Here is a 56,964-nt window from a genome sequence, read left to right as displayed (position 1 = left end):
AGACGGAAAATGCGAAAGAAATGTCAGACATTGCACTAAATATAAATGAGCAAGACCGCTTTATTAGAGTAAATCATGCCATAATTCTTACGGATCAGGAAAAGTACAATGAAGCACGCTCGATATTCAGCCAGCTTCTTCGTGAAGATCATGGTGATGCGCATGTATGGTATGAGAGAGCGAAGCTTGACCAGGCAGAAGGAAAAATCCGCAAAGCAGAAAGAGGCTACATAATTTCAGCCAGCCTGGATGCTGAAATTTCTTATCCATATCTGGCTCTTGCCGACTGCTATGAATATTTGTTTGAAGATAAAATGCGTGCTGAAGAGATTTTACTGAAAGGAGCGGGGGTATCAGGAAGTCCGCAGATTCTAATTCGCTTGGGTGATCTTTACAAAGATCATGAGGAATATGAAAAAGCAGAGAGTATTTACTTCTCCTGTATAGAAGAAAATCCTAATGAGGTTTTTGCCTATCTGGGTTATGCATTTGCTATCTCTGAAATGAAGAGGCCAGATGAAGCAGCAGAATTTATAAGACAACATGAAGAACGTTTCAGTGAGGATAGCGAATTTTTAATAAATGGGGGCAAACTGGTTGCAGACTTTGCACAAGACCTGAAGGATTCCCACCTGCTGGAGGCAGGAATGTCTCTAATTGAAAGGGGATTTAACTACGTTGATCAAAATCTGAATGAAGCCCTGGAGCTATATGTAAATATAGCAGAAGAGTCGCCTTATGTGAATCGTGCAATCGCTTTTCTGGAAGCAAAGGCTGATGAAGACTCTCAAACTGACTATCTATGCTATACGGGCACTTTATATGAAAGTGCTGAGCGATATGCTGAAGCAATTAGCCTTTATAAAAGAGCCATCGGGGAAAATGAAACAGCTTTTCCATACTACAGGCTGGGGGAAACGTATTTTAGACTTGAAAAGTTTGAACCGGCGATTAAAGCATTTAGAAAATGTCTTGATCTTAATCCTGAAACAGAGGGGGCATATAGCCGCATTGCACAAATCTATGGGATTTTAGGAAATGAACTGAAGGAAGCAGAGTATATGCTGAAGCTGATTGATAAGGCTCCTCTAAGAGTTAATATTGAATATTTATCAAGCTTACTATCCATGGAAGAGCTTCGGGGGGTTATTGAAAAATTAATTCGTATGCAGGGTGAAGTTCTGGAAACATGGAGATTGGATAGCCTTGCTTATGCTTATGGAGCTGCAGGAGACAGAATCAAGGAAGAGGAATGTCTTTTGCAGGCCCTGAATCTGGATTCTCAATTAGCTGAAATAAAACATCACTATTCAAAATTGCTTATAGAGAATAAGAAATATAAAGAGGCTAGGAAGCTTCTGGAGGAACTTATTAAAGAATATTGGGATGATGAAGACATATATGAAACTTTAATTGTGCTATTTGTCGAAACCAATAAAATTTTACACCTTCCGGCATTCCTCGGGAAAATTAGAACTGAAAAAACGGAAAAAAGCCAGGTATTCTTAAAGGCAGCTGATGCATTGGCCCAGCATGCAAGCGGTGTGGATTGGGAAGCTGATCAAAATTCCTCCTTCATTGGAAGGTTTGTTCAAAAGATGAGAGAGAAGACAAAGCAGATCACTTTGTTTGGAGTGATTATCGACTTATATGAATCCTCAATCAGACATAATCCGTTTAATAAAAATGCACCAATCGGTCTTGCGGGATTCTATGAATCTGTAAATCTTGAGGAGGATGCCAAAAAGGTTCTGAAATCTTCTCTTGAAAAAGATTGGGATTTTATTACAGCCTATCAGCTTGTACAGATCCATATGGCGGGCGGGAATGATCCCATTGAGGAAGCGGCAGAGATGAACACAGCAATAAAACTGCTGGATGCCTGCCTAAAAGAAAAGCCGAACGATACACATCTCATGCTCTTAAAGGCAGTTGCATTTACACACAGGATGCGATTCACCCAGGCAGAAACAATCTTAAGAAAGGTGTTAACAGAAAATCCGTATGAAAAAGAAGCCCATTTTAGATACGGACAATTATTAAATAAAAGAAAACGGTATGAAGAAGCAATAGAGATTATGGAAGAAGGATTAAAGTTTCATACCGATGATACTTCCTTATATATTGAACTGGCTATTTCTTTTCATAAAATAAAGGATGTTGAAAAATCACTAAAACTAATGGAGGAAGCGCTTGAAATTGATCCTGATCTTTTGATAGCGAGATATAATAAAGCTTGCTATCTATCAATCTTAAATAAATTGAAAGAAGCTGAAGAAGAACTTGAGTATGTCTTTCATCATGATGAAGAAGGATATTTTCAAGAACTTGCAGAGGAAGACATTGATCTGATGAACCTGAAAAAAAGCATTATTTAACCAAAAAAACAGCCGATTACACCGGCTGTTTTTTTAATTCCTGCAAATGGTTCATTTTAAAGATATGAATATTCTTTAAGAAAGATTTTGGAAGTCATTTCATATATTTTAATATATTGGCCCAGAAGATAGCGTCACACTTTACAATTCTGCTTCAACTTTAGAGCCCAAGACGCTTTTTTTCCACGAATAACAATGGAGGGGTTTCTGAAATGGATCAATCAAACCTAATTAAGCCAATGCTTCATGCACATTATCCAGTTATTGATTATGGCATAGGCGTCTATTTATATGATACTGACGGAAAGGAATATTTGGATGCATCGTCTGGCGCGATAACGGCAAATATTGGCCATGGTGTTGAGGAAATCATTGAGGCAATGCATGAACAGGCTAAGAAAGTCTCTTTTGTGTATCGTTCGCAATTTACCAGCGGGGCAGCTGAAAAGCTGGCTCTTAAAATCGCGGAAGCGGCAATTGGCGACTTAAATTGGAGCTTTTTTGTGAACAGCGGCTCTGAGGCCACTGAAACAGCTATGAAAATTGCGATTCAATACTGGCAGGAAAAAGGCATTCAGACAAAAACAAAGGTGCTTTCAAGGTGGATGAGCTATCATGGCATAACTCTGGGTGCTTTATCAATGTCAGGTCATACGGGCAGAAGGGCGCGTTTCATACCGCTGCTTGAAGATTTTCCTGTCATTCATCCGCCATATTGCTATAGGTGTCCATACAAGCTGGAAGCGCCTGAATGCGGATATCTGTGTGCCCATGAACTTGAAACCGTCATTAAACGGATAGGGCAAGAGAATATTGCTGCATTTATCGCAGAGCCAGTCATTGGGGCTGCAGGGGGTGCTATAACCCCTCCAAAAGATTACTACAGGATAATAAAAGAAATTTGTGACCGGCATGACATTTTATTTATTGCTGATGAGGTTATGACCGGTTTTGGCAGAACGGGCACAATGCTTGCCTGCGAGCAATGGAATGTAAAACCTGATATTGTCGCACTTGGTAAAGGAATGGGGGCCGGGTATGCTCCGATTGCGGCTGCCCTTGTAAGCGATGAAATTATGAAGCCTATTTTGGCAGGGTCAAAGAGCATTATGAGCGGCCATACCTTAAGTGCCAATCCTCAGTCCTGCGCAGTTTCTCTCGCAGTGCTTGAGTATATTGAAAAAAACAACATCATCCCTGAAGTGGATAGCAAAGGTGTGTATTTGAAAAATAAGCTGACAAAACTGCAATCCAAATTTTCCTTTATTGGTGATGTAAGAGGAAAAGGACTAATGATCGGACTTGAATTTGTAAAAGATCATCTGTCCAGAGAGCCGTTTTCGAGAAAGTTTAATCTGACACAGAGATTAATACAGGAAGCGCAGGAACAGGGACTGCTTATTTACCCGGCGGGGGCAGGCAAAACCGGCATCGATGGAGATGCTGTATTGATTGCACCGCCGCTTACCATTACCAAAAGGGAAATTGATGATCTGGTGAAAAGGTTTGAAGGGACTTTGCAGATTTTCACAGAAAAACACTTGATCTTTGCTGAGGAAGAGGCTGAATAAATATGGAGAACACTTATAACAAAATCATTGAAATTGATGAGGCAATGAAGCATTTTCGGGATGGCATGATCATTATGTTTGGCGGATTTGGAGGAATTGGCACCCCTCCTGCCCTTATTGACGGAATTTTGGATAATGGATTCAAAGATTTAACGCTTATTGGCAATGATTCAGGGTTTCCCCATATTGGCATCGGGAAAGTGGTAAGCCAGGGAAGGGCGAAAAAAATGATTGCCTCCCATATCGGATCAAATCCCGTTGCTGGCCAATTAATGACAGATGGGAAAATGGAAGTGGAGTTTTCGCCACAGGGAATATTGGCAGAAAGAATCCGTGCAGGGGGAGTCGGCATCCCTGCCATTCTTTCCGATATTGGACTTGATAATGACATTGTAACAAGCAATAAACAAACATGTAATTTGAGTGGAAAAAAATATCTTGTTGAAACGGCTCTAACAGCTGAAATATCCATTGTCTTTGCAAAAAAAGCGGATCCTTACGGAAACTTAATTTATGACAAAAGTGCGAGAAACACAAACCCGCTTGTTGCTATGGCGGGAGATATGACCATTGCAGAAGTGGAGGAAATTGTCCCCCTTGGCAGCCTGGATCCTGATGAAATTATAACACCAGGGGTTTTTGTGGATTATATTGTCCCTTCGAAAGGAGTGAATTGGAAATGGGCATGGGAGTAGAAATCAGAGATCGCATTGCAAAACGTGCTGCTGAAGAAATAAAGAACGGGATGATTGTAAACCTTGGCATTGGAATTCCTTCGCTTGTTCCCAATCATTTGCCAGCTGGGACAAATGTGATGTTTCATGCTGAAAATGGCATTACAGGTATGGGGCCAAGTCCGGAGAAAGGGAAGGAAGATGAAAATCTCTGTAATGCTGGCGGATTTCCGGTTTCCGTTGTAAAAGGTGCTTCGTATTGTGACAGTACTATTGCATTTGGGATGATACGCAGAGGAAGAGTTGATATGACGATCCTTGGCTCCCTGCAGGTGAGTGAAAGGGGAGATCTGGCCAATTGGATTGTCCCTGGTAAAAAAGTTCCTGGCATGGGCGGGGCAATGGAACTTGCCCAAAAAGCCAGAAAAGTAATTGTCCTTATGAACCAGACAGATAAGTATGGAAATTCAAAAATTGTGAACGAGTGCAGTCTGCCTCTTACATCTGCCCGCTGTGTAGACATGATTATTACGGAGATGGCTGTCTTTCAAATAACAAATCATGGTCTGACACTGACAGAATTGTTTGCACCGCACTCGATTCATGCAGTAAGGGCGAAAACCGGCTGCGGCTTTACCATTGCTGGGAATGTGAGAGTGATTAATTGATAGATAGTATCCTATGTTTGGCTGTGGTCTCAGAAAAGGAGTGGGAATATGAATGCTCATGCAAAGATTAAACAGTGGCTGGAAGAAAATAGGCAAAGGGGAACAAGACTTCTTCAGCAGCTTGTCCAGGAAGGAAGCATCCGTGGGAAAGAAAGCAGTGCACAGGCTGTCATCATTGAAAAATGCCGCAAACTTGGACTAACCCTGGATATTTGGGAGATTGGCAAGGAGCAATTGACCAAACATCCTGCTTTTTGTTCGGATAGAAAGGATTTTTCCGGAAATCCCAATGTAGTGGCTGTTTTGAAAGGAACAGGCGGAGGAAGGTCCCTTATCCTCAATGGCCATATTGATGTTGTTCCAGAGGGAGACCGAAATGATTGGGATCATGACCCATTTAGCGGCAGAATCGAAGATGGAAAACTATATGGCCGGGGTTCGACGGATATGAAAGGGGGAACAGTCTCACTCCTGCTTGCAATGGAAGCCATCATAACGCTTGGAATTAAGCTTAAAGGTGATGTGATATTCCAAAGTGTCATAGAAGAAGAAAGCGGAGGGGCGGGTACTCTGGCTGCTGTCCTCCGGGGATATACAGCCGACGGGGCAATCATTCCCGAACCGACAAATATGAAGCTCTTCCCAAAACAGCAGGGTTCGATGTGGTTTCGGATAACGGTAAAAGGGCGTTCTGCTCATGGAGGAACCAGATATGAAGGCATCAATGCAATCGAAAAAGCCATGACAGTGATGACAAAGCTTCAGGAACTTGAAAAATTAAGAAACCTTAGAATTGAGGATCCGCTATATTCCAAGATTCCTATACCAATCCCTATAAATATCGGAAAAATAAATAGCGGAGAATGGCCTTCTTCAGTGCCGGATATTGCCATCATAGAGGGAAGGATGGGGGTGGCGCCAGATGAGGAAATGAAATCTGCGGAAAAAGAGCTGGAACAGTGCCTGAAGGAAGTAGCACAAAATGATGCGTGGCTTAAAAAAAATCCTCCTCAAGTTGAATGGTTCGGCGGACGCTGGCTGCCTGGTGATTTGGAACAGGATCACCCTCTAATGACCGTAATATCGGAGTCTTTTGAAGAAGTAAAAGGCATGCAGCCGGCAGTTGAAGCATCACCCTGGGGCACGGATGGAGGCATATTATCCAAAGTGGGGAATACACCTGTTGTTGTCTTTGGCCCCGGTGTAACTGAAGCGGCCCATGATGTTAACGAGTATATCTCCTTGCAGGAAGTTTTTGAAGCTGCTGAAATCATTGCTCTGGCCATGATGGAATGGTGCGGCACTAATCAGTGAGAGGGGAAATGATGATGGGATCAATAAAAATAAGAACGGAGATACCGGGGCCGAGAGCGAAGGAATTATTGGCTAAAAAAGAGCAGAATGTGCCAAAGGGGCCGTTTAACACGATTCAGACATTTGCTGATAAGGGAAATGGAGTACTTCTGACAGATATAGACGGAAATACTTTTCTTGATTTTGCCGGGGCAATCGGCACATTAAATGTTGGCCATTGCCCGCCAAGGGTAGTGGAAGCCCTGCATGCCCAAATTGACCAATATCTTCATCCGTGCTTCCATGTCATGATGTATGAGCCTTATATTAAACTGGCAGAAAAGCTCAACAGCATTACACCTGGAAACCACAGCAAAAAAACATTCTTTTTAAGCACCGGAGCAGAGGCAGTGGAAAATGCCGTAAAGATAGCAAGGAAATATACCGGCCGAAAAGGGATCATATCATTTGAGCGGGGGTTTCATGGCCGGACCTATATGTCCATGAGTTTAACAAGTAAGGTTAAACCATATAAATATGAATTCGGGCCATTTGCGCCTGAAACATATAAATGGCCTTACCCTTATTATTACCGCAGCGAAGGTCTGAAGGAAAAAGAACATGATCTTGCCTTACTTAAAAGATTCGAAACTTTTTTTCTCAGCGAGGTGCCTCCTGAAGAAATTGCTGCTGTCATTATGGAGCCTGTACAGGGTGAGGGCGGTTTTGTTATGCCGTCTTCCCGTTTTGTAAAAGGTGTAAAACAGCTTTGTGAAAAACATGGAATCCTCTTTATCGCTGATGAGGTTCAGACGGGATTTGGCAGGACTGGCAAAATGTTTGCTATGGAGCATTATGATGTTGTGCCGGATTTAATTACGATGTCAAAATCAATCGGTGCCGGATTGCCTATCAGTGCTGTAACTGGAAGGGCTGACATAATGGATTCACCGAATATCGGTGAAATTGGCGGAACTTATGGAGGCAGTCCGCTCGGGTGTACAGCCGCATTAGAAGTGATTCGAACAATTGAGGAAGAAGGATTATTAGGAAGGGCAAATGAAATCGGAAGCCTTTTTACTGAAAAATTTTCAGATCTTCCTTTAAAATATAAGCAAGTGGGTGAAGTTCGTTCTTTAGGGGCAATGTGTGCCATTGAATTTGTTAAAGATCAGGATACAAAGGAACCGAATAAGGAAATCGTTCAGGAGATCCTGTCAAAAGCGCACAAGCGCGGTCTCATTATTATGAGTGCTGGCCTCTATGGCAATATTATTCGCCTGCTTTCTCCGCTTATTACAACCGATGAACAGCTCAATGAAGGTTTAACCGTACTGGAAGAAGTAATAGGTGAATGCTGCACATAAGGAGGAATACAATGAAACAACATTTATGGATCGGCGGAAAGTTCAAGGAAACAGAGAATTACAAAGCATTGAAAAGCCCCTATAGCGGGGAAGGTATTGCAGAAGTTGCCATGGCTTCTCCTTCCGATGTGAAGTCAGCGATTGATGCGGCAGATCATGCCAGAAAAATAATGGCTGAAATGCCTGCTCATAAAAGGGCAGAAATACTGGAAAATGCAGTTGCCATTATGAAGGAAGAAAAAGAAGAGTGCGCAATGATCATTGCGCGTGAAGCATCTAAACCTCTAAAGGCTGCAAGAGGAGAAGTGGACCGCACCATCATGACATATACCTTCGCTGCCCAGGAAGCGCGCAAGCTTTATGGAGAGACAATCCCAATGGATGCTGCTCCTGGAGGCGAAGGCAGGGTTGCCTATACAGTAAAGGAGCCGCTTGGAATTATCGGCGCCATCACTCCATTCAATTTTCCTATGAACCTTGTTGCCCATAAAGTGGGTCCTGCAATTGCTGCCGGAAACACGGTTGTATTAAAGCCTGCATCCCAAACGCCAATGTCGGCATATAAAATAGCTGATATTTTTCACAGAGCCGGACTTCCTGATGGAGCTCTGAATGTAATTACAGGGAGCGGCGGAACGGTAGGGGATGTGCTTGTTGCAGACGACCGCATATCGATGATTACTTTTACAGGGAGCCCTGCAGTAGGAAAGCAGATTCGGGAAAGTGCAGGCTTAAAGAGAGTAACACTTGAATTGGGTTCCAATTCGGCAGTTGTAGTGGATGAGAATGCAGACGTGGAGAAAATTGTTCCGCGAATTGCAGCTGGGGCATTTGCCTTCCAGGGGCAGGTATGTATTTCCGTTCAGCGCATTTATGTCCATGAATCCCTGTACCAGACATTTGCCGAACGCTTTGTTGAGGAAGCCAAAAAGCTAAAAGTCGGCGATCCGCTTAATGAAGAAACAGATATTTCTGCAATGATCTCCAAAAGCGACACCGACCGCGCGCAAAGCTGGATCGAGAGTGCCGTTAAGAGCGGAGCAGAACTTGCTCTTGGCGGAAAGGCAGCAGATAATACCCTGTATCCAACCGTCCTGCTGAACGTTGATAAATCAGAAAAAATTTCTTGTGAGGAAGCATTTGCACCTGTTGTCCATATTAATTCATTCAGCAGCTTTGAAGAGGCGCTTGCGCTTGTGAATGATTCAGATTATGGCCTGCAGGCTGGTGTTTTCACCAATGATGTGAATAAAGCCTTCAAAGCAGCAAGGGAGCTTCATGTCGGCGGTGTGATGGTTAACGATTTCCCAACCTTCCGCGTAGACCATATGCCATATGGTGGTGTAAAAATGAGCGGAATGGGACGAGAAGGCATAAAATATGCTGTTGAAGAAATGACAGAGATGAAGCTGATCAGCTTTAAAATTGACTAAGATGAAGGACAGGAACAGTAAGACCCCCACTTCGAGGATCTGGAAAAATCGTTGAGGGATAAGTGGGGGTCAAACTGCCCGTGAAGGCCCGAAAAGAAGAACAAAGACTAAGAAACGCCACCTCCTGTGGCAACGTCTTTGTGACCCACTTCTTGTGGGCCTCAACTAGCAATCAGTGGCGAAAATTGAAGTTCACTATATTTGGCCGGTATTTTAATCGGCTTGGCCGGTAAAAGCGCTGATTCGGCCGAAAAAAAGGCGGAATTGGCCCGTATATCCTTCATCATCTATAATGCCTGGCCGTTTGGCCGGGCAGTTTTTTAATAGAAGGGGGTCTGAGCAATGAATAAAAAAGCTTCTGTAAAAACAATAAAAAAAGAAAACGTTCTTGCCGAATTATACCTTGATCCATTCAATAAACGCTTAAGAGTAGACGATTATGCAGGGAAATTGGAAGATGCTGTCCATGAAGCAGAGAAAACGGCAAAAGAACACCAGTGTGAGAAATTAATTTTTAGAGGAAGAGTGGAAAATTATACGGAACTGCTTGCTATGGGTTTTCAGTGCGAAGCTGTTATTGACGGATATTTCCGGGGATCTGATCAATACTTTTTCTGCAAATATTTCTCGGACAAAAGAAGAATCAATCCACATTGGATTTCAGAAGACAGCATTATTACAAATGTAGCTGCCCTTTCAAGAAACCCGGATGTCATCATGCCTCCATCCGAATATCAGCTTATGAAAATATCAGAGCAAAATGCTGAAAAACTTGCTGCACTTTATCGGGAAGTATTTCAAATTTATCCAACACCTCTCCATGATCCCTCATATATTAAAAAGACAATCCAGGAAGGTAGCATCTATTACGCATTTCAGTATAATGATGACCTTGTCAGTGCAGCTTCAGCGGAGGTCAATCTTTTTTATAAAAACGCAGAACTGACAGATTGTGCAACACTTCCGTCCCACCGTAAACATGGTTTAATGAAAATACTCCTTGAAAAATTGGAAAAAGATTTAAAATCGCAGGGTGTATTCTGTGCCTACTCCATTGCCAGAGCGCTGTCGTTCGGAATGAATGCCGTTCTGCATCAGCTGGGGTATTCCTATCGGGGCCGGCTTCTTAACAACTGTTATATTTTCGATAAACTTGAAAATATGAATGTCTGGGTAAAGAATTTGGCTGCTGAAGATTCCTGGAGCCATAAAAAATAGTGCCAGTTTTTCGGCACCATCCTGACAAATTTTCGGCACCCTTTCATATACATAAATATGGGAGGGGATTTTGATGACTGAAACTCAAAGCATTTCAAAAGAAGTTCTGGCAGCCATACTAAAGGGCATTGATGAAGGAATTCATGTTGTGGATTTGGATGGAAATACCATTTTTTATAATGAAATTGCTGCAAGGCACGATGGCCTGGAGGTTTCTGAGGTTATCGGAAGACCTGTTCTGAAAGTTTTTCCTTCATTGGATAAAGAGACAAGCACCTTACTAAAAGTAATGAAAACAAAAAAACCGATCTATAATCAGACGCAATCCTATGTTAACCTTCATGGCGCGCAAATAGAAACCATTAATACAACTCTCCCTATTACTGTAGATGGCAAAGTAGCAGGAGCTGTTGAGATTGCTAAGGACTATTCCAGATTAAAGCTTCTATCAGAAAGCCTTCTGGATTTGCGAAAAAAAATGAAACAGCCTGTCAAAAAAAAGACTCCTGTTCAGAATGTACAGTACACACTGGATAGTCTTCTTACTGTAAATCAGGAAATGCAAAAAATTAAGAAGGAAGCAGCCAAACTGGCAAAGTCTGATTCCTCCATTCTGGTGTTTGGCGAAAGCGGGTGCGGAAAGGAGCTTTTTGTTCAGGGACTCCACCATGCTTCCTCAAGAGCAGCCGGGCCATTTATTGCCCAGAACTGTGCAGCTATACCTGAATCCTTGCTTGAAAGCATTCTATTCGGGACGGCTAAAGGAAGCTATACAGGAGCTGTAGACAGACCAGGGCTATTTGAATTAGCCGATGGGGGAACACTCTTCCTTGATGAAATACATGCCATGCCAATTGAGCTCCAGGCAAAACTTCTTAGAGTGCTGGAGGATGGGATTGTCAGAAGAGTGGGAAGCCCGAAGAGCACCCATGTAGATGTTAGAGTGATTGCAGCCATGAATATCCATCCAGTGGAAGCACTGGAGAGAAATCAAATCAGAACAGACTTATTTTACCGCTTAAATGTTCTCACTTTCGGGCTCCTTCCTCTAAGGGATAGGAAAGAAGATATTGAATTTCTTGCACATCATTTTATGAGGGGATTTAATCAGGTTTTAGACAAAAACCTTTCAGGAGTCGGGGAGGATGTGCTTGCCTTTTTCAGACAATATCATTGGCCCGGGAATGTCAGGGAATTAAAGCATACAATCGAATACATGATGAATGTCTGTGAAGATCATTTTCTTAAAGCAGAGGATTTGCCTGTGATAATGAAACAGCAGCTGCAAAAGGATGAACAGGCTGTTTCACTAAAGGTTCAGCCATTAAAGGCGAGCATGGAAGAACAGGAAAAAGCATTAATTAAAAAAGCCCTTCTAGAGACCAATGGAAATATAAAAAGAGCCGCAAAGCTATTGGAGGTTCCGCGGCAAACGCTGCAATATAAACTGGCAAAGTATAATATTGATATAAATAACGGGAGCCTTGTCTGCAGCAATTATGAAAGTGCCGAATAATCGGCATTTTTTTTGTTTCAAAGTCACCAGTTTAATAAAAATTATCCCCTCATCTGCTAACAATCGCCACTCAGTCAGGGTTTTCATATGATAATACGAAAGCTTCAGAATTGGCATGATTCTTGCAGTATATATTTTTAAAGAAATCCATATAGGGGGAATTTAAATGAAGAACTTTTTATATAAACCGGATCGGTACTGGAAAGATATTGAGCTGTGGAAGGATGTCACAGAAGAACAATGGAATGATTGGCTTTGGCAGCTGACAAATACGATTCGCACTGTTGATGATCTGAAGAAAGTCATCAATCTCACTCCGGATGAGGAAGAAGGAGTAAGGATCTCGACCAAGACGATTCCGCTGAACATTACACCTTATTATGCTTCACTAATGAATCCGGATGATCCGCGATGCCCGATCAGAATGCAATCGGTACCAATTTCAAAAGAAATATATAAAACAAAATATGATCTTGAAGATCCTTTGCATGAAGATGAAGATTCACCTGTCCCTGGCCTGACGCACCGTTATCCTGATCGTGTCTTATTTCTGGTGACAAATCAATGCTCCATGTATTGCCGCTATTGTACACGCAGGAGATTTTCCGGTCAAATTGGCATGGGAGTGCCGAAAAAACAGCTTGATGCAGCGATCAGCTATATCAGGAGTGCGCCTCAGGTTAGGGATGTTCTCATATCTGGCGGGGATGGACTTTTGATCAATGATAATATCCTTGAGTACATTTTGAAGAATTTGAGGGAAATCGATCATGTTGAAATCATCAGAATCGGCACGCGGGCACCAGTTGTTTTTCCGCAGCGGATTACCGAAAATTTATGCAATATCCTGAAAAAGTATCATCCGGTATGGCTGAATACACATTTTAATACTTCCATTGAGATTACCGAAGATTCTAAGAGAGCGTGTGAGATGCTGGCAAATGCCGGGGTTCCAGTAGGCAACCAATCCGTGATTTTGGCTGGTATAAACGATAGCGTTCCAATAATGAAAAAATTAATGCATGATCTTGTTAAAATCCGGGTCCGGCCTTATTACATTTATCAATGTGATTTATCTGAAGGCATTGGCCATTTCCGTGCACCAGTTTCAAAGGGGCTTGAGATCATTGAAGGATTAAGAGGACATACTTCCGGATATGCGGTTCCAACATTTGTTGTTGACGCGCCTGGCGGAGGCGGAAAAATCTCCTTGCAGCCAAATTACCTGATCTCACAAAGTGCCGATAAAGTGGTCCTTCGTAATTTTGAAGGAGTTATAACCACTTATCCGGAGCCGGAAAACTATGTTCCGGGCCGTGCTGAAGGGTATTTTAAAGAAGTTTACCCGGAAATGGATGAAAAACGGTCCAATGTCGGAATAGCAGCGCTGATGAATGATCAGCAGTTTAATCTTGTACCTGAAGGGCTCGCAAGACTTGACCGCCGCGAAAAATATGAAAGCGATCCGTCCCACAGTTCATTGAAGGATAAGCGTGACAAACGCGATGAACTAAAGGAAAAGAAATTCAATGCCCAGCAGACGAAACAGAAACCAGCAGCTGAAACGAATGCAGAGACCGCATCGGCAAAGGAATAGGAGGCTCATAATGCAAAGTAAATGTGCATGGTGTGAAAGCCAGAATATAAATGAAAGCAGGGAAACCGTTTATTGGGAGCTGCCTGATGGAACAAGGGCCATCCAAATTAATGAGACCCCTTCCATTTCCTGCAGGGATTGTGAAATGGTTTACCAGTCAGATGATCTCGTTAAGGAGATTGAGGACCAACTATTTTTGATTGATGTGAAAAAGATTGGAAAAGAGATTAGTTTCGAAAAGCTGATGGAGCAGCCAAGGCTGCTGAAGCGAAATTATTTCGATTTCTCTTCCTATGATAAGTAAGTGATAAGGGCAGCCCGCAAAGCTATGCGGGCTGCTTTTCTATGTAATACTAGACGAACTGAGCACAATTCGATTATAGTAGAAAATAAATTAATGAACGACAGAATAAAGGGGAAGGCGTTAGTATGTCCAAAACTTTCTATCACTTTTTAATGAAATACAGACACCCTGCACCAAAGGACGACATCAGCCGTTTTGCCAATGAGGCATATGAGGATCACAGCTTTCCGAAAACAGCCTATGAGTATGATGAGGTCAGCTCTTACCTCGAATTGAATGGAAGTTATCCTGAGAGCATGTCTGTATTTGATGAAGTCTGGCAATTGTATATACTTTCTGAAAGCTAAATGAACACTTTGAAACACTCCGGCACAGGAGTGTTTTTTTATTTGGCTGTTTTCGTAAAGGTTGTTGCTTTTGGGCAGGTAACTAATTTATGAGTTGATTGGAGCGGAAGGCACTTGATCCTCGAAAATGCTGACGCATATCCTTCGTGCGGTGCTCATCCGAGGAAGCTTATTCAATGTCCTGCGGGAGGAGAGGGAAGTGTGAGACCCCGCAGGCGAAGCCGAGGAGGCTCGCATTCCTCCCCGCGGAAAGCAAGTGCCTGGAAATCAACGGGCAGTATTCAAAAATAAAAATCATCAATCATTGAAAAAGAGCCATTTTTTGAGAATGGCTTTTGATTGATTGTGATGAACGTACGGACGATTTTCATAAAAAGTGCATATACTATTGTATTCAATACTCACGACTCAGTCATTGAGAGGATGGAGGAAATGAGCAAAAAGAAGAAACCAAAGTACAAAATCGGTGATACAGTCGTGATCACTATTTATGGTACAGTCGGAAAAGTAACAGATGTGAAATGGCTAGATGATATGTACGTCTATGAAGTCAATAAAAGTGAAGGTCTATATATGGAATCCAGCCTTCAAATGCTTTCTGAGTATGAAGGTGAGATTATGGAAAAGGAGCATATTGACATCGAATATAAATACTTTTTTGGTGACCTTGTCCAAGTCAAGGGGTATGGTTCAGATCTCTTCAAAATAGTAGGCTTCAGGACGGAAATTTGGAGATACAAAGAAGATGCATGGGAAGATGTTATTTATGAGCTTTCGAGAATTAATGACGGGGAATGGCTGGAGGCTGGAGAAGAAGAGCTGACACTCGTTGCGGATGCTGAAAGTGCAGATGCTTTTATTCAGAAGCTGGGACTCCTTTATATGATCAACAAAAAAGAAAAGCTGCCTGAATTAAAGGATTCTGCTCATTCATTCCGCAAGGCAGAAAAGGAATTGCTTGAAGGCATTAAAGAAAGAAAAGTGCTTATTGATGGTTTGCTTGATATATATAATGATTATCGTATACTTTATGAAATGTTTCAGGATGATGAGTATAAGCATATCATGCGGGTTATACTCAGAAAACTGAAGCATATTGCCAATAATGATGATAAGAGCACTGTGTAAAGCAGCTTAGGGGTCTCAGCTCTTCTTAGAGCCATGTGATTAGGAGATACAGTAAAAATGGTATGCCAAACCATATGACCAGCTTATACCAGACATTTAATAGATTGCTATAAAAATTGATAATGGAGCTTTCTTCACGATTGACATCTTCTTTAATGATTAGGGCCAGTCTGGATATACTTGACATGTCGCTGCCTCCTCAATTTCTGAATAAAATGGATCGTTGTTAGATGCTTATCCTATATGTATGTCCTAATTGAAGAAAAATGCACTTTAAGACAAAATAAAGAATATGACTTTTCTGAAAGTTGTTTTGCATGAATCCAGGTAGTGCTTCATACATTTTGTACAAAGGGGGCGTTGCTGTGAAGGAAATAGAGGTCGTAATAGATACGGAAGAAATTGCTGAGTTTTTCTTTCATGAGCTGGCAAAAAGAGGTTATGTGCCTACTGAAGGAGAATTGGATGAGCTTGCAGATATCACATTTGAATACCTGCTGCAAAAGTGCATCATTGATGAAGAAATTGAAGATGATTAATATAGAAAAATGACGAGGAAAGGTGCTCGTCATTTTTTTGCGGAGCAGCAGGAACACCATGCGCATACATATTCTGAAAATTCGAATTGCAAGCATACATCATTTTTCAAGAAAACGCTGAGAAATATAAAGCGATTTCCGCAAATATAAAAAATTTATGGCAGCACATTTGAAAAATGAAACTTTTCTTGTTATAAGCTCGTATATCTAAATGAAGCTAGTGCTTTGTGTTATATATAATAAGGACCGACGGAAATGTTTAAAAAGTTGGCCGGATGGAAGGTAAACCTTCTATTGGAAAGGAAAAAAATAAAAAAAGAACTAGGGAGAGAAGCATATGTCATTTTTTAATAAAGTCCTGGCAAGTGTTGGAATTGGATCGGCAAAAGTCGATACGAAACTTGAGAAGGATTCAGCAGCTCCAGGAGAAGCTCTCAGAGGCGTTGTTGAGATTACAGGGGGAAGCACCGAACAGAAAATCGATGATATTTATCTTTCATTGAATACTACTTACATTAAAGAATCAGATGATAAAAAATATACAGTCTCAGGTTTGATTGACCGTTTCAGGCTCGCTCACTCCTTCACCCTGGCGGCGAATGAACGAAAGGAAATTCCATTTACCTTTAATCTTCCAACTGACACACCTTTGTCTTTTGGGAAGACAAAAATTTGGGTGGCGACAGGACTGGATATAAAAAACGCGGTGGATCCTGCTGATAAGGATTATATTCGAGTCGTGGCAAACCCGCTAATGGATTCTGTATTGAACGCTGTATCGAGTATGGGATTCCGTTTGCGGGAAGCAGAATGCGAACAGGCTCCGCATCGCCTCCGCAGCAGGCTGCCGTTTATCCAAGAGTTTGAATTTGTTCCAGTCTCCGGTCCTTACAGAGGAAAGCTGGATGAACTGGAAGTTGTATTTTTTCCACAGGCAAATGGAGAGACTGAGATCATGATTCAAGTAGACCGCAAAGCGAGAGGGTTGGGAGGATTCCTGGCAGAGGCACTGGAAATGGATGAAACCTTTGTCCGTTTCACTGTTACAAATGCAGATATTCCTTATATGCAGCAAAAGCTTCAGTCTGTCATTGCAAAATATGCTTAAAATTTATGCTGACGAAAACGATGGGTGACGCCCATCGTTTTTACATGCTCAGACTCAGACTGCAGCATGGGACTGCATATAGCTATGCAAGAAGTGTTTTGAAAAAATCCTGACCTTTTAAAAAGGGGGTTATTAACACGTAAATGATTGAGTCGGGAATTCTCTTCTCATCATCGGAAATAATTCCGTGAACACCAAGCCGCTGCATGTCTGCAAACTGGTATTGTTTGCTAATGGTCCACGAGTATATCTCAAAACCGAATAACTCAGCTTGATTAATGAAGGACTTGGAAAGTAAGAGATGATGAACAGATAAGAAAGAGGCAAATTCGCGGTAGGATGCCAAATGAAACAAATCCAGGTGCTTGCTCAGCAGCAGGCCTGCAGGAATTTCGGGAGCAAGCTGGTGAAACTTTTTTATCTCATTAATATGGAAAGATTGGACCTTAATCTCATTGTCAGGTTTAAAAGAATGTAACATATTTGCCAGAATTTCTGTCATGCCAGGCTGATTTTCAGGTGATTTCATTTCAATTATGATTCCTGTTTTTCCGCTGACTTCTTTTAAAACTTCATTTAATAAAGGGATCCTTTCCCCGGCATACGCAGGAGAAAACCAGGATCCTGCATCCAGCTTTTTTATTTCCTTAACCGTCAAATCCTCAATCAGCCCCTCTCCGTCGGTAGTGCGCATAACATTAGCGTCATGAATTACGACAAGCTGTTTATCCTTGCTCAGCCTCACATCTAATTCGATATAGTCAAAGCCCAGTTCAATAGCTTTTTCAAAGGCTGCCAGCGTATTTTCCGGTGCAAGAGCTGATGCACCTCTGTGTGCGATAGACTGAAAAGGCATGAGTGGCTGAAAAAAATAAGAAATAGTCATTAGTAACAATCCGATGAGGATTGAATATAAAACAGGCTTTTTAGATACCCGCAATTCTTCACCCCCTTAAAAGACTTTTATACATAATATGCAGATTAAACACTTTTGAAAGCGTTTTCTCTGTGAAAAAAACCTTAAATCGACAAAAGTAGTATTTTTTTGATGGAGGAAACGACAAGAAAAATGGCTAATTAAACAGTAATACAAAATTGTTTTTAGAAATTTGGCGGGCAAGTAAAAAAATGTCATTAAAAATGCTTATGAAGACCTTATTTGTCAAAACAGCTGAATTTGTCTGATAGGTAAATCAGACAAAAAAGCGGATGCATAGAATGTGAGGGGGATGCCAAATGCTGAAGGAACTAACAAGAATCAAAAGAAAAGAATATGATGTGACAATCTTTCAAACACCGAAATTTAGGGACAAAAAAGGCTTTCAGCAAGTATATCGCCTAAATGTCGAAGCTTTAACCCATGTGGAATGTCTTGATTCAGTTTTTAGGAAGTTTAATGTGCTTGACAGGATTCCCGGGGATTTTGAGGGCCGATTTATTTCCACAGGGGATATACTCTATATTGATGAAGGCAGAAGAGGGCAATTTTATTATCAGCTAAAGCCGGGCGGCTGGGAAGAAGTTAATCGAATACATATACGCTAAAGAACAAAAGCGGAAGTGCCTTATCAGATGAACTCTAACTAAAACCGCCACTTCCTGTGGCGCACACCCTGTGCAGGTCCGACAGGCATAAGTCGAATCACAGGAAATCTCCCAAAGCTACTATGGTCGGGGCGATGTATCGCTGCCGAAGCATTCCTTGTCCCGATTTCTGGAGTAATTTGGCTTATGACCCGAGGTGCTGGGCGGTGGAACTGATGCAGATATTTTTTTCTAAAAGTTATTCACATCGTTATTTTTTATAAATTCCCTTAACAATGAAATAGCAGGAGGGCACTATAGCTCTCCTGCTTATTTTATTAAATATTTTATTCCGTAATGTTTGATCCTGGACTATTTTTGCGTTTATTGGCAGTGTATTCCTTGCCGTGGGCTTCTTGCTCTGCAATAATGGCTTCAGCAGGAATATGATTATTTTTCTTTGGAGAATTTATACGGTTGCGGTGCTTCTTTCCCATCCTAATCCCTCCGATTATCGATTGCTTTTTGTTTTGACTGTTTTGGATGTATGGGGCTCGGTATTAGCCCTCGAAGATGGATTTGTCTCGTTGGCATGCTGTACGGCCTGCCTGAGTTTTTTGCTCATTCCTTTTTGCGGCATGATTACAACCTCCTTTGGAAAAGCTAAAAATAGCTTTCCCGTACAGTGAAAAAACATGCCTTATGTAATTTGTTTCTAAGTGATGGCACATATGGTATAGTTTGACTTGGAAGCATTTACAGTGGCTTCAGAATTAATTTGGAGGTTTTGATTATGAGCATACATATCGGTGCTAAAGAAAACGAAATTGCGGAAACGGTCCTGCTCCCTGGAGACCCTCTGCGTGCAAAATATATTGCAGAAACATTTTTGGAAAATGCAGAATGCTACAATGAAGTCCGCAACATGTTTGGCTATACAGGAACGTATAAAGGGAAACGCATATCAGTTCAGGGCACAGGCATGGGAGTGCCATCCATTTCCATTTATATTAATGAACTTATGCAGAGCTACAATGTTCAAAACTTAATTAGAGTAGGCACATGCGGTGCAATTCAAAAAGATGTGAAAGTTAGGGATGTAATCCTGGCAATGAGCTCTTCTACAGATTCCCAAATGAACAGGCTTACATTTGGAGGGGTAGACTTTGCGCCGACAGCTAACTTCGACCTTCTGAAAAAAGCCTATGATGCAGGTGTTGAAAAAGGATTAAACCTCAAAGTCGGAAATGTATTCACAGCAGATATGTTCTATAATGATAATGCTGAACACGAAAAATGGGCACAATATCAGATTTTGGCGATTGAGATGGAAACGGCTGCGCTTTATACACTTGCAGCGAAGTTTGGCCGTAAGGCGCTTTCTGTCTTAACAGTCAGCGATCATATCCTTACAGGTGAGGAAACAACTTCTGAAGAAAGACAAACCACCTTCAATGAAATGATTGAAGTTGCACTTGAGGCGGCTGTTAAAGAATAAAGGAAATGGAAACTGGTTCATTGTGAGCCAGTTTTATTTTTTTTGAGTTTAAATAAAAAAAATCTGCCAAAAGCAATTTGTGCCGTTTGTCCTGTTTTTCACACAATTATGGACTAGTTGACTTGTAGTGTTAAAATAGTAATGTTGCAAAGAAAAAGAAAAGCAGCAGCGCCTAGCCCGAGGGGCAGGGTGATTGCGCTAGACAAAAAAAGTCAGGTGAAAATGAATGAAGAAAATCATAATTATGGCAGGGACCCTTAGCCTCCTGCTCTCCGGCTGCAGCAAGCTCGATCCTTATATGGAGAAGGTTCAGCCGCTTATTGAAAAAATTCCATTTCTGGGAGGAGAAAAAAGTCTTGAGGAACCTCCTCTAGAAGATGAATCCTCAAAAGAAGAAGAAAACAGTGCTGAGGAAGCAGGCAATGAAGGCAAAGAAGGCAAAGAAGAAATTCAAAATGATCCTCTTTCATTGGAAGCGGCATATTTTAATGATGTTAAAGTTGTCGATGGAAGAAATATAATTCAGAATCCTGAAAATGTGATGGCCCTCGTGAATAAACAGTTCAGTCTTCCGGATGGCTATGAACCTTCCAAGTTAATGATTCCTGATGTCGCATTTTCTTATGGGAAATTAGATTTGGAAAAAAGCTATTTGCGGCAGGACGCTGCCCAGGCTTTGGAAAAGCTATTTACCGGAGCGCTAAATGAAGGTGTTGAATTGTTTGCAGTTTCCGGATACCGTTCATTTACCAGGCAATCACAGGTTTTTGAAGCAGAGGTAAGCAAAGTAGGAAAAGAAAAAGCAGTTCAGGCAGTTGCCATTCCGGGCAGCAGTGAACATCAGACAGGCCTTTCAATGGATATCTCAAGCAGAAGTGCAAATCTTGAACTTTCAGAAGAATTCGGGGAAACCAGGGAAGGAAAGTGGCTTGCTGAAAATGCACATCGCTACGGATTTATCCTCCGCTACCCTAAAGGAAAAGAAGGCATCACAGGTTATAAATATGAGCCTTGGCATTTCCGCTATGTTGGGACTGAAGCAGCAACAGTCATTTACGAAAAGAAATGGACTTTGGAAGAATACTTCGATATTGTTAAAAAGATCTAAGAGGCCACAAAGGCCTCTTTTATTTTCCTTTTTGCTTGGGGCTGCTTATCCCTGATTGAAAATAAAATATAACTGCTAAAATGAGGGGAACAGCGGGAAGTGCAGACAGGATGCGGAGAGCGTTTTCTGCCCCAGTTAAATAATAGCCTAAGGGCAGAAGTAGAAAAAAGCTTGATAGAGCAAGTTTCCATGACTGATTCATGATTCCTGCAATAAGGCAGATCAATGAAACTGCGAAACTTAACCATAACACTGCGATTATCATTATAATTCACTCCTTAAAAAAGTGATGGGAGGCTCGAGGGAAGGCTGGTGTATAGGATTAGGCGGATGCTTGTGGATTTTTAAAATGAGACTATATAATAAAATATGGTCTATGCCGGCTAAACATTAATCTTTTATTTTTCTCGATGTTTATATTGAGGGGAAGTATGATTCCTGTGTTGGCATACATCAAGCCGCCGACTGTTGACTCGATGTTTATTAACACCCTTAAATGAGGTAATAATAAACTAAGGTTTTACAGGTGAAAAGGAGGTTCATACATTGGAAAAAGTTTCACTTAAAGTTGCGGGCATGACCTGCAGCCACTGTGAAGAGGCGGTCAAAAATGCCCTTCTCTCCATTGATGGTGTGGCAAGCGTCGCCATTGCCTTTCACGGCGAACATGCAGAAATCGAGTATGAACCGAAAAAAGCTGATAAGGAAAACTTAATAAAAGCGATAAAAGATCAAGGCTATGGGGTAGCCTAACATAAGAAGGAGCGCTTTAGCATTTTTCGCTGGCGCTCTTTCAATTTTTACACATATGCATTTTTCTTTGTTATTTTTTCGATAAAAATGTTATTCTAATCATTAAGGATTCTACATAGTTATTTTACGGTAATGAAAGTGGTGAAGAGTTTGCAAAATGAAGATCTAAACAAAGAAACTTCCGAAACACCCGATAATAACCATTCAGGTTTTATCCGCATGAAAAAGTTTCATTTTGTAATGCTGCTGTTTTTTATTGTTTTCCTTTCAGCTGGAATTACTACCTTTGCACTGGCTTTTGGAGATGAAAAAGCAGTAGATGTTGGAACTGGCGATAGAAGGGAATTTGATAAGTTTTATACAGCTTATGATACCCTTAAAACAAACTACTTCCAGGAAGTTGACCAGGATAACCTTATAAATGGCGCTATTAACGGTATGCTTGAAGCGCTGGATGATCCATACTCAGACTATATGAATGAGGAAGAAGCCAAAAGCTTCCATCAGAGTATTTCATCCTCATTTGAAGGAATCGGAGCTGAAATCCAGGAACAGGAAGGCTACATTGTAATTGTTTCACCATTAAAAGGTTCACCTGCTGAAAAAGCCGGGCTTAAACCGAATGACAAGGTCCTGTCCGTTGATGGAAAAAGTCTTCAGGGGATGAGTTCGACTGAGGCCGTTATGCTGATCAGAGGTGAAAAGGGCACTAAGGTAGAACTTTCAGTTCAGCGCCCTGGTTCAGATGAGCCTATGAATATTTCCATTACTCGTGATACTATTCCCCTTGAAACCGTCTATGGGGAAATGCTTGAAGATGGTATTGCAAAAGTGCAGATTACTACTTTCTCGGAAAATACTTCTAAAGAGCTGGTGGAAACTCTGAATGATCTGCAGAAGCAGGGCATGAAAGGGTTAATTCTTGATCTTCGCCAGAATCCTGGGGGTCTTTTGGATCAGGCGGTGGAAATTTCCAGCCTGTTTGTCCCGGATGGCGAGATTTTATTCCAAATTGAAGACCGCAATGGAAACAGGGAAGAAGTTAAATCAACGAAAGAGGAAAACCCGAATATTCCTTTAGTAGTTGTAATTGATAAAGGAAGCGCAAGTGCATCAGAAATTTTGGCCGCCGCAGTACACGAGTCTGCAGATGTGCCGCTTGTCGGTGAAAAGTCGTTTGGAAAGGGCACAGTCCAGCGTGCACAGGACTTCTCCGATGGATCAAACATGAAATTCACTACTGAAAAATGGCTCACACCGGATGGGAATTGGATTCATAAAAAGGGAATAACACCGGTTCACAAAGTGGCCTTGCCGGATTATGCTACACTGCCATTTATTAATCCTGACACTGAATTAAAGCTTTCTGTTTCTTCAGCTCAGGTTAAAGCAGGACAGCAAATGCTAAAAGCACTTGGATATGATCCTGGAAGAGAAGACGGTTTCTTTGATGAAAAAACAGAACAGGCTGTCAAAGAATTTCAGGCCGCCGAAAAGCTTGAGCAAAATGGAGTATTATCAGGGCAGTCTACCCTTAGACTGATGGAAAAACTCCGTGAAAAAATTGATCAAAATGATACGCAAATTCAAAAAGCAGCCGAAGTGCTGAAAGAACAAATAGAATCTTAAGGCAAAAGCTCTCCATTTTTGGAGAGCTTTTTTCTGTTGATACATGTATTCCTGTTATAGAAAATGGGTATATAAAGCATTCATCTTTCCCACAATGATAGTAAACTTTACTATAAGCAGTGCAGGGGTGATTCGCTTGAAGAATATAATAATTGTCTTTTTATTGGCTGCAGCCATCCTGTCCGGCTGTACTTCCTATCAGCAAAAAGAAGATCCAAATGAGGTAAGGCAGGATTCTGGAGCTGATGGGGTTGAAAAGGAAGGTAAAAAGCCATCCGCTATTGGAAATGAAACGAAAAACTTTTTGCTCATTGGTGTTGACAGCAGGGGAGAAGAGGATTCACGTTCAGATGCTATTCTTCTGGCCAGTTATATACCTTCTGGAGAATCGATTAAATTGGTCTCTTTAATGAGGGACAGCTATGTAAAAATTCCTGATTATGAATATATGTACAGCAAACTGAATCATGCTTATTATATAGGCGGCAAGGATTTATTAAAGGATACAATAGAGCAAAACTTCGGAGTCCAAATCGATCATACAGCAATTATCGACTTTAAGGGATTTACAAAAATGCTTGATGCCATTGCTCCGGATGGAATTGAAGTGGAAGTCAGTTCTGCAATGATTGACGATATGGGATTGGAATTGGATCCTGGCAAGCAAAAACTTAAGGGGAGCGACCTATTATCGTATGTCAGATTTCGCCATGATGGACAAAGTGATTTTGGGAGAGTGGACAGGCAGCAGGAGATTTTGATAGAGCTTAAAGATGAAGTGATGAATCAATTCTCTTCACCTGCTGGTTTGGCAAGATTTCCGGAAGTGATCAGCCAGGCATTGAAATACGTTGAAACTGACTTAAAGATTGAGGAAGCAATAGCCTTAGGTGTTTCATTTTTAATGGATCCTGTTACTGATATTGAAACACTGAGGGTGCCGATTACAGACAGTTTTGAAAATAAAACCTATGAGCATGCCGGATCGGTTCTCCAGCTGGATTTTGAAGAAAACTCAGAAGCACTGAAGCAGTTTCTGAAGGCTGAAAAAGAATAGTTCCGAAAAAAGAGCCGAAGAGCTCTAAAAAAGTAAATGAGGAGCCAGTGGGGCTCCTCATTTACTTTTTTCTGCAGACCGCAATCCCAAAAGGGTAGTGTTTGCCTTCTCTTTTCGGTTCAATAAGAACACTTCTCTGATAATAAAATTCCGTCTCTCCGTATGCCTTAAACAGATCAGTGAATTCATTTTCAGTCAGCTGATGATAATGGAATGGCTCTCTTGTTGGTTTTCCCCTTCCAGCGCCGAATGGAGTGGATAAAATGAGAGTCCCTCCAGGCTTTAGCATTTTATAAAGGCTGTTAAGAAATATTTCTTCTGATTCCAGGTGTTCAAGCGTTTCAAAGCTCGTTATCACATCAAAGAATCCTAATTGATCTGGGAGGATTTCATCTTCTGCATTGGCCTGTACATATTGCACAAGAGGATGATAATGGTGCTGCCTGGCATATTTCAGTGTATCTCCATCAACGTCTACTGCGATTATTTCATTGATTTCTTTTTTCTTGGCTTTTGCCATGATTTTTGAGCCGTACCCCGTTCCGCAGGCAATATCGAGGACTCTTCCTCTGGCATAATAAAGGGCAAAATAGTAACGCGCCAAATGTTCCAGAAGCATTCCGTTTGTAATCGGCATTTCCTCCGGTATGATTCTTTCCCCGGTATTTTCGAGCATATTAACTCCACCATCCTTATTAGAGATTATAGCAAATATGACTTAAGGTTTGTATGGACTGAGAAAATCATATACAATGTGTCATTAGACAGGATAGCTATAAAGAGGTGATCCTTTGAAGCAGATAGTGGAACTTAATGAGCAGACCCGTAATCAAATATCAGATATAGAACAAAAATGCGAAAAGCTTGCAGAAAAACTTCTTAATAACTATAAAACAGACTTTCAAACCGGCGGGGAAAATCTGGTAGTAGACCTGATCAGAACCATTAAAGGCCGCAGTGCTTCAGAAAATGATGTATTTAAAGTTGACTATGAGTCCATTTTGGAATTGGGAATTGAAACGGAAGATGATTTTTATCCAAATGCATATATTCCCATCTGGAAATGCAAACAGGAAATGTTTCATTCCGTTGGTTACTTAACAAATCTGGATATTGATTCAATAGAGAAGAAAATGATGATTATGATTGAAGAAATGCTTGCAGACCGTGAAGAAGGGGAAAAATATGAATAAAACAGAAATATATATATTATCAGGCTTTCTTGGGAGCGGGAAGACTACACTTCTTAAGCAGCTGCTCCAGGAGGAAAAAAAGCAAGGCAGGAAAGTGGCAGTCATGATGAACGAGCTTGGAAAAGTATCAATTGACTCGGACGTGGTCGATGAGGATGTACCATTAAAGGAGCTGCTTGATGGATGCATATGCTGTACAATCTCAGATAAGCTGGAAGCTCAGCTTCAAGAATTATTGATGGTTGATAAGCCGGAAGCGATCTATATTGAAACAACAGGCGCAGCTCATCCCATTGAAGTTCTGGATAGTATCCTTTCCCCCCTCTTTGCAGATCGAATGCTGGTAAAAGGGATTCTTTCAGTTGTTGATGGTCCAAGATGGCTTAGTCGAAAGCTGTTAAGCCCTCAGATTCAGCAGCTATTAATTGAGCAGGTGAGGCATGCGGATTTAATTATTTTAAATAAAGCAGATGACCTTACTGAAGCGGAACAGGCCAGGCTTACAATGGAGGTACAGGGTCTAAACAGCCAGGCTTTCAGCATCTTAACATCGTACTCAAAGATTGCTGTGAAGCAGGTAAGAGGTATGACTTCCGGGAAAAAGAGCCCGGCTTCCAGTTCACATGTTTTTTCTGATCTAAGCTTGAGCACTTTTGTTTATCAGTTTCAAAAACCTGTTAACCAGACTGAATTTGAGGAGTTTCTAAGAGGCCTCCCTGATACTGTTTACAGAATAAAAGGATATTTGAAACTGCATTCATCACAGTATCCGTTGCTGTTTCAGTATTCTTATGGAATGCCGTTGTATATGCAGGAAAACATGAATTTGCCCTTGAATATGGTTTTTATAGGAGAAAATCTTGACTGGGGAGAAATGGAGAAAAGATTAAAAACCTTAGAAGGTATTCATTAAAGAAAAGAAAAATCGCACTCAACTTGTGCGATTTTTTTATTCCTTCATATGAATGAAAAAAACCTGTTTTTGGGAAACTCAATATATAATGCTGAACCGAAAAAACATAAAAAATGAGTGGAACTTATGAAAACAATACACGCAATCGTTATCTTCATTGTTCTTTTTGCTGCAGGAGCCACACACACTACTGCAGCGGAAGAGGGGATAAGCTGCAAGATTGAGATGATCCCTTGGGAAAAAGTGAATGGGATCTTGCCTAAATACAGTAAATTTACTGTTCTGGATGTTGAAACAGGCAAGAAGTTTAAAGTTCAAAGACGAGCCGGCAGCCATCATGCAGATGTACAGCCATTAGACGCAGAAGAAACAAAAATAATGAAAAGCATTTATGGAGGAAAATGGAGCTGGAAGAGGCGAGCAATCATTATTATTAATGGAAATCAGTGGATTGCCGCTTCCATGCATGGAATGCCCCATGGAGGCGGTGCACTGAAAAACAACTTTCCCGGCCACTTCTGTATTCATTTTTATGGCAGTACCACCCACCGTACCAATTACATGGATTTATCGCACAAGCTGATGATATTAAAAGCAGCAGGAAAACTTGATGGATATCTCTATAAAGCAAATCCATATGAAGTAATCAGTGCATTCATGGCTGGATTAAAACAGCAGGATTCCAAGATCGTACAGCCCATTTCCCTGCAGCCTTTGCCATGGAATAAAATCCTGCCCATTATAGAAAATGTAAGGCTGAGTGCGATGCCTGTGCTTCCTGCTGAGGATTTGACAGGCGAGCTGAGCCTGGAAGTGCCGGTGGAAGTTGACTGGTTTATAAAGAACCGCGGCAGAATGCATTTTAGAGGCAGCATCTATCTTGTGCGCTATTCACAAGCCGACGCATGGAAAGTGGACAATAAAAGATTCTTTAAGGAAAATAAGTTAGTGAACGAATAAAAGCTTGAGAATAAAATCTCAAGCTTTTATTCGTTTTCAGCAATACTACTGTTTTTCGCCAAATTTGATGAATGTGCGTTCGTCTTCCACTAGTCCGCAAGCAGCACACTGCACTCTCTTATCAGGGCCTTTATAAGGCATATGGAAAGGGGACAGCTGTTCACTGCTGTACTCTTCCAATACATTCCCTGTCTGTGGATCCATTTTAATGGATTGAGGCACCTGCTGAATAATATTGAATCGGCTTCTGTTGGTTTTACAGTTTGGGCACCGATAAGGTGAATTCATTAATCATTCTCCTTTCTGGCATATTAGCTATATTTTTTGCATTTATAAAATTATTTATGTAAAAATACATTTAGGGATACATAATGGTTCCTGTTTTGGAAGGGATGTGGCAGTAATGAGTCCAGACTATGAAAAGCTTCTGAATGAATACCGGAAGCTTTGGAATAACCGGAAACTCGAAGAGGATCATAATGCTGAAATGATATTGAAGGAAGCAATCTCCAGGGAGCTAAAGGATGAAAATTCCCATCCTAGAGTCCGTAAGACTATCTATGAAAAATTCTACCTTGCGGTTAAGAGAATTACACAGTCAGACTTGGATGAAACATCAAAAAACGCACTTATCCAAATGCATATCAATGAATGTGAATGTTTGAAATAGGAAGGGTTAAGCTTCCTATTTTTTTTGAATTCAGCAGGTTTTCTTTAGGTTTCAAGATCCTTTCACATTTATCTCACAATATTAAGGTAAGATGAAGGTAAGATAGTCATAAGGAGAAATGGTATGTCAAAAAATAAATATTGGTTTTTCTTATTATTGATAATAGCAGCCTTTCTTACTTCCTGCTCAGAAAAGAGACAGCCTGCAATTCCAGAAGATATAACTTTTGCTGCTACAGTAAATATCAAGGATATGACCATATCTTATGTAGACTTGGCTAAGAAGGAGATGGCGGCAGAGTGGATTATGGAGAAACCTTATACAGGGGCTTTGATTCTCCCGGACAATGACTCCATACTTCTTTATGGAAAACAGCTGGAGACGGCTGATCAATATTCCTTAAAGGAAGGAAAACTGATTGATAGCTGGGAGACAGGAGAAGGAATTGTCAACGGCATCCTGCTTGATACTAATGAAATAGCTTTTGCAGATCAAAACTTGAACAAAATAAGGTTCTTTAATTTAAATGGAGAGGAGGAAAAACAGGTCGAGACAGAAAGAGATCCGCTTACCCTCCTTGAATCCTCTGCAGAGAAAAAGCTATTTGTCCTAAGCTTCAACCATGAGAAATTGGGAATTATCGATCTTGAGTCAAAAGCAAAAAGCGGGGAATTTACAATTCATCCTTCAGCAGCCGGTGCCTGGCTTAATGAGAAAAGCGGTGAAATCTGGATTGGCGGACATGGAGAAGGTGTTGAGATTGAACAGAATATCCATGTATATAATACCGAAACAGGGGAGTTAAAAAAGAGGATTAAGGCTGCTTCGATGCCGATTAATTTTCTTGGACAAGAAAATCATGTATATGTCTTAAGCCATGGATCAAATATGTTATATAAAATTAATGAATCAGGGGAAGAAACTGCCTCTGTATCGGTTGCAGCAAATCCCTTTGAAATGGCTTTTGCAAAAGATATACTTTTGGTCGCCGGTTATGACAGCAATGATTTACATATACTAGAGCCAAAAAATTTAAAAACGATTAAAAATATTAAGGTTGGAGAGGGCCCTTTTAAAATAGTCATTAGGGAGAGTGTGAAATGACATGCTGAATATCCTGATTATAGATGATGAAGCAGATATGAGGCATTTGATTGAAATGTACCTGGGGAATTCAGGATTTACATGCTTTTCAGCAGAAAGCGGCTTTGAAGCATATGGCATACTTGAAAATAATGTGATGGACTTAGTTATTCTAGATATTATGATGCCGGGTGAAGATGGATTTGAAGTATGTTCTCGAATCAGGGGAAAATCAAATGTACCAATTATATTTCTCTCTGCCAAGGGAGAGGAATGGGATAAAGTGAAAGCCCTGCAGTTAGGAGGGGATGACTATATTGTCAAACCCTTTAGTCCTGGAGAACTTATTGCCAGAATGAATGCAGTTCTCCGAAGAACGGGCGGATTAAAAAGTGACATGGATTCTATTCAAATTGGAAAAATCACAATTGACAAAAAAGCAAGGAAGGTCACGGTTGCGGGGATGCAGGTCACGCTTACTCTTAAAGAATATGAATTGCTTCTATTTTTTATCGAACATAAAAACCAGGCATTAAGCAGGGAACAGCTGCTTGAATATATATGGGGCATTGATTATACAGGAAGTTTAAGAACCGTGGATACTCATATAAAAACGCTGAGAATGAAGCTGGGGGTTGGTGACTATATCCAAACAGTCTGGGGAGTAGGCTATAAATTCGAGGTGCCAAGTGAATGAAATTCCTGACCAATAGCCTGGCGAAAAAAATGTGGCTGACCGTGACTGCGGCGATTATCATTACGATCTTATATTCCTACTTTCTATCTTATTTATTTTATGAAAAAATTTATGTGGAAAATGTAAGGGAATCTCTGCTTACTGAAGGGAGGAGCCTTTCTTCAGAATACATGGGGGGGCCTTTGACAGAGGATCTCACGGAAAAAATCGATTGGTATAATTCAAAATCAGAAACAGAGGTTTTTATTGTCAGTAATCCTAGAGAGCTTAGTGCCTGTCTGCCTTTTGAAATTGACTATCAGACACTAATTGGTGAAGAAGAACGTGAAGAGCTGCTAAAAGGCAGCGCAGTTGAAAAAATGGGATATGAAAAAAGGTTTGACAGAAAGATTATGGGTGTCATTATTCCGCTTCTCGATGATAATCGGCTGCAGGGCATAATATATTTATATGTTCCCCTGGCAAAAATTTCAGAGATTACCCAGGATTTTGCGTATCTTTGGTTTGCTGCCGCGATGATTTTTACAGTTATCAGCATCATTTTAGGTACCATGCTGGTTAAAAAACTGACAAAGCCCCTATTGGATATGAAGGATGCAGCTGACCATGTTTCAAAGGGGTACTATGAGATTCATTTAAACATTGATTCGAAGGACGAAATTGGCCAGCTGGCAAATGCATTTAATCATATGTCCTCATCTATACAGAAAGAAGACGAAAAGAAAAAGGATTTTCTGGCAAACGTATCGCATGAATTAAGAACTCCCATCAGCTATGTAAAAGGCTACAGTGAAGCACTCATTTCCGAGATGGCAGAATCTGAGGAGGACAGGCAAAAATATTTGCAGCTGATACTTAGAGAGTCAAAAAGGATGGAACGTTTGGTGGGAGACCTGCTTGATTTATCTAAACTTGAATCAGATGAATACAAACTCGAAAAAATGCCGCTGCCTCTGGGACAGCTTATAGAGGATGCTATTGAAAAATACAAGCCTATCCTCCGTGAAAAAAATTTGGATCTACAATACCGCCTGGATCCTGAAGTAATCATCAACGGGGATGAAGGCAGGATTGAGCAGATCATCCAAAATATTATGGATAATTCAATTCGGTATACAGCAGAAGGCAGAATCAGCATCCGTTTATCTCAAGAGAAAGATAAATGCTTGATTGAAATAGAGGATACAGGGATTGGGATTTCTGAAGAACATTTAAGCAAAATTAAACAAAGGTTTTATAGAGTGAATAAAGGCAGAACGAGATCAGATGGCGGTACAGGTCTTGGTCTTGCGATTGCAGAAAAGCTAGTTAAGCTCCATCAAGGTGAGCTGACTGTTTTAAGTGAATTAAATAAAGGTACGAAGGTTAGAATCGTGCTGCCGCTGTTCGAAATAAGGTAAGATTAAGGAGATTTATGATGAAGAAGCTACTAAATATTTGGCTCCCGGTAATGTTCATGGTAAGCCTGACAGCCTGCAGCAATCACAATGCAGCTGAGGAAGAACCGCAATTCCTGGAAGTCGAATTATCGATTAATCCTGAAAAAGCAAAAGCAAATGAGCCGGTAGTTTTTGAAGCAAAAGTTACGTATGGGGAAGAAGAGGTCACGGATGCAGATGAAGTAAAGTTTGAAATCTGGAGAGCAAATGCGGAAGAACACGAAAAAATTCTTGTTGAACATGCTGAAAACGGGATTTATCGCCTCGACAAAACATTCGAAGAAGAAGGAACCTACTATATATATTCACACGTAACGGCACGAAGGATGCATAATATGCCTAAAAAAGAATTTGTGATCGGCCAGCCTAGTGAACCTGAAAAAGAATCAGCCAGCCCGGAAATAGAAAATATGGAAGAGAATGATGATAGCGGCCATTAAAAAGCAGCGATGGCTGCTTTTTGTTTGGGATCCGGGTAATTCTCCAAAAACTTTTCCTTCAGGGGCATAAATACCCAAATTCGGGCACATATACCTATAACATTTGTTACAATGGTGTAATAAAAGTAAAGAATATTGTCAGCCTAAAAACCTGTCAATAGTGATGTTTTAGTATATAAATGGTATTTGTTCAGAGCGGCTTCCACTAAAGAGAAAAAAATCCAATTATTCAATTACCCGATTATGAATAACCCTAAACCTATTAATATAAGGATTTATGAAAAGGTGCAGCCCTGATTTTACTAGTTTAAAAGTCTCTTAGGTGTCCTGAAATCAGGGAGTTGTAAAATCTGTCCAAAAATATTACGAAAAACCCTGTGATATGATGATTGTGCAAGTCACACAGCACCATACAACAAAGAAAACAAACACAGGGAGGATTTAAATACATGAATAAGAAAGTTATTTACTCAGTAGCAGCGGCAGCAGCATTACTAGTATCAGCACCAGGAGCTAACCAAGCGGACGCAGCTTCAAATTGTCCTACTCCTGAACAAGCTAAAAAAATGGTAGTTTCTCAATCTGGTAACCTAAGCCAGGAACAGATCAATAGCATTCTTCAAAAATACCTTAAAAACTACAATATTAATTGGGGAAATGTTCAAGTAAATAAACAGGAAGCTCAAAAGCCGGCAGCTCCAGCAGCGCAGCCTGCAAAAGCACAAGAAACAGCAAAAGCTCCAGCAGCGCAGCCTGCAAAAGCACAGGAAACAGCAAAGGCTCCTGCACAGCAGCCAGCACAGCAGCAAGCACCTGCTGAGCAGACAAAAGAAGCGGCACCTGCAACTTCTGAAGTAAGTGCTTATGAGAAAAAAGTACTTGAATTAACTAACCAGGAACGTGCAAAAGCAGGAGTGCCTGCGCTTAAATTGGATGTAGAATTAAGCAAAGTTGCTCGTGAAAAATCACGTGATATGCAGTCTAAAGGATATTTTGACCATAACAGCCCAACTTACGGTTCACCATTTGATATGATGAAGCAATTCGGCATCTCATACACTACAGCAGGCGAAAACATTGCTATGGGCCAACAGTCTCCTGAAGAAGTTGTACAAGCTTGGATGAATAGTGAAGGCCACCGTAAAAACATCATGAATGCAAACTTCACGCATCTTGGTGTAGGCCATGTTGCTGACGGTAACTACTGGACTCAAATGTTCATTGGCAAATAATATGTGATCGAGTGAAAGGCAGCCTCTTTAGGCTGCCTTTTTTTGTTGCACTGTCACCTGAATACTGTCGTTTACGTTATGAGTAGTATTTACTTGGACTCTATGTATGTATTCAATCCTTCATAGGAACATTAGTAAAAGACACTAAAATCAGAAGCAATAGGTGATTTGAATGGATATTAGAAAAGGAACAAAAGAAGATTTGAAAAAAATTATGGCCATCGTCCAGCAGACTGTTAGCATTATGGAATCCGAGGGAAATGACCAATGGAACCGGACTTATCCCCAGGATCAGGACTTTTTAGCTGATATTGAAGCGGGCAATTTGTACACGGCCATCTTTGATGGAAAAGTTGCAGGTTCCATTACTGTCGATCAAACTCAGGCTGAGGAATATAAAAATGCCTCGTGGAGAAAAGATGAGCCGTGTTTTGTATTTCACCGTCTGGCAGTAGATCCAGAGATCAGAGGTGAGGGAATTGCGAGCAAGTTAATTTTATTTGCTGAAGAACATGCAGTCAGTAAAGGGATACCGTACATGAGAACCGATACATACTCGCTGAATACAAAGGCTCAAAGATTATTTGAAAAAAACGGATATGTCATTGCAGGTACAATCTTCATGGATCGGGTCAACCCTTTTTATTGTTATGATAAACTGCTTGATTAAAGGGTTTCTTCACCCTTTACAAAAATGGGTATTGCTTCTTCCTCTTGGATTAAGATGGGGAGAGAAATGGAAAGTATCCCATGTTCGAATGACGATTCTATTGAATATTTATCAACAGGCATGGGGAGAGTAAGCACTTTTTCAAAGGATCTGCTATGTCTTTCTTTCAGAAAATAGCGCAAGTGCTGATGAAATGAAGAACATTTTCCTTTAATAATTAGTTCATTTCCTACGAGAGATACTTTAATGTCATTTTTGCAAATTCCGGGGAGCTCTGCTTCAATTTTGATATCCCCATTGCACTCATACATGTCACATCGAGGATAAATATTCTGATTAGATAGGAAACGATTGATTTTATCCTCTTCCAGTCCTGAAAAGGAATGTTTTTTATTGTGACTGGAATTCTCAGGCGATAAGGTGTCCCAAAAATCCTGGTTCTGATATTGAGCGGACATTTTTATTAAATCTTTCCATTTTTTCAGTTCCATAAAGATGCCCCCTTTATAATATTTCCGTTACATCAATTTCAGAAAATTGCATATCGACGTTTTTAGGTATTTTTATCTCCATATACCCCTCTTTGCAGCTTGCTGATGATCCTTTTTTTCTGACAATAGCAGGGAGGGTTAGGATATGCTTATCGTCTTTCTCAGGAATATGTTCAATAATCATTTGGTTGGATGTGTGGTAAAGTTTCATTTCTTTTAACCAGTCCTCGTTTTTAATAGGGAATCTCACAAAAACATAATCATGTGTTTCAAAGACGGATGCATTCAGCGGTGCAGAATATGGCTGGTGATTAGTTCCAGGGGCAGCTGTATTAAAACCTTTCATAAAATCTGGTGTTCCGCTCATTTCCTGCATATTTTGAGGAAACATTTGCCCCATGATATTTCGGACATATTTATCAATATCCTCCGGTTTCATTTGATGGGGAGGATTTTTCATATCTTTATTAAATGGAAAAAAGTTCCATGGAAACATCCTTCTCATCCTTTCCATGCTAAACTGCCGGCAAGGCTAATGATTCTTCACTATGTCATATATTCTATGCGGAAAAATGCCTATCCGTTAATAATGGATCAATAAGATTTGCACAGCCCCTGCAGCCAAGGTGAAAAAAATTTCTTATTATTTGCATTAATACACTGTAATTACTAGTATATTGGTATTGATGTATATAAAATTTATTAAATACTGAGGGGTAATTTTGTGAGAAATAAAGCAGCTTTAATAACGGGAGGAGCAACAGGGATCGGGAAAAGAACGGCGTATGTGCTTGCCGCAAAAGGCATCGATCTGGTGATCAATTACCGTAGCAGTCAAAAGGAAGCTGTCTCATTATGCCGGGAACTGACCAAAAAATATGGAACTAAAAATATTGCTTTGCAGGGAGATATTTCAATACCGGCAGAATGTGTAAAGATGTCAGAATCTGCTTTAAATGATTTCCCAGTCATCGATATAGTCATTCATAATGCAGGCCCTTACGTGCATGAAAGAAAAGAGATGATGGAATATACCTTCGAACAATGGAATTATCTGATTAATGGTAATTTAAATGCGGTATTTTATTTATCCAAGCTGTTTATCCCGAAAATGCGTGAAGCTGGATGGGGAAGGATTATTACGATTGGCTTTGATCGTGTAGAGTCAGCTTCCGGCTGGATATACCGTTCCGCTTTTGCTGCTGCGAAAACGGGTGCTGCGTCTTTGACGAAATCCATCGCACTTGAAGAGGCCGGGAATGGAATTACCGCAAATATGGTTTGTCCGGGAGATATCGTCGGTGAATGGAAGGAAAAAAAAATTGAAGAAGCCGCAGAGGTTCAGGAAAATGCCTCACCAGTCGGAAGACCGGGAACAGGTGAGGATATTGCCCGAGTAATTAGCTTTCTGACCGATGAAAAATCCGATTTTATTACAGGCAGCATTATCCCGGTTACAGGGGGCAAAGATGTCCTTGGAAAAGTTTACCAGGAATAAACTTATAAAAAAGGCAGAAGAACGGAATTCTTCTGCCTTTTTTTAAACTTTCATGGATGCTGGGTATTTTTTGTTCTGAAGATAAATCAGCCTGCCTGTTAAAGTAATGGCGCCAGCTGCAAGTCCTGTAATTAAGCCTATCCAATAACCATATGCCCCCCAGTTTGAATGATTGGCTAGATAATAGCCAAAGGGCAGTCCGATAATCCAATAAGAAATAAGTGACATAATAAAGGTGACGTTTACGTCCTTATACCCCCTTAACGCTCCCTGGACAGGTGCCTGAATGGCATCTGAAAGCTGAAAGAACATGGCATAGATTAAAAAATTGGCCGTTAATTTTAATACATAGCTGTCTTTTGTATAAATAGATGCAACTTCTCTTGGAAAAGCCAAAAGGATGGCTGCACAAATTAATGCCATAATTACGGCAATGCCTACCCCGATCCAGCTGTACTCTTTAGCATCCTTAAATCGTGAAGCCCCTGCTTCAAATCCTACCACTATTGTTAATGCCATTGAGATGCTGAGCGGTATCATATAAAGAAGTGATGCAAAATTGAGGGCAATCTGATGAGCGGCGATAACGGCTGTTTCGAATGTGCTCATTAATAAAGTAACTGCTGAGAAAATGCTTGTTTCGAAAAAAATCGATAAGCCAATTGGGATGCCGATCATAAGAATTTCTTTCCATTTGCCGATTGAAACAGCATGCAAATTCCTGAAAACTCCATAATTCGAGAATGGGGAATTTTTATGAATAATAAAAAATGAAATAAGCATGATCAGCCAGTAAGTAATAGAAGAAGCATAACCTGCACCTGCTCCTCCGAGTTCCGGAAATCCCCATTTGCCATATATAAGCATATAGTTAAACACAGCATTGATCGGCAGTGAAAGAAGTGTAATAAACATACTCACCCTAGTCTTGCCAAGAGCGTCAATAAACGACCTTAATACATTGTAGACAAAAAGGGGAATCAATCCTGTGCTTAAGGCTGCAAGGTAGTTGAAAGCTGTGTCATGGACCCTGTTTTCGAGATTCATTCCACTTAAGATTGGATTTAAGGAGAGTGCTCCTCCGGCAAATACAAGGACGGCCATAATGACGGATAGATAAACACCCTGAATGACAGAAAAGGCAACTTCCTCACTCTGTTTCTTTGCTCCCACCAAGTGGGACACGATCGGTGTAACAGCAAGGAGTATGCCGCTTAGACCGGTGAACACTGGAACCCAAAGTGAGGATCCAATCGCTACACCTGCCAGGTCCTGAGAATTATAGCGGCCGGTCATTAAGGTATCAATAAATGTCATGGAGTACATCGCCAGCTGGGTTACTAGTATTGGAACTAAAATCACCAGCAGCTGATGCAGCTTTTGTTTTTTGCTGTATGTCTGATTCATGATTCTTTCCTCTTTCTTTAAAGTGACTAGAGAATTATATCATACTAAACAGAGGACGGTGCAAAGCAGGCCTTTATTCTGGGAAAAACAGCTATCGTAATCTGAACAAATCGATTAAAAGAAGTGTTTCAATTATGTGAACTTTTGAATAACGAGAATAAAAATCCTTCCAACGGCGAGTATAAATATTAAAAGCAGCCATTTCCAAAACTCGACTTGAAGGAGGCAGAATGATGAGCTTCAATATAAATAGGATTAATCCAAATCAGACTCAAGTTTCATTCGTGGACGGGCGTTTTGAGACACTTACAAATGAAGAGCTGGAAGAATTGCTGACCCAGTACGGAATAAGAGAAAAAACAGATGAACCGGTATCCAATATTATCAATTGAAAGAATAATAAAAAGCACTTGCCTGTATGCAAGTGCTTTCTTCCGCTTTTCAATTAAGCCTCCAGTAATTGGGACGATTCTTGGACTGCTGCTCCATGACGCATTACATGAAGAGTATATAGATCTTTTGGGATCTCATATAAATTGTAAATATCTTCATTGGCATTCAGCTGATCATAAACAGACTTTCTCGTTTCATTTGCAAGAATGACATAAGGAAGCTTTTCTGCAGCTTTTTGCGAGCGGATATTTTCCTTGCGGATCCGCATAAAGATTGTTTCAATGCCGGTTTCAAAAAAGAGTTCCTCAAAGAAAGCATCTTTTGCTAATTTGTTATAGCCTTTGCCATGGTAGGGCTTGCCAAGCCATGTGCCTAGGAAGCCGGCATTGTCCTGGATGTCATACAAATTGATTGTCCCAATCGGAGTGCCCCATTCATCAAGAATTGTGCGTGAAATCAATTCACCGCGTTCTTCTGCTTCGATTGTCTGCTTTGTAATAAACATAAACTCATCATAACAATTGGCTTTTTGGCGAACAAAAGGGAAGACATCAGGGTGCGTCATTAAATCGAATAAAGCATGGCACTCGTGAAGATCACGTTTCTTGAGCATAGGATATCCCTCCAATTGAGGGCAGTCCTACTCCATGCCAAATAGAGCCATCGGTCCACCCTCGAAATTTTTTATTATGCTGCTAAAAAATTTCGGGGTGGGAATCGAACCCACTAGAACCAGATAACTGGTGGCGCACCATTTGCCTTCCCTATTACTATCGTTTCCGATATTAGATTGTCTGTCATAAAGAAGCAAAATTTTCACTTCACTTTAGGTATAATACTAAAAAAAAATCAAAAAGGAAATAGGTTTTTTGATTATTTTTTTTGCGATTTTATGTCAAATTACACCAGCGATATTCGACACGTTTTCACGATTCCCTGTACACAAAATTTCCGCCTATCATTGTCCATTTCGGCTTGGAAAGAAAGTGAAATGGGTGATGGTTCCACAAAACTAAATCGGCATCTTTTCCTTCCTCGATGCTCCCTAGCCGGTTATCGATCCTGAGGTTTTTTGCCGGCAGAATGGTGATTCCTTCTAAGGCCTTTTGTTCGGAAAGGCCTTCCCGGACTGCAATAGCTGCACACATATTTAAATACTGTACAGGTGTGTAGGGATGATCTGTAGTGATGGAAACTTCAACACCATGCTCTGTCAGCTGCTGATACGTTTTCCAGGTTTTGTTTTTCAGCTCCACTTTAGACCTTCTTGTTAAAGTGGGCCCGACTGATACCTTTAAATTCAGCCCTTCCAATTCGTCCGCAATTAAATGGCCTTCTGTACAATGTTCGATCCGAAGATCCAGATTGAATTCTTCTGCAAAGCGGATAGCAGAAATAATATCATCTGCCCTATGCGCGTGGATTCTGACGGGAATTTCTCTTTTAAGTGCTTTTACAAGCGGTGCGAACCTTAAAGAGTCAGGGTTATCGCACTGTAAGGCCTCATAAAAGGCTTCCCTCAGCATGCCCATTATCCCCATTCTTGTAATGGAATCCTTGTTCCCATGGCTGTGAATCCGTTTTGGATTCTCTCCAAGGGCAATCTTAAGTCCGGCTGTTTCCTGGATAATCATTTTGCTGATATTTTTTCCTGCAGTCTTAATAACAGAAGTAGTTCCCCCAATTACATTGGCGCTGCCCGGCATGATATGGGCAGTTGTGATGCCATATTTCACAGCATCCGCAAAAGCCGGATCAAGAGGATATACTCCATCCATCGCTCGAATGTGCGGGCTTAGCGGTTCAATTGTTTCGTTGGCATCATTGCCTGCCCATCCCGTGCCTTCATCATACAGGCCCAAATGAGTATGAACATCTATGAAGCCCGGAAGCAAGTGGTGTCTATGGCAGTCAATAATTTTTACATTTGAATCAGACTTTAGGTTCTTGCCTGTCTTTAATATCTTTCCGTTTTCTACTAAGACATCCCCATGAAAAGCAGGGGAAGCAACAGGGTAAATGAATGCGTTTTTTAATAAAATTTTCATCACATGGTCTCGTCCTTTGATCCTGTAGTATTTGCTTTATTTTACAAAAATGAAAAGAAAGGGTGAACATTTTCTGATTGAACAAATAAAAAAGTGTAAAATAATCAATTCTACACTTTTGAGTAATAAGCTGATTTAGGTTATGTTAACTTTTTCGCGTTTTGTAAAAAAAATAGAATACCCCCGAACCCAACGCGATGACTATGATAGGCAATATAAATGGTTTTGCGTATTCTTTAATGTCTCTCCAATGGTCACCAAGTTCCATTCCCAATAATAAAAAGAGAACCGTCCATGGCACCATGGCTGCTATTGTATATACTGTAAAGACCGATAATGGCATTTTGGCAATTCCGGCAGGGATGGATATGGCATGCCGTATTACAGGAATAAATCTGGCCGTAAAGATCACTCCAGTTCCATACTTTTCAAACCATTTCTCTGAAGCATCCAAATGTTTTTTTTGAATCAGTAAATATTTTCCATACTTATCAAGAACAGGCCTTCCTCCATACGCGCCAAGCCAGTAAAGAAACAGCTGAGCTAATGTTCCGCCTGCAATCCCCGCAAGCAGGGCACCTGTAAAATGGATGTCTCCGGTGCTGACTAAAAAGCCGCCATAGCTCAGGACAATTTCGCTTGGTATCACCTCAACCATTAATCCAAGTGCAATGCCGGCATAACCCAGCTGGGAAAGTATTTCAAAAATGCTGGCAATAATTTCTTCCATTCTGATACCTCCCCATTAGAAATTTAAAAAATCCCGGTCATTTGCAGGAGTATAATGGTGAACCCTAATATCCAAACGTATACAGCAAATATCTTCAAGGATTTTCGTTTTAGAAAATTAATCATCCAAACGACTGCTGCATAGCCAAAGAGTGCTGAAGACAAAGTTGCCATCAACATACTTCCAAGGGTTATGGCTTCTGTGTGACCGGACATCAATTCCCCAAATTGCATAACAATGCCGCCTGCGATGGCAGGAATGGATAGCAGAAATGAAAAATAAGCCGCTGTTTCCCTGTCGAGCTTTCTAAAGAGGCCTGCTGCAATGGTTAATCCGGATCTGGAGACTGCCGGAAAGATGGCGGCTGCCTGAAAGGTGCCGATAAACAGGGCATCTCCATATGTGATGCTTTCCATCTTTTTGGCACCTTTCTTAACACCATCAGCAATCCAGAGTATGAACCCCGTAAATAGAAATTCCCAGCCGATTGTAACCCCGGATTTTGAAATTGAATCAAACATGTCACTCAGCAGCAGCCCAACGATTACGGCTGGAATCGTACCGACAATCAGAAGGATAGATAGCTTGCCGAATGGCTTCTTTACGATTTGAAGCAATTCATTTTTGTATACGACAAGGACTGCCAGTAAAGTTCCTATATGCAGCATTGTATCAAGGAAGAGGCCTGCCTCATCAAGCCCAAATAGATGTCTCCCCAAATATAAATGTCCTGTACTGGATATAGGCAGGAACTCTGTGAGCCCCTGTATGATTCCCAGAATGAAAGCCTCCAGCTTTGACATCATCTATATATCACCTTCCTAAGCAGGTAAAAAATTTGGCAAAGTCATGACGCAATGCCTGTCTTTAACATTTGTATTCAAGTTGTCCTAATCAAGAACTTGAAATTAAGGTTTTACGGATTTTATGGATGGGTGCAAAAATTAAAAAATACATGAAACCTTTTAAAATGAATAACGTAAATAATATAGAAGAAATCATAATATAGATTGAGGATTATTAGGAGGAAACAGAATGAATGATTATAAAATGCCTTCCAATGATGAAAGGCTTTTAGCAGCAGCCATCTATGTAACCAGTTTTTTTACAACTTTTATTGGACCGCTGATCATTTGGCTCTTAAAAAAGAATGACTCGGAGTTTGTAGATTATCATGGCAAGGAATATTTAAATTTTTTAATTTCCTATACGATTTACAGCGTCATCAGCGTAGTGCTTATGATCATCTTAATTGGGGTGATTACTATTTGGATCGTGGGAATCCTTGCTTTCGTCTTCACAATAGTAGCTGCTGTCAAAGCGTATGAAGGCAAGGAGTACAGAATACCTTTAGTTTTCAGGATTTTAAAGTAATTAAACAGAGTCCAGGGCCGTTGCCACTGGGCTTTTTTTAATGGATAATTAATTCTGCAGAGCTTTTAGTTATACAGTACACGGGGTGATGTAATGAATAGACTCGATAACAAACAAAGGATGCTCAAGCTTATGGAGATTCTAAGAGAGCAAACTGATGAAGAAAATGAATATACACTGGACGATATAACTGAATGCTTTAAAAAGGAATATGGACCTGATGTGAAATTAAACAAAAACTCACTGAGGGACGATATTGAGCATCTGATTGAAGCGAAATTCGATATTACCATCAACCAGGAAAAAGAGGGGATGCCGAAGTTCTACAGCCATCAATACCGTCTATTCGAGCTTTATGAATTGCGTATGCTGATTGATGCTGTTGCTTCTGCACGCTTTATTACGAAAGATGAGACGAAACAGCTGATCCGGAAAATTAAGAAGCTGACAAGCCTTCATCATGCCAAAAAGCTGCATAATGAAATTTTGATCGATTCCTCTGTAAAAAGTGAAAGCAAACTGGTTCGGCTGGCTATCAATGATTTGCATGAAGCCATTTCCGAGCGGAGAATCGTCACATTTCAATATGGAAGATATAATCTTAACAAGGAATTTGTTTTAAGCCACAATGGAGGGCAATACAGGGTCAAGCCGCTGGCGCTCACCTGGGTAAATGATTTTTATTATTTAATAGCCTATTACTTTGCTAAAGAAGAAATCCGCCATTATCGGATCGACCGTCTGCGCAATGTGAATATAACGGAAGAACAGTTTGCATATGAACCCTTTGATGTATCCAGGTATGTGAGCTCAACCTTTCATATGTATGCCGGCTCTGAAGAGTGGATAAAAATCCGGTTCCATAACGATCTGATCAACGTGATAATTGATAAATTCGGGCGGGATGCAGACATAAGAAAGCTTGATGAAAACTATTTCGTTTTAACAGCAAAAGCCATTGTAAGTGATGGTCTTGTCAAATGGCTCCTCAACTGGGGTAACCAGGCGAAGGTACTCTCGCCGTCCTCACTCATTGATCAAGTAACAAACGAAATCCGCAATATGATGTCTATTTATGAAAAAGAAACGGATTAACCCTTCTTTATCTATTAAACTTTGAAGCGCTCCAGGATTGGGGCGTTTTTTTTGTTTAAAAACAATTGAATTACCAGTGAACGTTTTAGGAACTTGCACGTCATATGAATGACATAACAAATAAGGGAGGACAACATAATGGAATTTTTAGAAAGCATTAACTGGGCAATTCTTGCACCTATAGTCATCATTCAGCTTATATTAATCGCCATTGCCATTATTGATCTGGTAAAAATAGAAAAAGCAAATGGGCCTAAATGGGTATGGGCTCTTATTATTTTATTTATAAACCTGCTGGGGCCAATTATTTACTTTATTTTTGGAAGGAGAAGCTGATAATGCCAGTTGTAAACATAATAAACCTAAAAAAGCGGTTCCAGGACCTGGAAGTAATAAAAGGTCTGGACTTCCAATTATCTGAAAGAAAATGTATTGCCCTTCTGGGAGCAAATGGGGCAGGAAAAACAACTACATTAAAAATGCTTGCCGGCCTGGTGAAGCCAGATTCAGGAGCGATCGTGTTTGAAGGGGCAGAAAAAGCGGATTTCCGAAGATTAATAGGCTATCTTCCTCAATTTCCTGTTTTTTATGAATGGATGACAGGCAACGAGTTTCTCGAATATGCTGGCCAGCTTGCAGGTCTTTCTAAATCAGAAGCCAAAGACAGAGCAAAAGAACTTCTTGAACTTACCGGTATAGCTGAAGCTAAGAATCGGCGGATTGGAAAATATTCAGGAGGCATGAAGCAGCGGCTTGGCATTGCACAGGCTATAATCCATCGTCCGAAGCTCGTCATGCTTGATGAGCCGGTTTCTGCACTCGACCCATTTGGACGCAGAGAAGTGCTGGAGCTGATGGATAAGCTGAAAAAAGAATCAGCTATCCTATTTTCAACTCATATACTAAATGATGCAGAAGAGATTTGTGATGAAATATTATTTCTCCATAATGGTGAACTAGTTGAATCAGGGACATTGGCAGGCCTGAGAACTAAACATCAGCAGGCAAAAATTGACTTGGCTTTTAAAGAGAATACACTGCAATATGCAGAAGAATTATCTCTGCTTCAGCCTGTTTCTTCAATGAAATTGGATGGAGAGTATGCGAGCTTTTTGGTAGAGGATATAGAATATGCTAGAGAACTATTCTTAACTGAGATTATGAAACGGAACCTGCCGCTTGTTAAGTTTGAAATCAGCAGAACCAGGCTGGAGGATGTCTTCATGAAGGTGGTGCAAAAATGAATCAATGGATGACTTTATTTAAAAAGGAAATGCTTGAAATGTCCAGAAATTTCAAATGGATATGGGTGCCGCTTACTTTTATTATGATAGCTGTAAAAGAGCCGCTGACATTATATTATATGCCTCAGATTATTGATTCTCTTGGCGGGCTGCCGGAAGGAGCAGTCATCGAGCTTCCTGTCCCATCTGCAGGTGAAGCGCTTGCTGCAAGTCTTAGCCAGTTCAATACGTTTGGTGTGCTTATTATTGTATTAATTACAATGGGGACTATTGCTGGAGAAAGGAAAAGCGGTGTGGCGGGGCTTATACTGGTAAAACCTGTTTCTTATGCCTGGTTTGTAACGGCGAAGTGGGCTAGCTCTATGATTCTCATTTGGTTTTCATATTTTTTGAGTTATTTCCTCTCCTGGTACTATGTAGGCGTATTGTTTGAATTTATTTCTTTTGCGGATTTTCTCCAGTCCTTCTTTGTTAACGGCATCTGGCTTACTCTTATAGTAACTGTAGTAATACTGTTCAATACGTTTATGAAATCGCCTGGAGCAGTCGGATTTATCTCTATTGGCATCATTGTCATATTAAGCCTATTGAGCAGTTCACTCCCTCATTTGCTGGAATGGAGTCCGGCGCTGCTGTCTGCTTATTCGAATGCTTTTATCATGGGCAGTAATCTCCCGGATGAATTGCTGCCGAGCATCATTGTTTCTGTAGTCATGATCACGCTTTCCCTGCTTGCATCAATTGCTATCTTTAAAAGAAGGGAACTTGCCTGAATTCATGGCATGGTCTATCTTTGTGGGCATATATGTATATGGGAGGTTAATATTTTGGTAGTATAGCTTTAAAAGACTGAAAGGAAGATGAGCGGTGATCAGTGAAGCGGGTCTGGTACTTGAAGGCGGAGGGATGCGAGGAGTATACACAGCGGGGGTTCTCGAATATTTTCTTGAACAGGACCTCTGCTTTCCTTATGTCATTGGGGTTTCTGCAGGGGCTTGCAATGCAGCTTCTTACTTATCCAAGCAAAGGGGCAGGAATAGAATTGTGAATGTGGATTATGTTACAGATCCCCGATATATCTCATGGCGGAATTACTTTAAATCCCGCCAGTTTTTCGGGATGGATTTTATTTTTGATGAAATACCGAATAAGCTTGTCCCATATCACTATGATGAGTTTTATAAAAATGAGTCTGAATTTGTTATTGGAACAACTGATTGCCATACAGGTAAACCGGTGTATTACGGTAAAAAAGATTATGGCAAAGATATGCTTAAGGTTTTAAAAGCATCCAGTTCCTTGCCTTTTATTGCTCCGGAGGTAGAATTTAATAGCCGGGTCCTCCTCGATGGCGGAATCAGCGACCCTATACCAATCAAAAAAGCTCAGCAGGATGGATTGAAAAAAAATATAGTAATCTTGACAAGAAACAGGGGATATACCAAAAAGCCATCTAAATTTACTTTTATGGTCAAAAGAAAATATCCGCATTACACTGGGCTTCAGAAAGCATTGACGGAACGCTGCCGGACCTATAATGAGACCCTCCGCTATGTAGAACAGGAAGAGAAGAATGGGACAGTTCTTGTCATCCAGCCTCAGGAGCCATTAACAGTGGGCCGGATGGAGCGGAATCCTCAAAAACTGGAAAAGTTATATCTGCAAGGATATGAAGATGCAAGAAAATCCATTGAGAGAATCAATCAATTTTAGTCAAACCGTATCTAATAAGATGCGGTTTTTTCTTAAGGAAATAGTCTTATCTTTTCGACAGGGCTGACAGGGAGTAAGTAAAGTTTTTGATTGAGAATCAAGCGAATAGACCCGGAAAAACTTAAAATATATAAAGAAGTAATGGGTTTTAAGTAGTATTTTTTGCGAAATGACGGAGAAGCATGTCGAAATACAAAGATTGTTGATATCTTTATTTCGAATATAATGAAAATTAGAAAATATAAGGGGGGTCTCAATAAAAAATGAATATCAAAAAGGGTATCGTAACGGGTACATTAAGTTTGGCATTATGTGCCTCAGCTGTTTTTGCGGGTTCTGTCAGCACTGGACAAGCCCAAACGGTTGAAAAGAGTTACTTAGTCGTTTTTAAAGATGAAGGAAAGCTTCCTGCAGGCTATACAGACCTATTGAAAAAATTTGGAGGACAAATAGAGAATAAGCTCGAAAAATTAGGAGCTGTTGAGGTTTCATCAGCAAATCCTAATTTTCTTAATGAAATCAGGAAATCTTCCTTGGTATTGTCTGCTGGCGCTGAAAATGTTATATATCCCGAAGCTCCTGCAGTAGATGCAGATCTTCCATTAGATAATGCTGATTTATATAACAGTCTGCAGTGGGATATCAAACAAGTAACAAATAATGGTGCATCATGGAATCTTCCAGGAGGAACTGGAAAGACAGCTGACGGTAAAGATATCGTTGTTGGTGTAATTGACACAGGGATTGACTATACTCATCCAGATTTAAAAGAAAATTATGCATACGGTAAATCCTTTGTTCCGGGCTACCCGGATCCAATGGATGAAAACAGCCATGGAACCCATGTTGCAGGATCCATTGCAGCGAAAGGAAGAACCATGGGTGTCGGACCTGACTTGAAGGTAGCAGCATACCGTGTATTCGGCCCTGATGGCGGTGCAGCGACTTCCCATATCGCCGAAGCCTTAATAACAGCTGCGGACGACAATGTGGATGTTGTCAACATGTCTCTTGGCGGGTATGACTGGTTCCAGAATCCCGAGTATACAACGAAGGAAACCGTAGCGGACGTGCAGATGTTTAACAGAGCCATCAAATATGCGATTCAAAAAGGTGTTACTGTAGTTGGTTCTGCAGGCAATAACGCTGTTGATTTAAAGAGCCCGGGACAGCTGTCAGGTTCTGATAACGGTGCAACACACAGAAGCCCAAGCAGTCAATTGATGATTCGTGTATCTGCTGGAGGAGCTTTAAAGAATCTTGCTTTCTATTCCAATTACGGTGTCGGCAAAATTGATGTCATGGCGCCTGGCGGAGACTTGGGACCAAACTATGATCCAAATACTGGAGCTGGCAGAGACAATTCTTATTTGGCATTAGCAACAATCCCTGGCGGCGGATATGGGTATAAAGGCGGTACTTCTATGGCCGCTCCGAAAGTTGCGGCCCTGGCTGGTGTTATTATCGCAAAACATGGGAAAGACCAAATCTCTCCTGCACAAGTAAAGCAGATCATTCAATCTTCATCAGAAGATATCTTCAAGCCTGGATACGACGGACAATCTGGCCATGGGCTAATTAATGCGGTTAATGCTTTAAAGTAATTCCATCAAACGAGCTGGCGGAAAGTTTCCGTCAGCTTTTTTATTTGGAGGAAAATCAGCGAATAAAGATGGTAACGAATAACTCAAACAGACTATTTGCAGATGCGGCAATATGTACCCTCCAAAAATCCTCCCAAAAATTCATTTTTTTTGGAACTATTTAATAGAATATAGAGAAATACATATAGCGGGGGAGACATACTGATGAATATCCAGCAATATTACCGGAAAACAGCTGACATCTCAATAAATGCGAGCCTGGCCGCACTTGTACCTCCATTTTTCTTTCTATTGATTTTCATAAAAGAATCTCAACGGACGAATTTAATCCTTTTTCTAATCCCTTTCATCATATATAGTTTTCTGTGCCATCAAATTCACTTGCTGAATAAGCAAAGGGCGGCCGAGATAGTGGAGAGAAATTCCAATAATAGCAGACAAGCCCTTCTCTCATTGTTATGCCAGTCAAATTTGATGATCGCTTTTATGCCGGCTCCTTCCCTTAGAATGGTGCTTTTTGATCCGGAAGGAAGGCAGGTTGGTGAAATCAGGGATATGAAAATGTGGAAGTTTAGATGGTTCTTGCCTTATTTTTTGGACCGTCTTTTTCCAAGAAGGCTGGGTATCTATGATTATAACAATAATCTGGAGGCATCAATCCTAATCGATAGAAACGGCGTTGATATTTCGTTTGTGAAAGACTCCTGCAAAGAAACAATCATAAATAAAAAAGATGGATCCAAACTGGTATATGAGAATGGCTGTGATCGATATTCCATTCCTAAAACCTTTTTCCATACGGATTTTCAAGTTCTTGATGAGAAATCAAATAGGATAGCGCGCCTTCGCAAAGGATGGATGCCGCTAGAATGGGGGCAGCAGTTCAGGGATCCCAATACACCTGTACTTTCTTTTGAGGAGGGTCTGACAGCAAAAGAAAAGCTTAGAATATATGCCATTCTTGCGACGCTTTTTCTTTACCGCAATCACTAAAACAGAGTGCACATTTATAGATTCTATATTCCCCATATAGTATGATAAGTTCAGTTTAAATATAGGGATATCAGTATAGAGGTGTTGGAATGAAAAAGTTTCTATTCGCAGCCGCAGTTATTGTCGTTTTGCTGTTTATTGTTGACAAAACAATTCTCAAGGAAAAAGGGGTAGTAGAGCAAGGCGGACAAATGCAGAAATACGATAAAATGGAAGACCCTGAAGATTTGCCTGTTGGTTTGGAGAAAGGAAACCTTGCTCCTGATTTTGAACTGACAGATATGGAAGGAAACCCGGTAAAACTCTCCGATTATAGAGGCAAGGCAGTTTTGTTAAATTTCTGGGCAAGCTGGTGTCCTCCTTGCCGTGCAGAAATGCCGCATATGGAGAAGCTGTATAATAAGTATAAAGATGAAAATTTCGATATTCTTGCAGTCAATCTTACAAACACTGAAAAAAATAGCGGTGACGCAGAGAAATTCGTAAAAGAGCTGGGGCTGACTTTTACAATTCCTATGGATGTAAAAGGCGAGGCAGGTTCTGACTATAATATAATGGCCTATCCTACAAGCTATTTTATTGATTCCGATGGTGTTATTAGAGAGAAAGTTTTGGGAGCTTTAAATGAAGAGTATATGGAGAAGGAAATCAAAAAGCTTCCATAAATAAAACCGGAGAGCCATTGTCAGCTCTCCGGTTTTATTTCTGTAATCATATTCTGGTGCAGACGATTAACGATTACTCTTTTTCGGTATAGCATAATGCCTGCTTCGGCAATATCATTTACGGCTGAGCGATTTATGAAAGCCCCAAACAGCAGTCCGGCTATCGGGATCATTTGAAAAAGTTTTTTCCAGCCAATTTGGTCCCTGTAAGAAAACACAACTTCTCTCCACCCCTGAAGCTCGGAAACGACTTCCCTTTTTGCTCCTGCTTCTTTAGAACCAAACATGGAAAGCTGCTGCAGAATGGCTTTTTTTCCTACAATGTCACTGGAAACAAATTGCAGAATTTTTACGATGAACATTCTTTCATTCTTATCAGCTGGATCAAAGCCATAGCAAATCGCGATATCCTGAAGGGTTTTTAGCTGAATGCCAAGTAGAAGAGGGATATCAATCGTCAGGGTGAAAATCCCTCCAACCCCAGTACTGGCACCTTGCAATGCAGCGGTTCTTTTACGGTTTGAGCTTAGCTTTCCAGCGGCTTCATCCATCTTTGATATGGGCAGGCTTTCTACATCCTCTAAGGTATGAATATTTTGTTCAGGATAATAGTTCTTTAACGCCGAAGCTGAACTTAAATATCTTCCTCCTGATTGAATATATGTGCCAAGCTCATCAAGAATCACTCCAACCTTTTTTTGTATGAACTCCGGTGTGAATCTATCAATTAACTTAAAAGGGAGTCTTCCTAGCTTCTCCCAAAACCATAAATCACCTTGGTCTTTTTCCCATTCTTCACATTTTTTTAGTTCATTTATAAGAAGTTCCCTCGGTTCAATCATATTTAAATTCCTCTCCTTCTTCTATAATTACCTATACGTCAGTTTAAAGCAAAAGTTTCAATTCTTTATAAACAATTCTCTTTGTATATTCCGACTATTCATGGTAAGATTCTTATAATAGAATAGGATTTCCTTCGGGGCAGGGTGAAATTCCCAACCGGCGGTGATGAGGGTACGCCCTCTTAGTCCGTGACCCGGTTTTATTAGCAGAGATGCAGGAACATGCGCTTTTCTAATGATTGTCTAGCTCCAGCGCCTACCCCCTCGAGGTCACAAGCCAATCCTCCCAAAAAGGCAAAAGACGCCTTTTCTGCGAGGCTCGTCTTGTGCTTGTCGGGGGTGAACAAGGCGCTTGCGCTTTTCTAATGAAAACGGTGGATTTGGTGAAACTCCAAAGCCGACAGTGAAAGTCTGGATGGGAGAAGGAATGATTATAGTGCTGCGTTCAAAAAAATCTTTTTTAAACGCTTATTTCGTCATGTGATTTTGCCCCGTTTCACCTTGCTGGTGTACGGGGTTTTGCCGTTTCAAACTTAATTTGGAGAAACTGTAAGGGAAGGAGGAACCAGATAATTTGAACCATCAGGAATATATGAAGTTAGCCATCAGCCTGGCAGCGGCCACTAAAGGCCAAACCAGTCCTAACCCGCAGGTGGGTGCGGTTGTTGTTAAAAATGGTGAAATTCTGGGGATGGGTGCTCACCTGAAAGCAGGAACTCCCCATGCTGAAGTCCATGCGATTGCTGCAGCTGGCGATAAGGCTAAAGGTGCTGATATTTATGTCACGCTTGAGCCATGCAGCCATTTTGGCAGGACTCCGCCATGCGCAGACTTAATAATTAATTCAGGAATTAATAGGGTTTTTATTGCTTCTGCCGATCCGAATCCTTTAGTTTCCGGCAAAGGAATTGAAAGAATGCAGGATGCCGGGATTGAAGTGGTGACCGGCTTATTGAAGGAGGAAGCAGATGCCCTAAACGAACCATTTTTCCATTTTATAAAAACAAAGACACCATATGTAACCATTAAAGCAGCTTCATCGTTTGATGGAAAAACAGCTGCAAAAACCGGTGACAGCAAATGGATTACTTCTCCAGAATCCAGGCAGGATGTGCATCGGCTACGGCATGAACATGACGCAATACTTACAGGTGTAAATACGATCATTCACGATAATCCCCTTTTAACCGCCAGGCTGCCCCAAGGCGGAAAAAATCCCATTCGAGTTGTATTAGATACAAATCTGAGAATTCCCGCTGACGCAAATGTCATCCGGGATCAGTCTGTAAAGACCATAATCTTTACCGGCTGCGAAATAGATCGGTCAAAGGCAGAAGAGCTAAAGAAGTATAATACTGAAGTTTTTTCTTTTTCTGCTAATGAGGTGCCGATTAAAGAAGTATTAAGAAATTTAGGTGAAAGAAACATCATGACTTTATTTGTTGAAGGCGGATCAGAGATCCATGCTTCATTTATAAATAGCGGTTTCTTTCAGCAGATAATCCTTTATATGGCTCCTAAAATTATCGGGGGCAATAAGGCGATTCCATTTATTGGCGGGGATGGTGCCAGCTATGTAAAAGATGCCCCTGCACTGGAATTCACAGAAATTGAAAAGATTGGCGGAGACCTTAGAATTACCGCAAAACCGCTGAGGGAGGCCAAGGAGTAATGTTTACTGGAATTATTGAGGAACTGGGAACAGTAAAAAAAGTGGTTCAGCAAGGCAAGGCCATGAAACTGACAATTCAGGCATCCACAGTTTTAACAGATGTTCAACTGGGGGACAGCATTTCGGTAAACGGCGTGTGCCTTACAGTTACGGAATTTGCGAAAAATGAATTTTCAGCAGATGTTATGCCTGAAACATTCAAAAGTACTTCGCTTTCTGCCATTAAAGAACGAACAAAAGTCAATCTGGAGAGGGCGATGTCGGCAAATGGCCGCTTTGGAGGACATTTTGTGACAGGGCATATTGATGGAACTGGTCAGATTCTAAAAAAAACAGCGAGTGAAAACGCCATTTATATACAAATATCTGTGCCTCCTGCATTAAGCCATTTGCTTATCATGAAGGGATCAATTGCCGTGGATGGGATTTCCCTGACTGTTTTCGGCAATGAAGACAATACTGTTACTGTCTCGATCATTCCCCACACAGCAAGTGAAACGGTACTCGGCTTCAAAGCAGCGGGAGACATTGTTAACCTCGAGTTCGATATGCTGGCTAAATATCTATATTCCTTCATGAACAGGCAGCAGGAAACCTCATCGCCTAAAGAAGGAGTTTCAGAGCGATTCCTTAAGGAGAACGGCTTCTTATAATTAGCAAAAGGAGGGTCAATCAAACATGTTCAGTGATATAAATGAGGCATTAGAAGATTTAAAAGCAGGAAAAGTCATCATTGTCTGTGATGATGAAGACAGGGAAAATGAAGGGGATTTCCTTGCAATCGCGGAATATGCGAAACCGGACACGATCAACTTTATGGCCAAAGAAGGCAGAGGCCTGATTTGTACACCTATCACTGAGGAACTGGCTGAAAAATTGGAACTGAATCCAATGGCAGAAGTGAATACTGACAGTCATGGAACAGCTTTCACAATCAGTGTTGACCATGTAAAAACCACTACAGGCATCAGTGCATTTGAGCGTGCATTCACGATAAAAGAAATGCTTGAGGACGACGCTAAACCTGCAGACTTTTCACGGCCGGGACATGTTTTTCCGCTAGTGGCCAAAAAAGGAGGAGTCTTAAGGCGTGCAGGCCATACTGAGGCCGCGGTCGATCTGGCACGTCTTGCAGGTGCTGAACCAGCCGGGATAATCTGTGAAATAATGAAAGACGATGGAACGATGGCTCGAGTGGATGATCTGGAAAAAGTGGCTGAAAAGTTTGATTTGAAAATGATTACTATTCAGCAATTGATAGAGTATCGATTGAAGCATGACTCCATTGTCAAAAGGGAAGTGGAGATACAGCTTCCAACAGAATTTGGAGACTTTAAAGCAGTAGGCTATACAAACACTGTCGATGGAAAAGACCATGTAGCTCTTGTAAAGGGAGAAATCGATGAACGTGAACCAGTATTGCTTCGTGTGCATTCGGAGTGTCTGACTGGAGATGTATTTGGATCCAACCGCTGTGACTGCGGGCCGCAGCTTGAAGCAGCGCTGGCACAGATTGAAGAGGCAGGCCGGGGAATCCTTTTATATATGAGACAGGAAGGGCGCGGCATCGGACTGATCAATAAAATGAAAGCCTATAAGCTGCAGGAAGAGGGCTACGATACAGTTGAAGCAAATCATAAGCTCGGATTTAAGGACGATCTACGCGACTATGGGGTAGGTGCACAAATCCTTAGGGATCTGGGAGTAAAAAAAATGCGTCTGCTAACCAATAATCCCCGCAAAATTGCTGGATTGGGCGGTTACGGGCTGGAGGTATCCGAACGGGTTCCTCTTCAAATGCCTGCCAAATCTGAAAATGAAAATTACTTAAAAACAAAGAAAACAAAACTTGGGCATTTATTACAATTTTAAGGGAGCGATTAGAGATGAAAAAGGTAATCGAAGGACATTTAGTAGGAACAGGATTAAAAATGGCCATTGTAGTATCGCGTTTTAATGAATTCATTACGGGCAAGCTTTTAAGCGGAGCGGAAGATGCACTCAAGCGCCACGGAGTAAGCGAAGAAGATGTGACAGTTGTGTGGGTTCCTGGAGCATTCGAAATCCCTCTGGCAGCTAAAAAGCTGTCCCAATCCGGAAAATATGATGCAGTCATCACCCTTGGCACAGTGATCCGCGGAGCAACTCCGCATTTTGATTATGTCAGCGGCGAAGTGGCTAAAGGGGTCTCAAGCACAGCATTGCAAAGCGGTGTTCCTGTTATCTTCGGTGTTCTTACAACTGACACGATTGAACAGGCAATTGAGCGGGCAGGCACCAAAGCTGGAAACAAAGGATGGGAAGCGGCTGTGGGAGCTATTGAAATGGGCAACCTTTACAGACAATTATCCGAAGGTGAATAATGTTCCGGATTTTTTGCCGGCATGAGAATAAGAGTGTGCTTCCAGGTGCAATTGTCTTGCCCGGTTGCAATATCTACCAAAATCGGCGGGGGATTTCCGCCGGTTTTTTTAAAAATTTATGGGCAGACGTCTGACCTTTCTATTGGCAGAATGAGTTTTTTTTGATAAAATACTGCTTGTGGCTCACCCGTACTTTTTAGTGATCACTCTTAACTGAGGGAGATGTATACGGGGAGAGCGGGTAGGGAGAGGGCTAATTGAATAGATAGGTAGTATATATGAATAAGTGGTTTAACCAGCTTTTTCAGCTTGATTCAAATGGAACAACTGTAAAAAGGGAGGTTATGGCTGGGGCAATCGGCTTTTTTACGATTGTTTATATTATCGCAGTTAACTCTCTAATTCTCTCTGAAGCAGGAATTCCGCTGGAGGCAGCCATTTTTGCAACCATTATAACATCGGTTGTCGGCTGTTTGATTATGGGGTTTTGGGCAAATGTACCGATTCTCCTTGTGCCTGGAATGGGAATTAACGCTTTGTTTTCCTATACAATGGTCCAATCGATGGGCTTATCCTGGCAGGAAGCATTGGCTGTTGTCTTTATATCTGGTCTGATCTTTGTATTCGTGGCTTTTTCGCGATTCGCAAAGACATTAAGCGAATCGATTCCACATTCACTTAAAGAAGCAATAACAGTGGGACTCGGACTTTTCTTGATGCTGATCGGACTTGAAAAGGGCGGAATCGTTGAAAAAGGGACAAACTCCATTATTGCTATGGGTGAGCTTGGAGACACGCAAGTGCTTGCAACCATCTTAACGTTCCTGCTTGCCATTATTTTATTTATGCGCAATGTGCCTGGCAACTTTTTGATTACTGTTGTAGCAGGAACATTGATAGCATGGGCTTTTGGGCTGATTAATGTGCAAAGTACCGAGGAAAAGCCGTTTGCTCTTTCCGATTATATGGAAGTATTTGGATCGATGTCATTCGATAACTTACTTTCCGTCACTTTTTGGATTGCCATTTTTTCATTGACAATGGTTCTTGTCTTTGAAAATATCGGATTAGTTCACGGTCATGTTGGTTTTATTAATAGGCCGGAACAGTTTAAGCGTGCTTTTCAGGCAACTTCGGTTTCTGCATTATTGTCAGGAATTTTTGGGACAAGCCCGACTGTAGCAACGGTTGAAAGTGCAGCGAGTATGGCTGCCGGCGGACGTACAGGATTGACAGCAGTCACAACTGGATTCCTGTTTATGCTATCCGCATTCTTTATCCCTGTTATTAAATTGATTCCCAACAGTGCAATTGCGCCTATTCTTATCATTATTGGCGGACTGATGCTTCAAAACATCCGTAATCTTGACTTAAAGGATATGAGCGAAAGCTTTCCAGCTATCTTTATCATTGCCATGATCCCGTTCACGTATAGTATTGCGGACGGCATTGCCATTGGATTTATTCTTTATCCAATCTTAAAGATTTCGATTGGCAAAGCAAAGGAAGTTTCATTTGCATTGTATGTCATAGCTGCTTTATTTTTATTCAACTTTGTTTTTCATGTCATTAGTTAATATAGATATATTGGGATGCCCTATTTGGGGCATCCTTTTTCTTTTTTCTTAACAAAGAAAACTGGTGAATTTTGTATAAAAATATAAAAATTCTTTTTGTTCAACAAGTTTCGATACACGAGTTAATATAGGTCTATAGTAATATGGGGTTTTCGGAGGTATATCAATGGAAGTGTTTGTAGCAAGGCAGCCGATTTTCTCCTAAAAAATATACCGGCAAACCGGGCTAATATGTTAGCCGCTGTGCTATTATAGATATTTTTTCTGCGGCTTAATATATCTTTTCATTTCTGCGGCCATATTCCTTTTAGCAGATACCGGAATGTCTGCCTGGGAAAGGTCCTCGGGGAAGGGAAAAATCCCATAGTCATTAAAACGGACCCGGATAATCCCTTCATATACAATTGTATTTTTAAAAAATGCCGTTGTTTCTACAAAGGCATTTTTTTCATTAATAACGCTGCCAAACTCTTCGATCCGCTGGATGAAAAATTTAAATGTATAAAGATCAGTATTAATATCGGCCACTTCCCTAAATGACGGAATTTATCAATTTTCTAATTAGTTAATAATATAATAGGGAAAACAATTATTGAATAATAAATGCTTTTATGGCACTCTTATTTATAAGTTGGGCTACAAATGGTTTGGAGGTATTATTATGAACATTGAATTGCTGAAATGTCATGGATCAGGAAATGATTTCTTTATAATAGATGAAATTTCCCATACGTATAATTTTACAGAAGAGAATCGTGCTGAGCTTGCCAAAGCAATATGTGACCGCAGCACTGAACTTGGTGCAGATGGAATTCTTTTCGTATTAAAAAGTGAAAAAGCAGATGCAAGGATGCGTGTTTTTAATCCGGATGGATCAGAAGCATCAATGTGCGGAAATGGATTAAGATGCGTTGCCCGTTATGTATGTGAACTTCTTGGTCTAAAAGAAGCCATCATTGAAACCATGAAAGCGGATTTGCAGGTAAAAAAGCAAGAGGACATCTTTGAGGACATTCCAACTTATCTTGTTGAAATATCACCTGTTTCATTCGATTTGAAGGATCTTCCTTTAGTTCTCGATAAAGATACTATAATTAATGAAAAAGTCAGCGGGATCTCAGAGGAATTAGCTTTTACGGCCTTAGCAGTCCCTAATCCCCATTTTGTTTCCATTGTGGAGAAAGAGCAAATTACATCTGACCTGCAAAAAAAGATCAGTGAATATTTGAACGGGCCGAATGATTTCTT

63 protein-coding genes and 1 riboswitch (2 of these 64 running past the window's edge) are annotated in these 56,964 nt (G+C 40.8%); of the genes, 48 read left to right on the top strand and 15 right to left on the bottom strand.

Annotation, left to right across the window (positions count from 1 at the left end; genetic code table 11):
- The 13 genes from A361_RS18705 to A361_RS18645 all read left to right on the top strand — a co-directional run.
- A protein-coding gene (locus A361_RS18705) for a tetratricopeptide repeat protein (protein ID WP_019379705.1) crosses the window boundary here: on the top strand, window positions 1-2,378 show its 3' portion. It extends 1,828 nt beyond the left edge of the window; only the last 2,378 of its 4,206 coding nucleotides appear in the window; its start codon lies off the left edge, out of view; the stop codon is at window positions 2,376-2,378.
- A gap of 212 nt (window positions 2,379-2,590) precedes the next feature.
- A complete protein-coding gene (locus A361_RS18700; RefSeq protein WP_019379704.1) occupies window positions 2,591-3,949 on the top strand; it encodes an aspartate aminotransferase family protein in 1,359 nt (452 codons plus the stop codon).
- Between the two features lie 2 nt (window positions 3,950-3,951).
- Window positions 3,952-4,644: a CoA transferase subunit A gene (locus tag A361_RS18695; protein WP_009332593.1), complete on the top strand. Its 693-nt coding sequence runs from the start codon at window positions 3,952-3,954 to the stop codon at window positions 4,642-4,644.
- A complete protein-coding gene (locus tag A361_RS18690; protein ID WP_019379703.1) occupies window positions 4,629-5,291 on the top strand; it encodes a 3-oxoacid CoA-transferase subunit B in 663 nt (220 codons plus the stop codon). Before A361_RS18695 ends, A361_RS18690 begins: the two co-directional genes overlap by 16 nt.
- A gap of 48 nt (window positions 5,292-5,339) precedes the next feature.
- Complete coding sequence (locus A361_RS18685) at window positions 5,340-6,605, top strand: peptidase (RefSeq protein ID WP_019379702.1); 1,266 nt, start codon at window positions 5,340-5,342, stop codon at window positions 6,603-6,605.
- Window positions 6,606-6,616: 11 nt separating this feature from the next.
- Window positions 6,617-7,951: a 4-aminobutyrate--2-oxoglutarate transaminase gene (gene gabT, locus A361_RS18680; protein ID WP_099049176.1), complete on the top strand. Its 1,335-nt coding sequence runs from the start codon at window positions 6,617-6,619 to the stop codon at window positions 7,949-7,951.
- An 11-nt stretch (window positions 7,952-7,962) separates the two neighbouring features.
- Window positions 7,963-9,384: an aldehyde dehydrogenase family protein gene (locus A361_RS18675; protein ID WP_019379700.1), complete on the top strand. Its 1,422-nt coding sequence runs from the start codon at window positions 7,963-7,965 to the stop codon at window positions 9,382-9,384.
- A 342-nt stretch (window positions 9,385-9,726) separates the two neighbouring features.
- Window positions 9,727-10,602 (top strand): putative beta-lysine N-acetyltransferase, encoded by an 876-nt coding sequence (gene ablB, locus A361_RS18670; protein WP_019379698.1) that lies wholly within the window; start codon window positions 9,727-9,729, stop codon window positions 10,600-10,602.
- Window positions 10,603-10,675: 73 nt separating this feature from the next.
- The gene (locus tag A361_RS18665) at window positions 10,676-12,118 is read left to right on the top strand and encodes a sigma-54 interaction domain-containing protein (protein ID WP_019379697.1); all 1,443 of its coding nucleotides are present in this window, start codon (window positions 10,676-10,678) and stop codon (window positions 12,116-12,118) included.
- Between the two features lie 166 nt (window positions 12,119-12,284).
- Window positions 12,285-13,715 carry a lysine 2,3-aminomutase gene (gene ablA, locus A361_RS18660; RefSeq protein WP_019379696.1) on the top strand — a complete coding sequence of 477 codons (1,431 nt, stop codon included), beginning with the start codon at window positions 12,285-12,287 and terminating at the stop codon, window positions 13,713-13,715.
- A 10-nt stretch (window positions 13,716-13,725) separates the two neighbouring features.
- Complete coding sequence (locus A361_RS18655) at window positions 13,726-14,019, top strand: YokU family protein (RefSeq protein WP_009332585.1); 294 nt, start codon at window positions 13,726-13,728, stop codon at window positions 14,017-14,019.
- A gap of 125 nt (window positions 14,020-14,144) precedes the next feature.
- Complete coding sequence (locus A361_RS18650) at window positions 14,145-14,366, top strand: YozE family protein (RefSeq protein WP_009332584.1); 222 nt, start codon at window positions 14,145-14,147, stop codon at window positions 14,364-14,366.
- A gap of 432 nt (window positions 14,367-14,798) precedes the next feature.
- Window positions 14,799-15,494: a hypothetical protein gene (locus tag A361_RS18645; protein WP_019379695.1), complete on the top strand. Its 696-nt coding sequence runs from the start codon at window positions 14,799-14,801 to the stop codon at window positions 15,492-15,494.
- Between the two features lie 25 nt (window positions 15,495-15,519).
- Here A361_RS18645 and A361_RS30015 read toward each other — a convergent pair whose 3' ends face one another.
- Window positions 15,520-15,681 carry a hypothetical protein gene (locus A361_RS30015; protein ID WP_019379694.1) on the bottom strand — a complete coding sequence of 54 codons (162 nt, stop codon included), beginning with the start codon at window positions 15,679-15,681 and terminating at the stop codon, window positions 15,520-15,522.
- A gap of 178 nt (window positions 15,682-15,859) precedes the next feature.
- Between A361_RS30015 and A361_RS29140 the strand changes: the two genes are divergently transcribed.
- Together A361_RS29140 and A361_RS18640 are read left to right on the top strand one after the other, a co-directional pair.
- The gene (locus tag A361_RS29140; protein WP_009332582.1) at window positions 15,860-16,033 is read left to right on the top strand and encodes a YozD family protein; all 174 of its coding nucleotides are present in this window, start codon (window positions 15,860-15,862) and stop codon (window positions 16,031-16,033) included.
- A gap of 337 nt (window positions 16,034-16,370) precedes the next feature.
- A complete protein-coding gene (locus A361_RS18640; RefSeq protein ID WP_009332581.1) occupies window positions 16,371-17,141 on the top strand; it encodes a sporulation protein in 771 nt (256 codons plus the stop codon).
- A gap of 82 nt (window positions 17,142-17,223) precedes the next feature.
- Here the strand turns inward: A361_RS18640 and A361_RS18635 are convergent, their stop codons facing one another.
- Window positions 17,224-18,081, bottom strand: a complete 858-nt coding sequence (locus tag A361_RS18635; RefSeq protein ID WP_019379692.1) for a glycerophosphodiester phosphodiesterase — start codon at window positions 18,079-18,081, stop codon at window positions 17,224-17,226.
- A 296-nt stretch (window positions 18,082-18,377) separates the two neighbouring features.
- On the opposite strand from A361_RS18635, the gene A361_RS18630 reads away from it, so the two are divergent.
- Complete coding sequence (locus A361_RS18630) at window positions 18,378-18,686, top strand: YodL domain-containing protein (protein ID WP_019379691.1); 309 nt, start codon at window positions 18,378-18,380, stop codon at window positions 18,684-18,686.
- Window positions 18,687-19,012: 326 nt separating this feature from the next.
- Here A361_RS18630 and A361_RS30295 read toward each other — a convergent pair whose 3' ends face one another.
- Together A361_RS30295 and A361_RS31295 are read right to left on the bottom strand one after the other, a co-directional pair.
- Window positions 19,013-19,162, bottom strand: a complete 150-nt coding sequence (locus A361_RS30295; protein WP_009332577.1) for a hypothetical protein — start codon at window positions 19,160-19,162, stop codon at window positions 19,013-19,015.
- A 14-nt stretch (window positions 19,163-19,176) separates the two neighbouring features.
- Window positions 19,177-19,305, bottom strand: coding sequence for a hypothetical protein (locus A361_RS31295; protein WP_009332576.1), 129 nt, complete (start codon window positions 19,303-19,305; stop codon window positions 19,177-19,179).
- 153 nt (window positions 19,306-19,458) lie between these two features.
- Between A361_RS31295 and deoD the strand changes: the two genes are divergently transcribed.
- From deoD to A361_RS18600, 5 genes are all read left to right on the top strand, one after another.
- Window positions 19,459-20,163: a purine-nucleoside phosphorylase gene (gene deoD / locus A361_RS18625; protein ID WP_009332575.1), complete on the top strand. Its 705-nt coding sequence runs from the start codon at window positions 19,459-19,461 to the stop codon at window positions 20,161-20,163.
- A 226-nt stretch (window positions 20,164-20,389) separates the two neighbouring features.
- Entirely contained in the window at window positions 20,390-21,271 is an 882-nt protein-coding gene (locus A361_RS18620; protein WP_009332574.1) for a D-Ala-D-Ala carboxypeptidase VanY, read from the top strand.
- Window positions 21,272-21,817: 546 nt separating this feature from the next.
- The gene (locus A361_RS18610; protein WP_019379689.1) at window positions 21,818-22,024 is read left to right on the top strand and encodes a heavy-metal-associated domain-containing protein; all 207 of its coding nucleotides are present in this window, start codon (window positions 21,818-21,820) and stop codon (window positions 22,022-22,024) included.
- A 132-nt stretch (window positions 22,025-22,156) separates the two neighbouring features.
- Window positions 22,157-23,653, top strand: a complete 1,497-nt coding sequence (locus A361_RS18605) for a S41 family peptidase (protein ID WP_033196456.1) — start codon at window positions 22,157-22,159, stop codon at window positions 23,651-23,653.
- Between the two features lie 127 nt (window positions 23,654-23,780).
- The gene (locus A361_RS18600; protein WP_254786579.1) at window positions 23,781-24,710 is read left to right on the top strand and encodes an LCP family protein; all 930 of its coding nucleotides are present in this window, start codon (window positions 23,781-23,783) and stop codon (window positions 24,708-24,710) included.
- Window positions 24,711-24,771: 61 nt separating this feature from the next.
- Here the strand turns inward: A361_RS18600 and A361_RS18595 are convergent, their stop codons facing one another.
- On the bottom strand, window positions 24,772-25,386 hold the full coding sequence (locus A361_RS18595) for a class I SAM-dependent methyltransferase (protein WP_019379687.1): 615 nt from the start codon (window positions 25,384-25,386) through the stop codon (window positions 24,772-24,774).
- Window positions 25,387-25,501: 115 nt separating this feature from the next.
- Here A361_RS18595 and A361_RS18590 point away from each other — a divergent pair, with 115 nt between their 5' ends.
- From A361_RS18590 to A361_RS18580, 3 genes are all read left to right on the top strand, one after another.
- Window positions 25,502-25,903, top strand: a complete 402-nt coding sequence (locus A361_RS18590) for a hypothetical protein (RefSeq protein WP_019379686.1) — start codon at window positions 25,502-25,504, stop codon at window positions 25,901-25,903.
- On the top strand, window positions 25,896-26,816 hold the full coding sequence (locus tag A361_RS18585; RefSeq protein ID WP_009332567.1) for a CobW family GTP-binding protein: 921 nt from the start codon (window positions 25,896-25,898) through the stop codon (window positions 26,814-26,816). The genes A361_RS18590 and A361_RS18585 overlap by 8 nt, the downstream gene beginning before the upstream one ends.
- Before the next feature lie 126 nt (window positions 26,817-26,942).
- Window positions 26,943-27,776, top strand: coding sequence for a hypothetical protein (locus A361_RS18580; protein ID WP_019379685.1), 834 nt, complete (start codon window positions 26,943-26,945; stop codon window positions 27,774-27,776).
- Between the two features lie 45 nt (window positions 27,777-27,821).
- On the opposite strand, the gene A361_RS18575 is transcribed toward A361_RS18580, so the two are convergent.
- Window positions 27,822-28,064, bottom strand: a complete 243-nt coding sequence (locus tag A361_RS18575) for a hypothetical protein (protein ID WP_009332565.1) — start codon at window positions 28,062-28,064, stop codon at window positions 27,822-27,824.
- 115 nt (window positions 28,065-28,179) lie between these two features.
- Here A361_RS18575 and A361_RS18570 point away from each other — a divergent pair, with 115 nt between their 5' ends.
- The 7 genes from A361_RS18570 to A361_RS18540 all read left to right on the top strand — a co-directional run bounded on the left by A361_RS18570 (window position 28,180) and on the right by A361_RS18540 (window position 34,007).
- On the top strand, window positions 28,180-28,446 hold the full coding sequence (locus tag A361_RS18570; protein WP_009332564.1) for a hypothetical protein: 267 nt from the start codon (window positions 28,180-28,182) through the stop codon (window positions 28,444-28,446).
- Window positions 28,447-28,569: 123 nt separating this feature from the next.
- On the top strand, window positions 28,570-29,550 hold the full coding sequence (locus A361_RS18565) for a hypothetical protein (protein ID WP_019379684.1): 981 nt from the start codon (window positions 28,570-28,572) through the stop codon (window positions 29,548-29,550).
- Between the two features lies 1 nt (window position 29,551).
- On the top strand, window positions 29,552-30,226 hold the full coding sequence (locus A361_RS18560; protein WP_019379683.1) for a response regulator transcription factor: 675 nt from the start codon (window positions 29,552-29,554) through the stop codon (window positions 30,224-30,226).
- Window positions 30,223-31,626, top strand: a complete 1,404-nt coding sequence (locus A361_RS18555) for a sensor histidine kinase (RefSeq protein WP_019379682.1) — start codon at window positions 30,223-30,225, stop codon at window positions 31,624-31,626. The genes A361_RS18560 and A361_RS18555 overlap by 4 nt, the downstream gene beginning before the upstream one ends.
- Window positions 31,627-31,643: 17 nt before the next feature.
- Window positions 31,644-32,105, top strand: coding sequence for a FixH family protein (locus tag A361_RS18550; protein WP_019379681.1), 462 nt, complete (start codon window positions 31,644-31,646; stop codon window positions 32,103-32,105).
- A 449-nt stretch (window positions 32,106-32,554) separates the two neighbouring features.
- Entirely contained in the window at window positions 32,555-33,337 is a 783-nt protein-coding gene (locus A361_RS18545) for a CAP domain-containing protein (protein WP_019379680.1), read from the top strand.
- 172 nt (window positions 33,338-33,509) lie between these two features.
- The gene (locus tag A361_RS18540) at window positions 33,510-34,007 is read left to right on the top strand and encodes a GNAT family N-acetyltransferase (RefSeq protein ID WP_019379679.1); all 498 of its coding nucleotides are present in this window, start codon (window positions 33,510-33,512) and stop codon (window positions 34,005-34,007) included.
- On the opposite strand, the gene A361_RS18535 is transcribed toward A361_RS18540, so the two are convergent.
- Together A361_RS18535 and A361_RS18530 are read right to left on the bottom strand one after the other, a co-directional pair.
- Window positions 34,004-34,498: an Hsp20/alpha crystallin family protein gene (locus A361_RS18535; RefSeq protein ID WP_019379678.1), complete on the bottom strand. Its 495-nt coding sequence runs from the start codon at window positions 34,496-34,498 to the stop codon at window positions 34,004-34,006. The two genes, A361_RS18540 and A361_RS18535, sit on opposite strands and share 4 nt — an antisense overlap.
- Window positions 34,499-34,511: 13 nt before the next feature.
- Window positions 34,512-34,994: a hypothetical protein gene (locus A361_RS18530; protein ID WP_009332554.1), complete on the bottom strand. Its 483-nt coding sequence runs from the start codon at window positions 34,992-34,994 to the stop codon at window positions 34,512-34,514.
- 228 nt (window positions 34,995-35,222) lie between these two features.
- Here A361_RS18530 and A361_RS18525 point away from each other — a divergent pair, with 228 nt between their 5' ends.
- Window positions 35,223-35,996: an SDR family oxidoreductase gene (locus A361_RS18525; protein ID WP_019379677.1), complete on the top strand. Its 774-nt coding sequence runs from the start codon at window positions 35,223-35,225 to the stop codon at window positions 35,994-35,996.
- Window positions 35,997-36,038: 42 nt separating this feature from the next.
- Here the strand turns inward: A361_RS18525 and A361_RS18520 are convergent, their stop codons facing one another.
- On the bottom strand, window positions 36,039-37,403 hold the full coding sequence (locus A361_RS18520) for an MATE family efflux transporter (RefSeq protein ID WP_019379676.1): 1,365 nt from the start codon (window positions 37,401-37,403) through the stop codon (window positions 36,039-36,041).
- A gap of 230 nt (window positions 37,404-37,633) precedes the next feature.
- Here A361_RS18520 and A361_RS30560 point away from each other — a divergent pair, with 230 nt between their 5' ends.
- Window positions 37,634-37,795 carry a hypothetical protein gene (locus A361_RS30560; protein ID WP_167543168.1) on the top strand — a complete coding sequence of 54 codons (162 nt, stop codon included), beginning with the start codon at window positions 37,634-37,636 and terminating at the stop codon, window positions 37,793-37,795.
- A 53-nt stretch (window positions 37,796-37,848) separates the two neighbouring features.
- Here the strand turns inward: A361_RS30560 and A361_RS18515 are convergent, their stop codons facing one another.
- The 4 genes from A361_RS18515 to A361_RS18500 all read right to left on the bottom strand — a co-directional run bounded on the left by A361_RS18515 (window position 37,849) and on the right by A361_RS18500 (window position 41,377).
- Window positions 37,849-38,409, bottom strand: coding sequence for a GNAT family N-acetyltransferase (locus tag A361_RS18515; protein ID WP_019379674.1), 561 nt, complete (start codon window positions 38,407-38,409; stop codon window positions 37,849-37,851).
- Between the two features lie 313 nt (window positions 38,410-38,722).
- Window positions 38,723-39,847: an amidohydrolase gene (locus A361_RS18510; protein ID WP_026041550.1), complete on the bottom strand. Its 1,125-nt coding sequence runs from the start codon at window positions 39,845-39,847 to the stop codon at window positions 38,723-38,725.
- A 142-nt stretch (window positions 39,848-39,989) separates the two neighbouring features.
- Complete coding sequence (locus tag A361_RS18505) at window positions 39,990-40,574, bottom strand: DedA family protein (protein ID WP_009332540.1); 585 nt, start codon at window positions 40,572-40,574, stop codon at window positions 39,990-39,992.
- 23 nt (window positions 40,575-40,597) lie between these two features.
- Window positions 40,598-41,377 carry an undecaprenyl-diphosphate phosphatase gene (locus A361_RS18500; RefSeq protein WP_026041549.1) on the bottom strand — a complete coding sequence of 260 codons (780 nt, stop codon included), beginning with the start codon at window positions 41,375-41,377 and terminating at the stop codon, window positions 40,598-40,600.
- A 232-nt stretch (window positions 41,378-41,609) separates the two neighbouring features.
- Between A361_RS18500 and A361_RS18495 the strand changes: the two genes are divergently transcribed.
- From A361_RS18495 to A361_RS18455, 9 genes are all read left to right on the top strand, one after another.
- Window positions 41,610-41,948 (top strand): DUF4870 domain-containing protein, encoded by a 339-nt coding sequence (locus A361_RS18495; RefSeq protein WP_009332537.1) that lies wholly within the window; start codon window positions 41,610-41,612, stop codon window positions 41,946-41,948.
- Window positions 41,949-42,080: 132 nt separating this feature from the next.
- On the top strand, window positions 42,081-43,043 hold the full coding sequence (locus A361_RS18490; protein ID WP_019379671.1) for a helix-turn-helix transcriptional regulator: 963 nt from the start codon (window positions 42,081-42,083) through the stop codon (window positions 43,041-43,043).
- 138 nt (window positions 43,044-43,181) lie between these two features.
- Window positions 43,182-43,379 carry a PLD nuclease N-terminal domain-containing protein gene (locus A361_RS18485; protein WP_009332533.1) on the top strand — a complete coding sequence of 66 codons (198 nt, stop codon included), beginning with the start codon at window positions 43,182-43,184 and terminating at the stop codon, window positions 43,377-43,379.
- Window positions 43,380-43,381: 2 nt separating this feature from the next.
- On the top strand, window positions 43,382-44,287 hold the full coding sequence (locus tag A361_RS18480) for an ABC transporter ATP-binding protein (RefSeq protein ID WP_009332532.1): 906 nt from the start codon (window positions 43,382-43,384) through the stop codon (window positions 44,285-44,287).
- Entirely contained in the window at window positions 44,284-45,060 is a 777-nt protein-coding gene (locus A361_RS18475) for an ABC transporter permease (RefSeq protein WP_019379670.1), read from the top strand. The genes A361_RS18480 and A361_RS18475 overlap by 4 nt, the downstream gene beginning before the upstream one ends.
- 94 nt (window positions 45,061-45,154) lie before the next feature.
- Window positions 45,155-46,000: a patatin-like phospholipase family protein gene (locus A361_RS18470; RefSeq protein ID WP_009332530.1), complete on the top strand. Its 846-nt coding sequence runs from the start codon at window positions 45,155-45,157 to the stop codon at window positions 45,998-46,000.
- Window positions 46,001-46,263: 263 nt separating this feature from the next.
- The gene (locus A361_RS18465; protein ID WP_019379669.1) at window positions 46,264-47,604 is read left to right on the top strand and encodes a S8 family peptidase; all 1,341 of its coding nucleotides are present in this window, start codon (window positions 46,264-46,266) and stop codon (window positions 47,602-47,604) included.
- A 204-nt stretch (window positions 47,605-47,808) separates the two neighbouring features.
- Window positions 47,809-48,597, top strand: coding sequence for a hypothetical protein (locus tag A361_RS18460; protein WP_019379668.1), 789 nt, complete (start codon window positions 47,809-47,811; stop codon window positions 48,595-48,597).
- Between the two features lie 89 nt (window positions 48,598-48,686).
- Entirely contained in the window at window positions 48,687-49,262 is a 576-nt protein-coding gene (locus tag A361_RS18455; protein ID WP_019379667.1) for a TlpA disulfide reductase family protein, read from the top strand.
- 20 nt (window positions 49,263-49,282) lie between these two features.
- On the opposite strand, the gene A361_RS18450 is transcribed toward A361_RS18455, so the two are convergent.
- Window positions 49,283-50,104 (bottom strand): EcsC family protein, encoded by an 822-nt coding sequence (locus A361_RS18450; protein WP_019379666.1) that lies wholly within the window; start codon window positions 50,102-50,104, stop codon window positions 49,283-49,285.
- 126 nt (window positions 50,105-50,230) lie between these two features.
- A riboswitch (FMN riboswitch) is annotated at window positions 50,231-50,535 on the top strand.
- Between the two features lie 143 nt (window positions 50,536-50,678).
- Here A361_RS18450 and ribD point away from each other — a divergent pair.
- From ribD to A361_RS18425, 5 genes are all read left to right on the top strand, one after another.
- Window positions 50,679-51,776 carry a bifunctional diaminohydroxyphosphoribosylaminopyrimidine deaminase/5-amino-6-(5-phosphoribosylamino)uracil reductase RibD gene (gene ribD / locus A361_RS18445; protein ID WP_019379664.1) on the top strand — a complete coding sequence of 366 codons (1,098 nt, stop codon included), beginning with the start codon at window positions 50,679-50,681 and terminating at the stop codon, window positions 51,774-51,776.
- On the top strand, window positions 51,776-52,429 hold the full coding sequence (gene ribE / locus A361_RS18440) for a riboflavin synthase (RefSeq protein ID WP_009332524.1): 654 nt from the start codon (window positions 51,776-51,778) through the stop codon (window positions 52,427-52,429). The genes ribD and ribE (A361_RS18440) overlap by 1 nt, the downstream gene beginning before the upstream one ends.
- A gap of 25 nt (window positions 52,430-52,454) precedes the next feature.
- A complete protein-coding gene (locus A361_RS18435) occupies window positions 52,455-53,648 on the top strand; it encodes a bifunctional 3,4-dihydroxy-2-butanone-4-phosphate synthase/GTP cyclohydrolase II (protein ID WP_009332523.1) in 1,194 nt (397 codons plus the stop codon).
- A gap of 14 nt (window positions 53,649-53,662) precedes the next feature.
- Complete coding sequence (gene ribE / locus A361_RS18430) at window positions 53,663-54,139, top strand: 6,7-dimethyl-8-ribityllumazine synthase (protein WP_019379663.1); 477 nt, start codon at window positions 53,663-53,665, stop codon at window positions 54,137-54,139.
- A 278-nt stretch (window positions 54,140-54,417) separates the two neighbouring features.
- On the top strand, window positions 54,418-55,716 hold the full coding sequence (locus tag A361_RS18425; protein WP_019379662.1) for an NCS2 family permease: 1,299 nt from the start codon (window positions 54,418-54,420) through the stop codon (window positions 55,714-55,716).
- A 249-nt stretch (window positions 55,717-55,965) separates the two neighbouring features.
- Here the strand turns inward: A361_RS18425 and A361_RS18420 are convergent, their stop codons facing one another.
- Window positions 55,966-56,244 carry a hypothetical protein gene (locus A361_RS18420; RefSeq protein ID WP_009332520.1) on the bottom strand — a complete coding sequence of 93 codons (279 nt, stop codon included), beginning with the start codon at window positions 56,242-56,244 and terminating at the stop codon, window positions 55,966-55,968.
- Between the two features lie 133 nt (window positions 56,245-56,377).
- On the opposite strand from A361_RS18420, the gene dapF reads away from it, so the two are divergent.
- Window positions 56,378-56,964 carry the 5' portion of a diaminopimelate epimerase gene (gene dapF / locus A361_RS18415; protein WP_009332519.1) on the top strand. 397 nt of this gene lie beyond the right edge of the window, so the window shows 587 of its 984 coding nt (coding positions 1-587); its start codon is at window positions 56,378-56,380; the stop codon falls past the right edge of the window.

It is taken from the genome of Cytobacillus oceanisediminis 2691 (assembly GCF_000294775.2).
GTDB lineage: Bacteria > Bacillota > Bacilli > Bacillales > Cytobacillaceae > Cytobacillus > Cytobacillus pseudoceanisediminis.
This window is presented reverse-complemented; position numbering and strand designations above follow the sequence as displayed.

Excerpts from the sequence above, each read along its gene's own strand:
- ribE (WP_009332524.1), top strand. The coding sequence starts at position 51,776 with ATGTTTACTGGAATTATTGAGGAACTGGGAACAGTAAAAAAAGTGGTT.
- A361_RS18605 (WP_033196456.1), top strand. The coding sequence starts at position 22,157 with ATGAAAGTGGTGAAGAGTTTGCAAAATGAAGATCTAAACAAAGAAACT.
- ablA (WP_019379696.1), top strand. The coding sequence starts at position 12,285 with ATGAAGAACTTTTTATATAAACCGGATCGGTACTGGAAAGATATTGAG.
- A361_RS18520 (WP_019379676.1), bottom strand. The coding sequence starts at position 37,403 with ATGAATCAGACATACAGCAAAAAACAAAAGCTGCATCAGCTGCTGGTG.
- A361_RS18675 (WP_019379700.1), top strand. The coding sequence starts at position 7,963 with ATGAAACAACATTTATGGATCGGCGGAAAGTTCAAGGAAACAGAGAAT.
- A361_RS30295 (WP_009332577.1), bottom strand. The coding sequence starts at position 19,162 with ATGGGAAAGAAGCACCGCAACCGTATAAATTCTCCAAAGAAAAATAAT.
- A361_RS18450 (WP_019379666.1), bottom strand. The coding sequence starts at position 50,104 with ATGATTGAACCGAGGGAACTTCTTATAAATGAACTAAAAAAATGTGAA.
- deoD (WP_009332575.1), top strand. The coding sequence starts at position 19,459 with ATGAGCATACATATCGGTGCTAAAGAAAACGAAATTGCGGAAACGGTC.
- A361_RS18690 (WP_019379703.1), top strand. The coding sequence starts at position 4,629 with ATGGGCATGGGAGTAGAAATCAGAGATCGCATTGCAAAACGTGCTGCT.
- A361_RS18540 (WP_019379679.1), top strand. The coding sequence starts at position 33,510 with ATGGATATTAGAAAAGGAACAAAAGAAGATTTGAAAAAAATTATGGCC.
- A361_RS18630 (WP_019379691.1), top strand. The coding sequence starts at position 18,378 with ATGCTGAAGGAACTAACAAGAATCAAAAGAAAAGAATATGATGTGACA.
- A361_RS18480 (WP_009332532.1), top strand. The coding sequence starts at position 43,382 with ATGCCAGTTGTAAACATAATAAACCTAAAAAAGCGGTTCCAGGACCTG.
- A361_RS18490 (WP_019379671.1), top strand. The coding sequence starts at position 42,081 with ATGGAGATTCTAAGAGAGCAAACTGATGAAGAAAATGAATATACACTG.
- A361_RS18655 (WP_009332585.1), top strand. The coding sequence starts at position 13,726 with ATGCAAAGTAAATGTGCATGGTGTGAAAGCCAGAATATAAATGAAAGC.
- A361_RS18575 (WP_009332565.1), bottom strand. The coding sequence starts at position 28,064 with ATGAATTCACCTTATCGGTGCCCAAACTGTAAAACCAACAGAAGCCGA.
- A361_RS18640 (WP_009332581.1), top strand. The coding sequence starts at position 16,371 with ATGTCATTTTTTAATAAAGTCCTGGCAAGTGTTGGAATTGGATCGGCA.
- A361_RS18460 (WP_019379668.1), top strand. The coding sequence starts at position 47,809 with ATGAATATCCAGCAATATTACCGGAAAACAGCTGACATCTCAATAAAT.
- A361_RS31295 (WP_009332576.1), bottom strand. The coding sequence starts at position 19,305 with ATGCCGCAAAAAGGAATGAGCAAAAAACTCAGGCAGGCCGTACAGCAT.
- A361_RS18695 (WP_009332593.1), top strand. The coding sequence starts at position 3,952 with ATGGAGAACACTTATAACAAAATCATTGAAATTGATGAGGCAATGAAG.
- A361_RS18685 (WP_019379702.1), top strand. The coding sequence starts at position 5,340 with ATGAATGCTCATGCAAAGATTAAACAGTGGCTGGAAGAAAATAGGCAA.
- A361_RS18700 (WP_019379704.1), top strand. The coding sequence starts at position 2,591 with ATGGATCAATCAAACCTAATTAAGCCAATGCTTCATGCACATTATCCA.
- A361_RS18485 (WP_009332533.1), top strand. The coding sequence starts at position 43,182 with ATGGAATTTTTAGAAAGCATTAACTGGGCAATTCTTGCACCTATAGTC.
- A361_RS18550 (WP_019379681.1), top strand. The coding sequence starts at position 31,644 with ATGAAGAAGCTACTAAATATTTGGCTCCCGGTAATGTTCATGGTAAGC.
- A361_RS18580 (WP_019379685.1), top strand. The coding sequence starts at position 26,943 with ATGAAAACAATACACGCAATCGTTATCTTCATTGTTCTTTTTGCTGCA.
- A361_RS18515 (WP_019379674.1), bottom strand. The coding sequence starts at position 38,409 with ATGCTCAAGAAACGTGATCTTCACGAGTGCCATGCTTTATTCGATTTA.
- A361_RS18455 (WP_019379667.1), top strand. The coding sequence starts at position 48,687 with ATGAAAAAGTTTCTATTCGCAGCCGCAGTTATTGTCGTTTTGCTGTTT.
- A361_RS18500 (WP_026041549.1), bottom strand. The coding sequence starts at position 41,377 with ATGTCAAAGCTGGAGGCTTTCATTCTGGGAATCATACAGGGGCTCACA.
- ribE (WP_019379663.1), top strand. The coding sequence starts at position 53,663 with ATGAAAAAGGTAATCGAAGGACATTTAGTAGGAACAGGATTAAAAATG.
- A361_RS18620 (WP_009332574.1), top strand. The coding sequence starts at position 20,390 with ATGAAGAAAATCATAATTATGGCAGGGACCCTTAGCCTCCTGCTCTCC.
- A361_RS30015 (WP_019379694.1), bottom strand. The coding sequence starts at position 15,681 with ATGTCAAGTATATCCAGACTGGCCCTAATCATTAAAGAAGATGTCAAT.
- A361_RS18465 (WP_019379669.1), top strand. The coding sequence starts at position 46,264 with ATGAATATCAAAAAGGGTATCGTAACGGGTACATTAAGTTTGGCATTA.
- A361_RS18595 (WP_019379687.1), bottom strand. The coding sequence starts at position 25,386 with ATGCTCGAAAATACCGGGGAAAGAATCATACCGGAGGAAATGCCGATT.
- A361_RS18505 (WP_009332540.1), bottom strand. The coding sequence starts at position 40,574 with ATGGAAGAAATTATTGCCAGCATTTTTGAAATACTTTCCCAGCTGGGT.
- A361_RS18530 (WP_009332554.1), bottom strand. The coding sequence starts at position 34,994 with ATGTTTCCATGGAACTTTTTTCCATTTAATAAAGATATGAAAAATCCT.
- ablB (WP_019379698.1), top strand. The coding sequence starts at position 9,727 with ATGAATAAAAAAGCTTCTGTAAAAACAATAAAAAAAGAAAACGTTCTT.
- A361_RS30560 (WP_167543168.1), top strand. The coding sequence starts at position 37,634 with ATGATGAGCTTCAATATAAATAGGATTAATCCAAATCAGACTCAAGTT.
- A361_RS18585 (WP_009332567.1), top strand. The coding sequence starts at position 25,896 with ATGAATAAAACAGAAATATATATATTATCAGGCTTTCTTGGGAGCGGG.
- A361_RS18495 (WP_009332537.1), top strand. The coding sequence starts at position 41,610 with ATGAATGATTATAAAATGCCTTCCAATGATGAAAGGCTTTTAGCAGCA.
- A361_RS18475 (WP_019379670.1), top strand. The coding sequence starts at position 44,284 with ATGAATCAATGGATGACTTTATTTAAAAAGGAAATGCTTGAAATGTCC.
- gabT (WP_099049176.1), top strand. The coding sequence starts at position 6,617 with ATGATGGGATCAATAAAAATAAGAACGGAGATACCGGGGCCGAGAGCG.
- A361_RS18570 (WP_009332564.1), top strand. The coding sequence starts at position 28,180 with ATGAGTCCAGACTATGAAAAGCTTCTGAATGAATACCGGAAGCTTTGG.
- A361_RS18425 (WP_019379662.1), top strand. The coding sequence starts at position 54,418 with ATGAATAAGTGGTTTAACCAGCTTTTTCAGCTTGATTCAAATGGAACA.
- A361_RS18565 (WP_019379684.1), top strand. The coding sequence starts at position 28,570 with ATGTCAAAAAATAAATATTGGTTTTTCTTATTATTGATAATAGCAGCC.
- A361_RS18545 (WP_019379680.1), top strand. The coding sequence starts at position 32,555 with ATGAATAAGAAAGTTATTTACTCAGTAGCAGCGGCAGCAGCATTACTA.
- A361_RS18555 (WP_019379682.1), top strand. The coding sequence starts at position 30,223 with ATGAAATTCCTGACCAATAGCCTGGCGAAAAAAATGTGGCTGACCGTG.
- A361_RS18645 (WP_019379695.1), top strand. The coding sequence starts at position 14,799 with ATGAGCAAAAAGAAGAAACCAAAGTACAAAATCGGTGATACAGTCGTG.
- A361_RS18435 (WP_009332523.1), top strand. The coding sequence starts at position 52,455 with ATGTTCAGTGATATAAATGAGGCATTAGAAGATTTAAAAGCAGGAAAA.
- A361_RS18650 (WP_009332584.1), top strand. The coding sequence starts at position 14,145 with ATGTCCAAAACTTTCTATCACTTTTTAATGAAATACAGACACCCTGCA.
- A361_RS18535 (WP_019379678.1), bottom strand. The coding sequence starts at position 34,498 with ATGGAACTGAAAAAATGGAAAGATTTAATAAAAATGTCCGCTCAATAT.
- A361_RS18560 (WP_019379683.1), top strand. The coding sequence starts at position 29,552 with ATGCTGAATATCCTGATTATAGATGATGAAGCAGATATGAGGCATTTG.
- A361_RS18665 (WP_019379697.1), top strand. The coding sequence starts at position 10,676 with ATGACTGAAACTCAAAGCATTTCAAAAGAAGTTCTGGCAGCCATACTA.